The 54,744-nt window shown below is 70.0% G+C and carries 64 protein-coding genes (2 of these 64 running past the window's edge); 38 read left to right on the top strand and 26 right to left on the bottom strand.

Annotation, left to right across the window (positions count from 1 at the left end):
* The 3 genes in view from AB0M36_RS28150 to flgN are tightly spaced (at most 11 nt apart) and all read right to left on the bottom strand, a layout consistent with a single transcriptional unit that may run on beyond the window.
* On the bottom strand, positions 1-822 hold the 5' portion of the coding sequence (locus tag AB0M36_RS28150; RefSeq protein WP_364163081.1) for a flagellin. The gene continues 117 nt to the left of window position 1, outside the view; the window shows 822 of its 939 coding nt (coding positions 1-822); it begins with the start codon at positions 820-822; the stop codon falls past the left edge of the window.
* An 11-nt stretch (positions 823-833) separates the two neighbouring features.
* Positions 834-2,231: a flagellar hook-associated protein FlgK gene (gene flgK, locus AB0M36_RS28145; RefSeq protein ID WP_364163078.1), complete on the bottom strand. Its 1,398-nt coding sequence runs from the start codon at positions 2,229-2,231 to the stop codon at positions 834-836.
* A complete protein-coding gene (gene flgN / locus AB0M36_RS28140) occupies positions 2,231-2,716 on the bottom strand; it encodes a flagellar export chaperone FlgN (RefSeq protein ID WP_364163076.1) in 486 nt (161 codons plus the stop codon). Before flgN ends, flgK begins: the two co-directional genes overlap by 1 nt.
* 251 nt (positions 2,717-2,967) lie before the next feature.
* On the opposite strand from flgN, the gene AB0M36_RS28135 reads away from it, so the two are divergent.
* The 30 genes from AB0M36_RS28135 (at position 2,968) to AB0M36_RS27990 (ending at position 31,169) form a co-directional block, all read left to right on the top strand.
* Positions 2,968-3,861: a flagellin gene (locus AB0M36_RS28135; protein WP_364163074.1), complete on the top strand. Its 894-nt coding sequence runs from the start codon at positions 2,968-2,970 to the stop codon at positions 3,859-3,861.
* A 114-nt stretch (positions 3,862-3,975) separates the two neighbouring features.
* The gene (gene fliD / locus AB0M36_RS28130) at positions 3,976-5,481 is read left to right on the top strand and encodes a flagellar filament capping protein FliD (RefSeq protein ID WP_364163072.1); all 1,506 of its coding nucleotides are present in this window, start codon (positions 3,976-3,978) and stop codon (positions 5,479-5,481) included.
* A gap of 14 nt (positions 5,482-5,495) precedes the next feature.
* Positions 5,496-5,888, top strand: coding sequence for a flagellar export chaperone FliS (fliS, locus tag AB0M36_RS28125; RefSeq protein ID WP_364163070.1), 393 nt, complete (start codon positions 5,496-5,498; stop codon positions 5,886-5,888).
* A 5-nt stretch (positions 5,889-5,893) separates the two neighbouring features.
* On the top strand, positions 5,894-6,217 hold the full coding sequence (locus tag AB0M36_RS28120; RefSeq protein WP_364163068.1) for a hypothetical protein: 324 nt from the start codon (positions 5,894-5,896) through the stop codon (positions 6,215-6,217).
* Between the two features lie 189 nt (positions 6,218-6,406).
* Complete coding sequence (locus AB0M36_RS28115) at positions 6,407-6,754, top strand: flagellar basal body protein (protein ID WP_364163065.1); 348 nt, start codon at positions 6,407-6,409, stop codon at positions 6,752-6,754.
* Positions 6,755-6,759: 5 nt separating this feature from the next.
* Positions 6,760-7,155 carry a flagellar basal body rod C-terminal domain-containing protein gene (locus tag AB0M36_RS28110; RefSeq protein ID WP_364163063.1) on the top strand — a complete coding sequence of 132 codons (396 nt, stop codon included), beginning with the start codon at positions 6,760-6,762 and terminating at the stop codon, positions 7,153-7,155.
* 2 nt (positions 7,156-7,157) lie between these two features.
* Positions 7,158-7,493, top strand: coding sequence for a flagellar hook-basal body complex protein FliE (locus AB0M36_RS28105; RefSeq protein WP_364163060.1), 336 nt, complete (start codon positions 7,158-7,160; stop codon positions 7,491-7,493).
* 1 nt (position 7,494) lies between these two features.
* A complete protein-coding gene (gene fliF / locus AB0M36_RS28100; protein ID WP_364163057.1) occupies positions 7,495-9,087 on the top strand; it encodes a flagellar basal-body MS-ring/collar protein FliF in 1,593 nt (530 codons plus the stop codon).
* Between the two features lie 40 nt (positions 9,088-9,127).
* The gene (gene fliG, locus AB0M36_RS28095) at positions 9,128-10,153 is read left to right on the top strand and encodes a flagellar motor switch protein FliG (RefSeq protein WP_364163054.1); all 1,026 of its coding nucleotides are present in this window, start codon (positions 9,128-9,130) and stop codon (positions 10,151-10,153) included.
* Entirely contained in the window at positions 10,137-10,811 is a 675-nt protein-coding gene (locus AB0M36_RS28090; RefSeq protein WP_364163051.1) for a FliH/SctL family protein, read from the top strand. The genes fliG and AB0M36_RS28090 overlap by 17 nt, the downstream gene beginning before the upstream one ends.
* Positions 10,812-10,824: 13 nt before the next feature.
* On the top strand, positions 10,825-12,132 hold the full coding sequence (locus tag AB0M36_RS28085; protein WP_364163048.1) for a FliI/YscN family ATPase: 1,308 nt from the start codon (positions 10,825-10,827) through the stop codon (positions 12,130-12,132).
* A 221-nt stretch (positions 12,133-12,353) separates the two neighbouring features.
* Positions 12,354-13,055, top strand: coding sequence for a hypothetical protein (locus AB0M36_RS28080; protein WP_364163045.1), 702 nt, complete (start codon positions 12,354-12,356; stop codon positions 13,053-13,055).
* Positions 13,052-14,023: a transglycosylase SLT domain-containing protein gene (locus AB0M36_RS28075; RefSeq protein WP_364163042.1), complete on the top strand. Its 972-nt coding sequence runs from the start codon at positions 13,052-13,054 to the stop codon at positions 14,021-14,023. The genes AB0M36_RS28080 and AB0M36_RS28075 overlap by 4 nt, the downstream gene beginning before the upstream one ends.
* 29 nt (positions 14,024-14,052) lie before the next feature.
* Complete coding sequence (locus tag AB0M36_RS28070; RefSeq protein WP_364163039.1) at positions 14,053-16,275, top strand: flagellar hook-length control protein FliK; 2,223 nt, start codon at positions 14,053-14,055, stop codon at positions 16,273-16,275.
* 93 nt (positions 16,276-16,368) lie between these two features.
* Entirely contained in the window at positions 16,369-17,088 is a 720-nt protein-coding gene (locus AB0M36_RS28065) for a flagellar hook capping FlgD N-terminal domain-containing protein (protein ID WP_364163036.1), read from the top strand.
* Between the two features lie 3 nt (positions 17,089-17,091).
* A complete protein-coding gene (locus tag AB0M36_RS28060) occupies positions 17,092-18,312 on the top strand; it encodes a flagellar hook protein FlgE (RefSeq protein ID WP_364163033.1) in 1,221 nt (406 codons plus the stop codon).
* A gap of 188 nt (positions 18,313-18,500) precedes the next feature.
* Positions 18,501-18,788: a flagellar FlbD family protein gene (locus tag AB0M36_RS28055; RefSeq protein ID WP_364163030.1), complete on the top strand. Its 288-nt coding sequence runs from the start codon at positions 18,501-18,503 to the stop codon at positions 18,786-18,788.
* Positions 18,788-19,579, top strand: a complete 792-nt coding sequence (locus AB0M36_RS28050) for a flagellar motor protein (RefSeq protein ID WP_364163027.1) — start codon at positions 18,788-18,790, stop codon at positions 19,577-19,579. Before AB0M36_RS28055 ends, AB0M36_RS28050 begins: the two co-directional genes overlap by 1 nt.
* Before the next feature lie 4 nt (positions 19,580-19,583).
* On the top strand, positions 19,584-20,633 hold the full coding sequence (locus AB0M36_RS28045) for a flagellar motor protein MotB (RefSeq protein ID WP_364163024.1): 1,050 nt from the start codon (positions 19,584-19,586) through the stop codon (positions 20,631-20,633).
* Positions 20,634-20,652: 19 nt separating this feature from the next.
* A complete protein-coding gene (locus tag AB0M36_RS28040) occupies positions 20,653-21,114 on the top strand; it encodes a flagellar basal body-associated FliL family protein (RefSeq protein ID WP_364163021.1) in 462 nt (153 codons plus the stop codon).
* Positions 21,115-21,228: 114 nt separating this feature from the next.
* Positions 21,229-22,170, top strand: a complete 942-nt coding sequence (locus AB0M36_RS28035; protein WP_364163018.1) for a flagellar motor switch protein FliM — start codon at positions 21,229-21,231, stop codon at positions 22,168-22,170.
* Positions 22,167-22,916: a flagellar motor switch protein FliN gene (gene fliN, locus AB0M36_RS28030; RefSeq protein ID WP_364163015.1), complete on the top strand. Its 750-nt coding sequence runs from the start codon at positions 22,167-22,169 to the stop codon at positions 22,914-22,916. The genes AB0M36_RS28035 and fliN overlap by 4 nt, the downstream gene beginning before the upstream one ends.
* Positions 22,917-22,919: 3 nt before the next feature.
* The gene (gene fliO, locus AB0M36_RS28025) at positions 22,920-23,360 is read left to right on the top strand and encodes a flagellar biosynthetic protein FliO (RefSeq protein WP_364163012.1); all 441 of its coding nucleotides are present in this window, start codon (positions 22,920-22,922) and stop codon (positions 23,358-23,360) included.
* Positions 23,360-24,250: a flagellar type III secretion system pore protein FliP gene (fliP, locus tag AB0M36_RS28020; RefSeq protein ID WP_364163009.1), complete on the top strand. Its 891-nt coding sequence runs from the start codon at positions 23,360-23,362 to the stop codon at positions 24,248-24,250. Before fliO ends, fliP begins: the two co-directional genes overlap by 1 nt.
* Positions 24,247-25,014, top strand: a complete 768-nt coding sequence (gene fliR / locus AB0M36_RS28015; RefSeq protein ID WP_364163006.1) for a flagellar biosynthetic protein FliR — start codon at positions 24,247-24,249, stop codon at positions 25,012-25,014. The genes fliP and fliR overlap by 4 nt, the downstream gene beginning before the upstream one ends.
* A 3-nt stretch (positions 25,015-25,017) precedes the next feature.
* Positions 25,018-26,109: an EscU/YscU/HrcU family type III secretion system export apparatus switch protein gene (locus tag AB0M36_RS28010; protein ID WP_364163003.1), complete on the top strand. Its 1,092-nt coding sequence runs from the start codon at positions 25,018-25,020 to the stop codon at positions 26,107-26,109.
* A 69-nt stretch (positions 26,110-26,178) separates the two neighbouring features.
* On the top strand, positions 26,179-28,230 hold the full coding sequence (flhA, locus tag AB0M36_RS28005) for a flagellar biosynthesis protein FlhA (RefSeq protein ID WP_364163000.1): 2,052 nt from the start codon (positions 26,179-26,181) through the stop codon (positions 28,228-28,230).
* A complete protein-coding gene (locus AB0M36_RS28000) occupies positions 28,208-29,770 on the top strand; it encodes a hypothetical protein (protein ID WP_364162998.1) in 1,563 nt (520 codons plus the stop codon). Before flhA ends, AB0M36_RS28000 begins: the two co-directional genes overlap by 23 nt.
* Positions 29,771-29,773: 3 nt before the next feature.
* A complete protein-coding gene (locus tag AB0M36_RS27995; protein WP_364162995.1) occupies positions 29,774-30,016 on the top strand; it encodes a hypothetical protein in 243 nt (80 codons plus the stop codon).
* A 112-nt stretch (positions 30,017-30,128) separates the two neighbouring features.
* Complete coding sequence (locus AB0M36_RS27990; protein WP_364162992.1) at positions 30,129-31,169, top strand: sulfotransferase; 1,041 nt, start codon at positions 30,129-30,131, stop codon at positions 31,167-31,169.
* A 70-nt stretch (positions 31,170-31,239) separates the two neighbouring features.
* Here the strand turns inward: AB0M36_RS27990 and AB0M36_RS27985 are convergent, their stop codons facing one another.
* The 10 genes from AB0M36_RS27985 to AB0M36_RS27940 all read right to left on the bottom strand — a co-directional run bounded on the left by AB0M36_RS27985 (position 31,240) and on the right by AB0M36_RS27940 (position 39,496).
* Positions 31,240-31,728, bottom strand: a complete 489-nt coding sequence (locus AB0M36_RS27985; RefSeq protein ID WP_364162989.1) for a hypothetical protein — start codon at positions 31,726-31,728, stop codon at positions 31,240-31,242.
* Between the two features lie 7 nt (positions 31,729-31,735).
* On the bottom strand, positions 31,736-32,098 hold the full coding sequence (locus AB0M36_RS27980; protein ID WP_364162986.1) for a response regulator: 363 nt from the start codon (positions 32,096-32,098) through the stop codon (positions 31,736-31,738).
* The gene (locus AB0M36_RS27975) at positions 32,095-32,577 is read right to left on the bottom strand and encodes a chemotaxis protein CheX (protein WP_364162983.1); all 483 of its coding nucleotides are present in this window, start codon (positions 32,575-32,577) and stop codon (positions 32,095-32,097) included. Before AB0M36_RS27975 ends, AB0M36_RS27980 begins: the two co-directional genes overlap by 4 nt.
* Entirely contained in the window at positions 32,574-32,951 is a 378-nt protein-coding gene (locus AB0M36_RS27970) for a response regulator (protein WP_229798083.1), read from the bottom strand. The genes AB0M36_RS27975 and AB0M36_RS27970 overlap by 4 nt, the downstream gene beginning before the upstream one ends.
* A 15-nt stretch (positions 32,952-32,966) precedes the next feature.
* Entirely contained in the window at positions 32,967-33,812 is an 846-nt protein-coding gene (locus AB0M36_RS27965; protein WP_364162980.1) for a protein-glutamate O-methyltransferase CheR, read from the bottom strand.
* A complete protein-coding gene (locus AB0M36_RS27960) occupies positions 33,809-34,987 on the bottom strand; it encodes a chemotaxis response regulator protein-glutamate methylesterase (protein ID WP_364162977.1) in 1,179 nt (392 codons plus the stop codon). Before AB0M36_RS27960 ends, AB0M36_RS27965 begins: the two co-directional genes overlap by 4 nt.
* Positions 34,988-35,003: 16 nt before the next feature.
* Positions 35,004-35,876 carry a hypothetical protein gene (locus AB0M36_RS27955; protein ID WP_364162974.1) on the bottom strand — a complete coding sequence of 291 codons (873 nt, stop codon included), beginning with the start codon at positions 35,874-35,876 and terminating at the stop codon, positions 35,004-35,006.
* Positions 35,876-36,313 (bottom strand): chemotaxis protein CheW, encoded by a 438-nt coding sequence (locus tag AB0M36_RS27950; RefSeq protein WP_364162971.1) that lies wholly within the window; start codon positions 36,311-36,313, stop codon positions 35,876-35,878. The genes AB0M36_RS27955 and AB0M36_RS27950 overlap by 1 nt, the downstream gene beginning before the upstream one ends.
* A 1-nt stretch (position 36,314) precedes the next feature.
* Positions 36,315-38,711: a chemotaxis protein CheW gene (locus AB0M36_RS27945; protein ID WP_364162968.1), complete on the bottom strand. Its 2,397-nt coding sequence runs from the start codon at positions 38,709-38,711 to the stop codon at positions 36,315-36,317.
* Between the two features lie 86 nt (positions 38,712-38,797).
* On the bottom strand, positions 38,798-39,496 hold the full coding sequence (locus tag AB0M36_RS27940; protein ID WP_041832950.1) for a response regulator transcription factor: 699 nt from the start codon (positions 39,494-39,496) through the stop codon (positions 38,798-38,800).
* A gap of 191 nt (positions 39,497-39,687) precedes the next feature.
* Between AB0M36_RS27940 and AB0M36_RS27935 the strand changes: the two genes are divergently transcribed.
* Complete coding sequence (locus AB0M36_RS27935) at positions 39,688-40,380, top strand: HAMP domain-containing sensor histidine kinase (RefSeq protein WP_364162965.1); 693 nt, start codon at positions 39,688-39,690, stop codon at positions 40,378-40,380.
* A 114-nt stretch (positions 40,381-40,494) separates the two neighbouring features.
* Positions 40,495-41,034 (top strand): CAP domain-containing protein, encoded by a 540-nt coding sequence (locus AB0M36_RS27930; protein ID WP_364162962.1) that lies wholly within the window; start codon positions 40,495-40,497, stop codon positions 41,032-41,034.
* Between the two features lie 4 nt (positions 41,035-41,038).
* Here the strand turns inward: AB0M36_RS27930 and AB0M36_RS27925 are convergent, their stop codons facing one another.
* Positions 41,039-42,127, bottom strand: a complete 1,089-nt coding sequence (locus AB0M36_RS27925) for a UDP-N-acetylmuramate dehydrogenase (protein ID WP_364162959.1) — start codon at positions 42,125-42,127, stop codon at positions 41,039-41,041.
* A gap of 67 nt (positions 42,128-42,194) precedes the next feature.
* On the opposite strand from AB0M36_RS27925, the gene AB0M36_RS27920 reads away from it, so the two are divergent.
* The 3 genes from AB0M36_RS27920 (at position 42,195) to AB0M36_RS27910 (ending at position 45,502) form a co-directional block, all read left to right on the top strand.
* Complete coding sequence (locus AB0M36_RS27920) at positions 42,195-42,956, top strand: maleylpyruvate isomerase family mycothiol-dependent enzyme (RefSeq protein WP_364163179.1); 762 nt, start codon at positions 42,195-42,197, stop codon at positions 42,954-42,956.
* Positions 42,957-43,056: 100 nt separating this feature from the next.
* Positions 43,057-44,481: a GH1 family beta-glucosidase gene (locus AB0M36_RS27915; protein WP_364162956.1), complete on the top strand. Its 1,425-nt coding sequence runs from the start codon at positions 43,057-43,059 to the stop codon at positions 44,479-44,481.
* A gap of 4 nt (positions 44,482-44,485) precedes the next feature.
* Complete coding sequence (locus AB0M36_RS27910; RefSeq protein WP_364162953.1) at positions 44,486-45,502, top strand: LacI family DNA-binding transcriptional regulator; 1,017 nt, start codon at positions 44,486-44,488, stop codon at positions 45,500-45,502.
* 4 nt (positions 45,503-45,506) lie between these two features.
* Here the strand turns inward: AB0M36_RS27910 and AB0M36_RS27905 are convergent, their stop codons facing one another.
* Positions 45,507-46,022, bottom strand: coding sequence for an O-acetyl-ADP-ribose deacetylase (locus AB0M36_RS27905; protein WP_364162949.1), 516 nt, complete (start codon positions 46,020-46,022; stop codon positions 45,507-45,509).
* Complete coding sequence (locus tag AB0M36_RS27900; protein WP_364162946.1) at positions 46,022-46,849, bottom strand: EI24 domain-containing protein; 828 nt, start codon at positions 46,847-46,849, stop codon at positions 46,022-46,024. Before AB0M36_RS27900 ends, AB0M36_RS27905 begins: the two co-directional genes overlap by 1 nt.
* Before the next feature lie 51 nt (positions 46,850-46,900).
* Here AB0M36_RS27900 and AB0M36_RS27895 point away from each other — a divergent pair, with 51 nt between their 5' ends.
* Complete coding sequence (locus tag AB0M36_RS27895) at positions 46,901-47,308, top strand: hypothetical protein (protein WP_364162944.1); 408 nt, start codon at positions 46,901-46,903, stop codon at positions 47,306-47,308.
* Between the two features lie 24 nt (positions 47,309-47,332).
* Here the strand turns inward: AB0M36_RS27895 and AB0M36_RS27890 are convergent, their stop codons facing one another.
* The 8 genes from AB0M36_RS27890 to AB0M36_RS27855 all read right to left on the bottom strand — a co-directional run bounded on the left by AB0M36_RS27890 (position 47,333) and on the right by AB0M36_RS27855 (position 53,035).
* The gene (locus tag AB0M36_RS27890; RefSeq protein ID WP_364163176.1) at positions 47,333-48,235 is read right to left on the bottom strand and encodes an alpha/beta hydrolase; all 903 of its coding nucleotides are present in this window, start codon (positions 48,233-48,235) and stop codon (positions 47,333-47,335) included.
* The gene (locus tag AB0M36_RS27885; RefSeq protein WP_364162941.1) at positions 48,229-48,552 is read right to left on the bottom strand and encodes a DUF2516 family protein; all 324 of its coding nucleotides are present in this window, start codon (positions 48,550-48,552) and stop codon (positions 48,229-48,231) included. The genes AB0M36_RS27890 and AB0M36_RS27885 overlap by 7 nt, the downstream gene beginning before the upstream one ends.
* A gap of 77 nt (positions 48,553-48,629) precedes the next feature.
* The gene (locus AB0M36_RS27880) at positions 48,630-49,100 is read right to left on the bottom strand and encodes a hypothetical protein (protein ID WP_364162938.1); all 471 of its coding nucleotides are present in this window, start codon (positions 49,098-49,100) and stop codon (positions 48,630-48,632) included.
* A gap of 53 nt (positions 49,101-49,153) precedes the next feature.
* Positions 49,154-49,690 (bottom strand): helix-turn-helix domain-containing protein, encoded by a 537-nt coding sequence (locus tag AB0M36_RS27875; protein WP_364162935.1) that lies wholly within the window; start codon positions 49,688-49,690, stop codon positions 49,154-49,156.
* A 69-nt stretch (positions 49,691-49,759) separates the two neighbouring features.
* Complete coding sequence (locus AB0M36_RS27870; protein ID WP_364162932.1) at positions 49,760-50,692, bottom strand: asparaginase; 933 nt, start codon at positions 50,690-50,692, stop codon at positions 49,760-49,762.
* Positions 50,689-51,522 carry a 3-keto-5-aminohexanoate cleavage protein gene (locus AB0M36_RS27865; RefSeq protein WP_364162929.1) on the bottom strand — a complete coding sequence of 278 codons (834 nt, stop codon included), beginning with the start codon at positions 51,520-51,522 and terminating at the stop codon, positions 50,689-50,691. The genes AB0M36_RS27870 and AB0M36_RS27865 overlap by 4 nt, the downstream gene beginning before the upstream one ends.
* A gap of 62 nt (positions 51,523-51,584) precedes the next feature.
* Complete coding sequence (locus AB0M36_RS27860) at positions 51,585-52,640, bottom strand: folate-binding protein (RefSeq protein WP_364162924.1); 1,056 nt, start codon at positions 52,638-52,640, stop codon at positions 51,585-51,587.
* Positions 52,637-53,035, bottom strand: a complete 399-nt coding sequence (locus AB0M36_RS27855; RefSeq protein ID WP_364163173.1) for a Fur family transcriptional regulator — start codon at positions 53,033-53,035, stop codon at positions 52,637-52,639. The genes AB0M36_RS27860 and AB0M36_RS27855 overlap by 4 nt, the downstream gene beginning before the upstream one ends.
* Before the next feature lie 62 nt (positions 53,036-53,097).
* On the opposite strand from AB0M36_RS27855, the gene AB0M36_RS27850 reads away from it, so the two are divergent.
* Positions 53,098-53,898: an aminotransferase class IV gene (locus AB0M36_RS27850; RefSeq protein WP_364162921.1), complete on the top strand. Its 801-nt coding sequence runs from the start codon at positions 53,098-53,100 to the stop codon at positions 53,896-53,898.
* Here the strand turns inward: AB0M36_RS27850 and AB0M36_RS27845 are convergent.
* Positions 53,855-54,457 (bottom strand): FABP family protein, encoded by a 603-nt coding sequence (locus AB0M36_RS27845; protein ID WP_364162919.1) that lies wholly within the window; start codon positions 54,455-54,457, stop codon positions 53,855-53,857. The genes AB0M36_RS27850 and AB0M36_RS27845 overlap by 44 nt on opposite strands.
* The gene (mtfM, locus tag AB0M36_RS27840; RefSeq protein ID WP_364162916.1) at positions 54,454-54,558 is read right to left on the bottom strand and encodes a small membrane protein MtfM; all 105 of its coding nucleotides are present in this window, start codon (positions 54,556-54,558) and stop codon (positions 54,454-54,456) included. The genes AB0M36_RS27845 and mtfM overlap by 4 nt, the downstream gene beginning before the upstream one ends.
* A 14-nt stretch (positions 54,559-54,572) precedes the next feature.
* Between mtfM and AB0M36_RS27835 the strand changes: the two genes are divergently transcribed.
* Positions 54,573-54,744: the start of a DsrE family protein gene (locus AB0M36_RS27835; protein ID WP_364162913.1), read on the top strand. 203 nt of this gene lie beyond the right edge of the window; the window shows 172 of its 375 coding nt (coding positions 1-172); the start codon lies at positions 54,573-54,575; its stop codon lies off the right edge, out of view.

The raw sequence follows: 54,744 nt of genomic DNA, 5'->3' as shown, positions 1-54,744 counted from the left end.
CTCGATATCGGACAACTGCGCCGTCACGGACAACAACCGGTCCTGTGCGGAATCCTTCATCTGCGTAATCCGATTGTATCGGGATCCCACCTCCGAGATGGCGGAATTCAGCTTATTAGAAGACGCATCGAGGCCGGCCAGACCGGCCGACAAGGCGGTGGCATCTCCGGCCTTGAGACCGACCGAAATGTCTTCCAGCACTTTGAAGAGCCCGGTGGCGTCATCCCCGAAAGCCTCGGGGCCGGTCATGTCCACCCGCACCTTGACATCCGAACCGACGGTGCGTGACACGCTCGTTCTGCGGGCCTGCTCCTCGTCGTAGGGCAAACCGGGGTCGTACGGGTTGCCCGTGAAGCTGCCGGTGGTCCTGTCGTAGGCCTCCGCATTCGTCGTGTTGCCACCGAAGACCGGGCGGTCCAGATATCTGGAATTCGCATGGGTGATCAGCGCATCCCGGATCTGATCTATCTCCATAGCCAGCGCTTCGCTGGCGACCGCCCCGTTCGTGGTGGTGTTGAGACCCTGCACGGTGAGGTCCCGGGCCCGGTTGACCAGATCAGAGGCGCTTTTCAGCGTGTCTTCCACCGTGCCCAACCAGGCCATGCCGTCCTCGGCATTGCGCAGGTATTGCTCACTCGTGCGCGTCTCGGAGCGCAATTGCAGAGCGGCGACCGTGCCGGCCGGGGAATCCGACGGCCTGGTGAGCTGCTTGCCGCTCGACAGCTGATCCTGGATCTGCGCACCTTTGGCGAGGCTGCGCTGAAGATTGGCCAGCACCCGGGTATGGATGCTGCCCTCGGTGACTCTGCCGCCGCCGATCATGATGTTTCTCCTTACCTTCCGACCAGGCCGGTGCGGTTGATGAGCTGGTCGAGCATTGAGTCGATCGTGGTCAGCACCCGGGACGCGGCCTCGTATCCACGCTGATACGTCAGCAGGTTGGTCATTTCCTCGTCGAGATTGACCCCGGCCTCGCCCTCGCGTGCCGCGTCGACCTGTTCGGTCACGACGGACTGAATCTCGGCGCGGCGGGCGGTGCCCTGCGCGGCGACTCCGAGCCGTCCGATCATTCCCTCGTACTCCCGGTCCGGGCCGTCGCCCAAGTCACCGATATCGGCTATTCCGGCGGCGACCGAGTTGTCCAGGGTGCCGGGGGTCGCCGCGATCGCCACGTCGTCCGGATCGTTGATCAGCACTTCGATCGAGCCATCCGCCGCGCGGCGGAAGAAGTCCTCGCCGGTGGCGCCGCTGACGCCGTGGCCGGCGCGGTGCGCGGTGTTCACCTTGTCGATCATGTTGTCGGCGACAGAGTCGAGCTCGCTCGACAGGTTCGGGATGATCTCGGCCATCGTGTGGATCATCGAGCCCATCGTGCCGCCGGCCTCGACCCGGTTCGCGGGGGGATCCGGGATGTTGGTCCAGACCAGACTGGCCTTGTTGGCGGGGGTCTGGTTCTCGAGCCGGTCCGGGCCGGCGAAGCGGATATCGTTGACGACGGTCCCACTGACTATGTTGGTACCGCCGACGAAGACGTCCATGCCGCCGTTGTCCCGCTTGGCCGCGGTGGCGCCGGTGAGTTCGGCGAGCTTCATGGCCAGCTGATCGCGCCGGTCCTCGAGCTCGTTCACCGTGATCCCGGAGGCGTTCGCCTTGACGATGCTGTCGTTGAGCTGGGCGATCGAGCGGGCGGTGCCATTGACCTCGTCGACGTAGGCGCCCATCTGGACTTCGTTCTGCTTCCACTGCCGGGCGAGCGACTCATGGGCGGCGTTCAGCGAATCGGCGACCGTGTTGCTCTGCTGGATCACGGCGGAGCGGGGAGCCTGCAGCTGCGGATTGTTGGCCACATCGTTCCAACTGCCCCACATGTCGCGGAACTGGGCGGCCAGCGCGGTGTCGCTCGGCTCGGCGAACGCGTTCTCGATCGAGGTGTACGCCGCCTTCTGGCTCGCCAGCTGCGCGTTCACGCCGTGTTCCATCCGGCCCCGGTTCTCCAGGAACTCGTCACGCATCCGCTGCACGTCGGACGCGGCGACCCCGGTGCCAAGGCCGTCGGTTTTCGCGTACATGGTCGCGGTCGTGCCGCCGACCTGCGACTGCATGCTGACGCGTTGCCGGGAGTATCCCTCGGTGTTGGCGTTCGCGATGTTCTGCCCAGTCACGTCCAGTCCGCGGCGTTGCGCGTAGAGCGAGCTCAATGCGGTGTTGATGCCACCAAAGCTGCTTGCCATCAGATCGCCTCATCCACCAGGCTGGGGCGGCGTACGCCGCCGCTGACGGTTTTGCCTTGCCGGCCATACGTTTCCACGGTTCCGGCGAACGCGAGCATGGTTTCGCGAGCCGCCCGTTGACCCGCGGTGAGCAGGTCGCGGTTGGACTCCGCCACGGCGCTGATCTCCGAGGTCAGGGTCAGGAAGGCCCTGCGGTGCTGGTGCAGCAGCTCGGACCAGGGGGCCGGCGCGGCATCCGCCAGTTCACCCAGCGACGCCTCAGCGTTCAAGCCCAGCTCAAGCGCGACCGCCTGCGCGTAGGCCGCTCGGGCCACTTCGGTCTGCCGAATCTGATCCAGCACCACCTCTACTTCGCGGGTGGCGTGGGCAAGCCAGCGGGACCGGTTGGCGGCGAGCAGCAGCTGCTCTTCCTCCAGCTTGAACAGCAGCAGCTCCAACAGCTCCCGGGCACGCCACAGGACGCTGGACAGGTCGGTCAGGCTCACCGGCTCCTCCGTCTCTGCTAGGAGGCTTTTCCCCCGCTCACCGGACAAGTCGGCACTCGCATGGTGTCTCTGAGGACTTGAGGGCGCTTCGGTTGCGCACTGGTGCGACCGGGTTTCAACGTTCCGCGAACCTGGCGCGAAGAAATCTCAAATACTCCTCAAGACCGGAACCGCCCCGCCGAACATGGATGGCGTAAGCACAACGGCTCACGGACGGGCCGGTCAGGACCCCACTCAAGGAGGAAATTCAAATGGGTCTTCGCATCAACCAGAACATCGCTGCCCAGAACGCCTACCGCAGCCTGTCGACGTCTGACAACCAGATGGCCAAGTCGCTCGAGAAGCTGTCGTCGGGTTTCCGGATCAACCGGGCCTCCGACGATGCCGCGGGTCTCGCCATCAGCGAGGGTCTCCGCAGCCAGATCGGTGGCCTCAAGGTCGCCACCCGCAACGCCCAGGACGGCGTCAGCGTCGTCCAGACCGCCGAGGGTGCGCTCAACGAGGTGCAGTCGATCCTGCAACGCGGCCGTGACCTGCAGGTGCAGGCCGCCAACGGCAGCAACAACCAGGAGTCGCTCGACGCCATCAACGAGGAGTTGTCGGCGCTCGGCGAGGAGATCGTGGCGATCGCGGAGCGCACCGACTTCAACGGTGTGAAGCTGCTGTCCGGTAGCACCACCGCCGGTACGGCTCCCGGCACGACTCCCGGCGGCACCACCCCGGCTACTCCCAACACGGGTGCCACGCTGAACTTCCAGGTCGGCGCCAACACCGACGACACGCTCACCGTGGACATGGCTGACATCGACCTGGGTGCGGCCGCCGCGTCGCTCATCGGCGCGGCAAACGCCAACACCGGTGGTGTCGGTTCGACCGCCGCCATCAACGACATCGACGACCAGGTCGTGCTGATCTCCACCGAGCGGGGCAAGCTCGGTGCCGCGCAGAACCGGCTCGAGCACACCATCAACAACCTGAACACCTCGGTCGAGAACCTGTCGGCGTCCGAGAGCCGGATCCGCGACACCGACATGGCGCAGGAGATGATGAGCTTCACCCGCTCGCAGATCCTGTCCCAGGCCGGCACCGCCATGCTGGGCCAGGCGAACCAGTCGCAGCAGGGCGTCCTGTCCCTCCTGCGCTGATAGCCGCATCACACTCAGCAAACTGAAAAGACAACCGAATAGACGGGCGGCCGGCGACCTCGCCGACCGCCCGTCCGGTATCGGTACAGACGTAGAGAAGAAGGGGGTGCCGCGATGGCTAGCGTCGACGGACTTGTCACCGGCATGAGCACCTCGAGCACGGTCGCCCAGCTCATGCAGGTCGAGGCACTGCCCCAGACCGCTCTAAAGAACAAGGTCACGGCTGAGAACAAGGCAGTGACCGGGCTGCAGGCCGTGAACGCCAAGATGTCGGCGCTGATCACCGCGACCAAGGCGCTCAGCGAACCGGGGAGCTGGACCGGGGTGAAGGCGACGTCGAGCTCGGACGCCGCCGTGGTCACCGCCCTGCCCGGCGCGCAGCCCGGCTCGTTCTCCTTCGCGGTCGAATCCTTGGCGACGACGCACACGGCCACGTTCACCGGAGGGTCGGTCTCCTCGGCGAGCGATGCCGCGCTAGCACCCGTCCTGGACAATGGCGTCACCTTCGACATCAGGCTGGCCGATGGCAGCACGAAGACACTGACCCCCACCAACGGGTCGCTGAACTCGGTGGCCGCGGCGATCAACGGCGAGGCCGACTCCATGTTCAAGGCCGCGGCGGTGCAGGTCGCGCCGGGCCAGTACACCCTTCAGCTCACCGCGAAGAGCTCGGGCGCGGCCGCTGCCTTCTCCAACGACGTCGACGGCGACTGGACCAACGACCTCAGCGGCGCCCTTACCGGCCTGTCCGTGGCCCTCGGCACCCCCAACCTCACCGCCCAGGGCGTCGACGCTCAGCTCAGAGTCGGCACGGACAGCCCCACGGAAACCTCCTACGTCATCACGTCCGCGTCGAACACCTTCACCGAGGTGCAGACGGGGTTGACCGTCACCGCCACGAAGAAGACCGATCCGGGCGCTCCCGTCACGATCAGCCTTGCCTCCGACCCCGAGGATCTCGCCACCAAGGTGGCGACCATGGTCGAAGCCGCCAACGTGGCGCTCAGCGAGATCGCCACCCAGATGAAAGCCAAGAGCGGCACCACCGCGGGCGGGGCGCTGGTGGGTGAAAGTGCGCTGCGCAAGCTCAGCCAGGACATCCTGAGTACCGTTTCCGGCGGTGCGCCCAACCTGGGGCCCAACAACACGGTCGGCACCTTCAATTCGGTCGGCATCACGGTGGACCGCGGCGGCAAGCTGAAGTTCGACAAGGCGGAGTTCCTGAAGTCGTACACGGCCGATCCCGTCAAGACGCAGGCATATTTCGACTCCCACAAAGAGGTCGCGCACCCGAAGGCCAGTGCCACCAAGTTCGACCCGGGCTGGGACCAGGCGCAGGGCATCGCCCTCAAGCTGCTGACGGTGGGGTTGCAGGCCAGCGAGGGCGTGAAGCTGCCCACCGATCCGGCGAACAAGCTGCCGGAGGGGACTCTTCCCGGCCTCGTCAAGCGCCGCAACGCCGCCATCAAGACCCTGAACAACCAGGTCAGCGCCTGGGATGTCCGGCTGGATCTGCGCAAGGCGGCATTGGAGAAGCAGTTCTCCAGTCTCGAGACCGCCATGGGCAAGATGCAGCAACAATCCTCCTGGCTGGCGAGTCAGCTCGCCGGCCTCGGCTGAGCGGAGCCCACCACATGACCAATCCTTCACAGGCCATGCGCCAGCGCTACCTCGCCGATTCCGTCGCCACCGCCTCGCCGGCGAAGCTGCTGCTGATGCTGTTCGACCGGCTGATCATGGACCTCTCCCGTGGCGAGCAGGCGCTGCTCGCCGATGACCGGCCCGAGGCCAACCTCCAGCTGAAGCACGCCGGCGACATCGTGACCGAACTGCACGTGACGCTGAAGCCGGACGTCTGGGAGGGCGCCAAGGACCTGGCCTCGCTGTACGCCTTCGTCGAGACTGAGCTGGTCAACGCGAACGTGCAGGGTGACGCGGCCAAGGTCGCCGCGATTCGCGGGCTGATGGAGCCGTTGCGCGACACCTGGCGCGAGGCGGCGCTGGCTGTCGCGGCCGCCGAGGGGTGATTCCGATGGCCGACGACTGGCGGCAAGCCTGGATCAGCGCACTGGACGAGCTCGAAGAGGACGTCGAGGCCGTCGAGCGGATGATCGCGGACGAACACCGCAACCAGGAACTGCCGTCAGCGACGCCGTGGGAACCGCCCCCGGGCCTCGGCCCGCTTCCGTTGGATCTGCGGCCCCGGGCCGACGCCATCCTCACCCGGCAACTGGAGGCCGCGAAGGCGGCAGCCATGGCGATCACCAACAATCGCCGGCAGAACGCCTTCGCCGCGCGGGTCGAGGTCGGCACCCCGGGCAAACAAGTTCCCACCTACATCGACTGCGCCATGTGACCCGCCCACACCACCGTCATCACGACCCGGTGTCCCGTCAGGGACGCCGGGTTTTGTTGTGCAACCGGTCAGCAACCGTTCGGAGCTCAGCGGATCGGAGTGCGGGCCGAAGCGAAAGGTACGAGCAAAGGACTGCTCAACAAGGAGCCAGGGACCGGCACCTCGCACCACCGGAAGGGAACCGCCACCGTGTTCGATGACGTCGCATCGTCTTCGCTCCGAGTCGCAGTCGCCGGCCTGTCAGCTCGACAGAACGCCATCGCCAACAACATCGCCAATATCGAGACCCCCGGCTATCAGGCTCGTAAGGTCAAGTTCGAGGAGGCGCTGAGCAGCGCCGTCGCTCACGGCCAGTCGCCCTCGACGGTTTCGCCCAGCGTGCTGAAGTCGCTGGAGCCGACGCGCCTCAACGGCAACAACGTCAACCTGGACGAGGAGACGCTCTCGCACATCGACACCACGATGCGCTACCAGCTCACCATCCGCGCTCTCGACGGCAAGTACAACTCGATCCGCGACGCGATCAAGGGGGCCTGACCTAGATGAGCACCTTCAACGCGATCGGCACCGCGGCAACCGGTGTGACCGTCTACCGCAAGTGGCTCGACGCCGTGTCGGACAACATCTCCAACATCGACAACGTCAGCCGGACCTCGGAGAACGCCTTCCAGGCCCGCTACGTCGTGGCCCAGGAAGCGCAGGACGGCAACGGCGCGCAGGTCGGCGGCATCGCCCTGGGCAGCGCCGAGGGCCGGCTCGCCTACGAGCCCGACAACCCGCTGGCCGACACCGAGGGCTACGTCCGTCGCCCCGACATCGACCTCGGCAGCCAGATGGCCCAGATGATGATGGCGCAGCGTTCGTACCAGGCGAACCTCTCGGTGGTCGACCGGGCGCGGGAGTCGTACCAGGCCGCGATCAACCTCGGGAAGGGCTGATCATGACGTCGCCCATCGGTGCTTTGGGCGCGGTCGGTGGCCTCTCCGGCGTCGGCGGGGTCGGCGGCGTCTCGGGTGCCGGGGCCCTCACCGGCACCGACAAGGCCAGCGGGCCGAACACCGACTTCGCCGGCATGTTGTCCAAGGGTCTGGAGAGCGTGCAGGCGGCCCAGACCAAGGCGGGCGACCTGGCCGTGCAGGTGGCCAACGGCACCCTGCAGGACCCGGCGCAATACACCATGGCGGCCACCGAGGCCGGCCTCGGCCTCCAGCTCACCATGGCGATCCGGAACAAGGCCGTGGAGGCCTTTCAGGAAATCATGAGAATGCAGGCCTAACATGACGGACCGTCTCCCCGCGCCCGTACGCAAGGTCGGCGACACCTTCAAGTCCTTCACCCCGGGACAGAAGGCCGTCACCATCGCGGCGGTGCTCGCCCTCGCAATCGGCGGCTACTTCTTCGCCACCTGGGCCTCGAAGCCGTCCTACTCCGCCCTGTTCAGCAACCTGTCGAGCAAAGACGCGAGCGCGATCGTCGAGTCGTTGCAGAAGAGCAGCACGCCGTACGAACTGGCCAACGGCGGCACCACGATCATGGTGCCGCAGGACCAGGTGTACGACCTGCGCCTGCAACTGTCCGGCGAGGGGCTGCCCGGTGAGTCCGACACCGGCTACGCGCTGCTCGACCAGCAGGGCATCACCACCAGCGACTTCATGCAGCACACGAACTACCAGCGGGCCCTGCAGGGCGAGCTGGCGAACACCATCAAGGCGATTGACGGCGTCGAAGCGGCGACCGTCAATTTGGTGATTCCACAGAAGGACGTCTTCGCCGACGACCAGAACAAGACCACCGCGTCGGTGCTGGTGCAGTCGTCGGCCAGCAAGCCGCTGTCGAACCAGACCGTGCAGGCGATCGTGCACCTCGTCGCCTCGAGCGTGGAGGGCCTCGACCCGACCAACGTCACCGTGGCCGGAGCGGACGGAAAGATCCTTTCGACCGGCGGCGGCGCGGCCATCGCCACCGGCGGGGACAGCGGCTCCGACTCGCAGACCGTCTCCTTCCAGAACCGCCTGAACTCATCGCTGCAGAACATGCTCGACGCCGTGGTCGGACCGGGCCACGCCGTGGTCACCACCACCGCCGAGTTGGACTTCGACCAGACTCAGACCACGTCGAAGACCTTCAGCTCGGACCCGTCCGTCGCCGCGCTCTCGGAGAGCATCCAGCGGGAGGCCTACAACGGCAACGGCACCGGGACGGGCGGTGTGCTCGGGCCGGACAACATCCAGGGGCCCACCGGCACCGGGGGTTCGGGACAGTACGAGAACACCAACACCGTGCGCAACAACGCGGTCAACGAGGTCACCGAGAACCGCAACAGCGCCCCCGGCGGCATCAAGCGGCTCAACGTCGCCGTCCTGCTCGACGCGACCACCGCCGGTGCGGTGAACCAGGCCGACGTGCAGCAGCTCGTCAGTGCCGCGGCCGGCATCGATCCGACCCGTGGTGACACCATCGCGGTCAGCGCGATGGCGTTCGACACCAGCGCCGCGACCGCCGCCAAGGACGCGCTGGCCGCCTCGGCCGCCGCCGAGCAGAGCGTGAAGCAGACCTCGCTGATGAAGACGGCGGGGATGGCACTGATCGTCCTCCTGCTGATCTTCATCGCCTGGCGCTGGAGCCGGCGGCAGAAGAAGCGCAAGGCGCTCACCCCGGCCGAGCTCAAGCACCTCGAGGACATGCAGGCCGCCCTGGAGGCGCAGCGCCTGGCCGAGCTGAACGCGGCGATCCCGTCGCCGGCGATCGAGGCCGCGAACATCAACCACGAGGAGCTCGAGGGCCGGCAGCGCGAGATCGAGCAGATGGTCGAGGACCAGCCGGAGGAGATGGCCGCTCTGCTGCGCGGGTGGCTGGGCGCAGGTCGCTGACTGATCCGAGGAACACCCCCTGGTTCAAGGAGGAACCGCATTGTCCACACCCGCGCTGAGCACTGCGTCGATGACCGGACTGCGCAAGGCAGCCATCCTGCTGGTGCGCATGGGCAAGGAGTACTCGAGCCGGGTCCTGGCCAACATGAAGGAGAACGAGGTCGAGGAACTCTCGGCCGAGATCGCCAGGCTGGGCAAGCTCGAGCCGGAGGTGGTCAACGACGTCATCGACGAGTTCTACGCCCTGGCGACGACCAAGCACGCCGGGGCGGGCGGCATGGCGTACGCGCGGGAACTGCTCGAGGCTTCGCTGGGCACCGAACGGGCCGCCCTGATCCTGGACCGGCTCCAGGCGTCGATGACCGACATGCCGTTCAACTTCCTCAGCCACGCCGACCCCCGGCAGCTGCTCTCGTACGTGCAGTACGAACACCCGCAGACCATCGCGCTGGTGCTGGCGCACATCCCGTCGGCGCTGGCGTCCTCGATCCTGTCCGGGCTCGCGCCCGAGGTGCAGTCGGACGTCGCGCACAGGATCGCGGTCATGGACCGCACCTCCCCCGACGTGATCCGCCAGGTCGAGCTGGCCCTGCAGCGCAAGCTCTCCACGGTGTTGCAGCCCGACGAGTTGTCCACGGTCGGCGGCCTGGGGCCCCTGGTCGACATCATCAACCGCGCCGACCGCACCACCGAGCGCCTCATCCTCGAGGCGTTGGAGGCGCGCAGCCCGGAGATCGCCGAGGAGATCCGCCGGCGGATGTTCATGTTCGAGGACATCGTCAACCTCGACGACCGCTCGGTGCAGCTGGTGCTGCGTCAGGTCGAGCCCTCCGACCTCGCCACCGCGCTCAAGGGCGTCAACGACGAGGTTCGCGAGAAGGTCACCAAGAACCTGTCCGAACGCGGCCGGGACAACCTGCTCGAGGAGATGGACCTCATGGGCCCGGTCAAGGTGCGGATGGTCGAGGAGTCGCAGCAGAAGATCGTCTCGGTGATCCGCTCGCTCGAGGACTCCGGCCAGATCGAGATCCAGCGTGGCGGCGAGGCCGATGAGCTCGTCGTCTGAGGACCGGCCGGTGCTGCGCGGTTCGGTGGCCGAGTCCGCCGCCGCCGTCCGCTTCGGCGTGGACCTGCGCCGGGGCGTACCCCTCGACAGCGCTCCGGTGGAGCGGGCGAAGCAGGAGGCCCGCACCACCGGTTACGCCGAGGGATGGGCACAGGGCCAGCGGGCCGCCGCGCAGGAGGCCGAGGCGGCCGCCGAGCGCGGCCGGGCGCGCGAACACGCGCACGACCAGCGCCGCGCCACCGCGCTCGCGCAGGCGGTCAACGCCCTGGGCCGGGCCGTCACGGGCCTGGAGACGCAGCTCATGCCCACCCTGCACGAGCTCGAGGAGGCGGTGCTCGCGCACGCCTTCGAGCTCGCCGAGGCGATCGTCGGCCGGGCGATGGACGACCCCGAGGGGCGCGCCGCGGCGGCCCTGCGCCGGGCCATGCACGCCGCACCCGACCAGGGCGACATCGTGGTCAGCCTGCATCCCGAGGATTTCCGCAGTCTCGTCGGCATGGCAACCGACGCCGACTACAACTACGAGGGCCGGCCCGTGCACCTGCGCCCCGACCCGGCCCTGCGCCCCGGCGACGCCGTGGCCGAGACCGGAACCACGACGGTCGACGCGTCCATCGCCGCCGCTGTCGCCCGAGCGAAAGAGGCGCTGCGACTGTGAGGAGCTCCCGCCGGTGACCGACGTCTTCCGCAACCGCATCAACGCCGCCCTGACCGCCGCGCAGCCGCTGAGCCGCGGCAAGGTAACCGGCGCCGTCGGCCTCCGGGTGACCGTGAGCGGGCTGGACGCCCGGGTCGGCGACCTGCTGCAGATCGGTGAGGGCGACTCAGCCGTCCTCGCCGAGGTCGCGGCCCTCGACGGCGACCGCTTGTCCTGCCTGCCGCTCGGGCCCATCGCCGGCCTCGGCACCGGCAGCCCGGTGGTGTCGACCGGCGGGCCATTGCGGGTCGCGATCGGCCCCGACCTGCGCGGACGCATCCTGGACGGGCTGGGGCGGCCGATGGACGGCGGTCCGCCGCTGAAGGGCGACCTGGTGGGCATCGACGCGGCGCCACCGTCGGCGATGGAGCGCCAACTCGTCGACGCCCCGATGCCGCTGGGCGTACGGGTGCTCGACACGCTCGTGCCGTGCGGCCGGGGCCAGCGCATCGGCATCTTCGCCGGCTCCGGCGTCGGTAAGTCCACGCTGATGTCGATGATCACGCGGGGAACCACTGCCGAACTCAACGTCGTCGCCCTGGTCGGCGAGCGTGGACGCGAGGTGCGCGAGTTCATCGAGCACGACCTGGGCCCGGAGGGCCTGGCCCGCTCGGTCGTGGTGATCGCGACCTCGGACACCCCGCCGCTGGTGCGGCTGCGCGCCCCCATCGTGGCGACCCGGATCGCCGAGTACTTCCGCGACGAGGGCCAGGACGTCCTCATGCTGATGGACAGCGTCACCCGCGCGGCGATGGCCCAGCGCGAGGTCGGCCTGTCGGTCGGCGAGCCGCCGGCGACCCGCGGCTATCCGCCCTCGGTCTTCGCGATGCTCGCGTCGCTGCTGGAACGGGCCGGCCCGGGCGCGCGCGGCAGCATCACCGGCCTCTACACGGTGCTGGTGGAGGGCGACGACCACAACGAGCCGATCGCCGACGCGGCCCGCTCGATCCTGGACGGGCACATCGTGCTGGACCGCAAACTGGCGACGGCCGGGCACTTCCCGAGCATCCAGGCCCTCGACTCGATCTCCCGGGTGGCCAACAAGATCACCACTCCGGAGCAGAAGAGCGACGCCACCGAGCTGCGCCGGATGATGGCCGCGCACCGGGACGTCCGCGAGTTGGTCGAGATCGGCGCCTACGTGCCCGGCACGAACCCGGAGGCGGACCGCGCCACGGCGATCTGGCCGCACATCACCGCGTTCCTGCGGCAGGGCTTGGACGAGAAGGTTTCGGCGGAGCAGGCTTGGGCCCAACTCCGCCAGCTCATCAGCGCTTCCTGATCTTTTTCGGGTACGGGCACAGTCAGCTCCCGTGACACACAGGCGATCCCCTGCCGGGTCCGGGCCGTTGCGCCCGCGCCGGGCGGTGCTGCCGGGTCCAGCGGGATCGCCGAGGCCTTCGAGTCGCTCGGGATTGAAGCGGGTGCAGGTCGGGTGCAGGCGCTCAGCGCACCGCGGGAAGGGCCGACCGGAAAGGTGTACGGCTCTTTCTGGGAGGTCTCGTGAACCGCTTCTTCCGCCTCGGCCCCGTGCTGCGCGCCCGCAAGGCCCAGGAGGACGCCGCCCGCGGTGCGGTGATCCAGTCCCGCCAGGAGATCCGGGAGGCCCAGGCGCTGGTCAAGCGACGGCAGCTCGACCTCGCCGGAGCCGACGCGCCGACCGAGGGCACCGCGCGGGCGATGGTCGCCTCGATGGTGGCCCGCCAGTCGCTGGCCGCCACCCTGTCGGGCGCGCACCGGATGGTCACCGAGGCCGAGGAGCGCACCCGGGAGAAGGTGGCCGAACTGGCGGACGCGGCGAAACGGCACCGCGCCGTGGAGATGATGGCCGAGCGGCACGCCGAAACCATCCGCAAGCACGACCTCACCGTCGAACAGAACACGATCGACGAGATCGCCATAACCTCGAAGGCGCGCAACGCCGCCCGCGGCATCGACGCGTTGACCGAGGAACGCGCCAACGCCCTGCGTACCGGCCGCGGGAGCATCGCCGACCGGGTCGCCGCGGCCGCCGCCCGCGAGGACGTCGCCCGCGAAACGGCGAACTCGGTGGCCGCCCAGCGCCCCCTCATCGACCTCGCCGACGCGCGCGTCGCGATCGAACGGACCCGCGCGCAGTTGTCCCTTGCCGCTAAGCGCTTCGAAGAACCCGCCGAACACGAAGACGAAGGCAGCGCCGACGACGACAACGGGAGCCGCGCATGATGGGTGTTCAGGGTGTTCTGTCCCGCATCTCGGAGCTGCGGTCGCAGCTCGGGGTCGCTGCGGCCACCACTGGCACCACCGCCACTTCCGGCGCGTCATTCGCGGGCGCTCTCGCCAGCGCCACCGGCACCACCGCCACCACCGGCTCCGGCGTCACCGGACAGGCGGTCGTCGACGCGGCCAAGAAGTACCTCGGCACCCCGTACGTGTTCGGCAGCACCAACCCGGACAAGGGCCTCGACTGCTCCGCGTTGGTGCAGCGGGCGTACAAGGATCTGGGCATCGAGCTGCCCCGGAACTCGCGCGAGCAGGCCCAGGCCGGCACGAAGGTGGACAACCTCGCCAGCGCCAAGCCGGGCGACATTCTCGCGTTCAACTCGCCGGTCGACCACGTCGCCATCTACCTCGGCGGCAACAAGATGATCGCGGCGCCCAAGCCCGGCGACGAGGTCAAGATCCAGTCGGTCTACGAGAAGCCCACGCACATCCGGCGCGTGCTCGGCACCTCCGACGCCACCGCCGCCTCGGCCGCCGTTGGCGCTGCTTCCGTTCGCCCGGCGAGCCTGCAGAACTCCACGTCGCTGTCCGGCGTCCCGTACGCGGACATGTTCCTCAAGGCCGGCGCCAAGTACGGCGTCTCGCCCAAGCTGCTGGCGGCCGTGGCCAAGGTCGAGTCGGGCTACAACCCGAAGGCGGTCAGCCCGGCCGGCGCCCAGGGCCTCATGCAGCTCATGCCGGCGACCGCCCGCGGGCTCGGAGTGAAGAACTCGTTCGACCCCGAGCAGGCCATCGACGGCGCCGCGAGGCTCCTGCGGAACAACCTGAAGGAGTTCAAGACGGTGCCGCTGGCGCTTGCCGCGTACAACGCCGGCGGCGGAAGCGTGCACAAGTACGGCGGCATCCCGCCGTTCGCCGAGACCCAGAAGTACGTGCCGAAGGTGCAGAAGGCTCTGGCCGCCCTCGGCTGAGCGCCGATCCTCACGAGAAGAGGCACTCCATGACGAGCTCCGTCACCGGCCCGGACCGCAGGCCGGCGGTCGACCACCGTCGTACGGGTTCCCAGGCCGGCGACGGCGGCGAGGCGTTCGGATCGGCGCTGTCCGCCGAGCTCGACCGCGACGACGACCCCGGGCAGCTCCGCGAGCGCAACAACCGCACCGGTCAGGAACGCGCCGCCGACACCCGCCTCGCCAATCGCGCCGCCGATGAGCGGGCGGCCGACCGCGCCGCCGACGCGCGATCCTCCTCGGCTCGCTCCGCCGCGGACCGGGCCAGCGGAGAACGGGTGGCCGACTCCGCCGCCAGGAACTTCCAGCTGCGCGCGGCGCAGGACCGGGCCGTCCAGCAGCAGCGCCTGGCACAGGACCGCGCCGCGGCGCGGCGCACGGCTGCGCAGCGTCCCGAAACCACCCGCCCGGACGACGCACGCCCGCGGTCCACCCGGCCGGACAACGCGCGCCCGGACAACAGCCGCCTCGACAACGCGCGCCTCGACAACCCTCGCCCCGACAACGCCCGCCTCGACAACCCTCGCCCCGACAACGCCCGCCTCGACAACCCTCGGGCCGAGGGCGCCCGTCCGGAGAACGCCCGGCCCGCAGGCACCCGTCCGGAGAACACCCGGTCGGAGAGCCGCCGGCCCACCGACGCCCTGGCGGAGTCCACCGCGGCATCCACCGAGTCCGCGGTCGGCCCGGCCGAGGAATCCGCGGCCGCGGAGGATGCCACGCGCGCCACCGAGCCCGCTACCACCACCCCATCGGCGAACGCGGTCGCGCTGGCCGCTGGTGCGATGCCGGCACTGCCGGCCTCGACGCCGTCCCCGAGCACTTCCGCCACGACCTCGGCCGCCGGAGCCATCACCCCGGCCTCGGCGTCGGCGACGCTGGCAGCCGCGGGATCGGCGGCGGACGCCGCTCAGGCCGCCACGGCAAACGCGCAGGTCACCGCGGCGAACGCGCAGACCGCCGCGATGAGTGCTCAGACCGCCGCAGCGGGCTCGCCGGCGGATACGCAGGCAGCAGCGCAGCCCGGTGCCCCGTTGCCGGCTGCCGCACCACTCGGCACGGGCGATGCTCGGCCGGGTGCCACACCACTCGCCACGGGCGGGACCCAGCCGGCCGCAGCGCAGCCCGCCGCCGCTCAGGCCGCCGCGGCGAGCCCTGGCGCACCCGCGCAGGCGTTCGGTCAGACGGCCGCCGCTCCGGCGACGAACACCGCCGCGGCGACCGCACCGCAGGCGCCGACCGGACCGGCCGCGCCGACGAACCTGGGCGCGACCACCAACCTCGGAGCGGCTGCCGGCAGCACCGGCCCGCAGACCACGGCAGCACCGGCGACCACTGCGGCATCCCCCACCACGGGCGCCACATCCGCCACCACCGGCAGCGTTTCCGGGGCTGCCACCGGCCCCGCGATGGCCGCCACCACGGAGGGTGCGGTTGCCGCCCCGGGCGCCAATGGCGCGCCCACCGATGCCACTGCCACCACCGGTCCGGCTTCGGCCGACGGCTCCGGCACCCCGGGGGGCTCGGGCAGCGGCGAGCAGGCCGGCGGTAACGCTGCGGGAACAGACACCGGCGGTGCGGGCACGGGTGGCCAGGGCACGGGCGGTCAGGGAGCTGGCGCTGAGGGCGCCGGCGGCCAGGAGGCTGGCGCTCAGGGGGCTTTCGCTCCGGCGACCGGCCAAACGCCGTTCGGCCTGCCCGGACAGGAGGCGCCGGCCGGCATCGGCGGGGTCGCACCGGCGGCCCCGACGGCCCCAGCAGCCCCCACGGCACCGGCCGCGGCGGCACCTCCGCTGCCCGGGCCGGTGGCCATGCAGCTCGCGACCCACATCACCCCGTTGCGCCTGGACGCCGACGGCGTGCACCGGCTCACCGTCAATCTGCACCCGGTCGACCTCGGCCCGGTCCAGATCGTGGCGGAGATCCGCAACGGCGAGATCAACCTCCAGCTCTCCAGCTCGACCGACGCCGGCCACGAGTCGTTGCGGGACGCGATGGACGAGCTGCGTCGCGAGTTGCAGCAGTCCGGATTCGGCAACGCGTCGCTCGACCTGCGACAGGGCTCGGGCCAGGAGCAGCGGCAGCAGTTCGCTTTCATGAACAACGGGCGCACCGGAAACGGGTCGGGGACCACCGCCGCGGAGCCCGCCGAGACCGCCACACCGGACGCTCCCCGCCCCACCGGCAACGGCCGTCTCGACATTGAGGCTTAAGCTCGTCCGAGCAGAAAATTGGGGCTAAGCGAATCGCCCTACCGGCCGAACCTGAGTGCGAGGGTCACCGCACTACTCAGGAGGACCGGCCACATGACTTCGCCGATCAACGGGTTCGTCAGCAACACGTACGACGACAAGAGGGCCTCCTCGACGTCGATGTACACCAACAAGACGACGACGGACGCCGGCGCCAGCAAGTCGGTCGCCGATCAGGACACGTTCCTGAAGCTCCTGGTGGCCCAGCTGAAGTACCAGGACCCGTCGAACCCGGCGGACTCCACCCAGTTCCTGGCGCAGACCGCCCAGTTCACCCAGGTCGAGAAGCTCGGGCAGATCGCCGAGATGATGCAGGCCCAGCAGTTGATCGGCGCGAGCGCGCTGGTCGGCCGCACGGTCAGCTACCAGGACGGCAACGGCGCCACGCTCACCGGCGTGGTCACCAAGACGAAGCTCAACGGAGACAGCGAACCGACGCTCGTGGTCGGGAACATGGATGTGCAGCTGTCGAAGGTCACGGAAGTCCAGCAGGCGTCGGCCGCGCAGCCCGCGACCGGCACCACCAGCCCGACCGGCACCGCCGCGAGCCCCGCCTCCGGCACGACCGGCACGGCTGCGACCACCCCGGCCGCCACTACCGGCACGGCTGCGAGCACCCCCGCCGCCACAACCGGCACGGCTGCCACCACCCCCGCCCCCACAACCGGGACGGCTGCGGACACTCCCGCCGCCGCTGCCGGCACGACGGGCACCGCTGGACAGACCGCAACCCCGAACACCGCCTCCGATTCCGCTACCACGAAGGACATCTGACCTATGCTGCGTTCTCTCTTCTCCGGCATCAGCGGTCTGCGCGCGCACCAGCAGATGATGGACGTGACCGGCAACAACATCGCCAACGTCAACACCACCGGTTACAAGTCCAGCCAGACCGTCTTCCAGGACACGCTGTCGCAGATGGTCAACGCCGCCGGCGCGCCGCAGAACGACGGGGGTGGTACCAACCCCGCGCAGGTCGGTCTCGGTGTGCGTACGGCGAGCGTCAACGCGAACTTCAACCAGGGCGCCGCGCAGACCACCGGTAAGTCCGGCGACATGATGATCCAGGGTGACGGCTTCTTCATGGTGAAGGGTGGCGGCGAGACGCTGTATACCCGCGCCGGCTCGTTCACCTTCGACGCCAACGGCTCCCTGACCACGCCCAACGGGCAGGTGGTGCAGGGCTGGACCGCCGACACAGACGGCGTGGTCAACTCGGCGGGTGCGCCGGAGCCGCTCAAGTTGCCGATCGGCATCAGCCTCCAGCCGGAGGCGACCGACAGCATGACCTTCACCGGCAACCTCTCCTACGAGGCCGCCCTCAACGACTTCAAGATCATCCCCGTGCCGGTCATCGACGCGAACGGCGCCTCCAGCACACTCAACGTGCGCCTGCAGAAGACCGGCGCCACGGAGTGGACGATGCAGCTGCCGGACGGTGCGGTGGACCCGCTGGACCCCTACAACGGCGGCACCAGCCAGCCCCTCAGCTTCCCCACCGGCCGGCCGGTCGACCCGCTGGACCCGACCCAGCCAGCCACCACGGTGGCCCTCGGCGCTTTCACCATCGACGTCCGCGACCTCACCCACTACAGCGGTCAGACCGAGGCGCGGGTGAGCGCGTCGGACGGCTCGGCGTCGGGCATCCTGGCCTCGTACACCGTGTCGAACACCGGGCAGATCGTGGGTGTGTTCTCGAACGGCATGAAGCAGACCCTCGGCCAGTTGGCCCTGGCGAACTTCAACAACGTCAACGGCCTGGAGAAGATCGGCGACTCGATGTTCCGCAGCACGGTGAACTCGGGTCTCGCCCAGGTCGGCGCCGCCGGTTCGGCCGGGCTCGGTCTGATCAACAACGGCGCGCTCGAGATGTCGAACGTCGACCTGGCGCAGGAGTTCACCAACCTGGTGATCGCCCAGCGCGGCTTCCAAGCGAACAGCCGGATCATCACCACCTCCGACGAGATCCTCACGGAACTCGTCAACCTCAAGCGCTAATAGCCGCATCAGGCCGGTGAAAGCCGGGACGGGCCTCAGGGCCCGCCCCGGCTTCTTCATTTCCGGCGTCGCTCGCACCCGTAAAGCGACCGGAGCGCGCTCATCAGCAACCGGCAGTACGCCGAATGGTCAAGTAACGGGCCACGGATGGCCCCACCAGCCGCTAAAACGCCCCAAGGACGGAAGTCGTGATTCTCGTAACCCGCCTCAACGGAACCGTTTTCGCTCTCAACCCGGACCTTGTCGAGCGCGCCGACTGCACGCCAGACACGGTTATCACGCTGGTGGACGGCACCAAGTACGTCATCGCCGAATCCGTGCCCGAGTTCATCGACTCGGTGCGCCACTACCGCGCCTCGCTGATCGCCCAGGCGAGCCGCGTGGAGAGTGAGCCCGCCCTCATGCCCAAGCCCGAGGACGAGCAGGCGCCGCAGGCCACTGCGACCGTGCTGCCGCTGCACCGGAAGGACCGCTGATGGATCTCGCCTCCATCGTCGGGGTCGTCGTAGCCCTGATCATCGTCTTTGTCGTCCAGATCCTGGAGGGCGGCAGCCCGGCCTCCATCCTGCTGCTCCCGGCAATGCTCCTGGTCTTCGGCGGCGCCTTCTGCGCCGCCATGGCAGGCGGTGTAATGCGGGACGCCCTCGGCATCGGCAACCTGCTGAAGAAGGCCTTCCTAGCCAAGGTGGCCCCGCCGAACGAGCTGGTCGACGACATCGTCAAGCTCGCCGAGCGGGCCCGCCGCGAGGGCCTGCTGGCCCTCGAGGACGCGGTCAAGACCGTCGAGCACCCGTTCCTGAAGCGCGGTCTCCAGCTCGCGATCGACGGCACGGACCCGGAGGAGCTGCACGACATCCTCCACGCCGAGATCGCGGCGAAGAAGAAGGCCGACAAGGCCGGCATGAAGATCCTCGAGAACATGGGCGGCTACGCCCCGACGATCGGCATCATCGGCACGGTCATGGGCCTCGTGCACGTGCTCGAGAACCTGGACAAGCCGGAGACGCTCGGTCACGCCATCGCGGCGGCGTTCGTCGCGACCCTCTGGGGTGTGCTCTCCGCCAACGTGATCTTCCTGCCCCTCGCGTCCCGCTTGACCCGCCTCTCCGGCATCGAGGTCGACGAGATGGAACTGGTCATCGACGGCGTGCTGGCCATTCAGGCCGGCTCGAACCCGCGCCTGGTCGCGCAGAAGCTCCGCAGTCTGCTGCCGCCGGACGCCGCCAAGGCCGCCGAGGCCGCCGCCACGACGAAGAAGGCAGCGTAAATCCATGAGTTCCGGGGGCGGTGCGCGCCGTAAGAAGCCGCACGAGGAGCACGAGGAGCACGTCAACCACGAGCGTTGGCTCGTGTCGTACGCCGACATGCTGACTCTGCTGTTCGTATTGTTCGTCGTGCTGTTCAGCATGAGCAACGTCGACAAGGCGAAGTTCGCCGAGCTGGCGGCCGGCCTGTCCGAGGGGTTCGGCGCGTCCAGCGCCGCCTTCCAGGGCAGCCCGCAGGTGCTCGAAGGCGCCGGCCAGGCCACGAACGTCGTCCCCATCGACCCCGGCGTCAACCCGGGCGACGGCGGGACCGCCGTCAGCGGCTTGAGCAAGGAGCAGTCGGACGCCGTGGCCCGGGCCATGCAGGCCGAGAGCCGCAAGGAAGCTTCCAAGAACGCCCAGGCGGCGGCGCGGGAGGTGGAGAACCTCAAGGAGATCGAGCGCAAGATCGCCGACGCGCTGGCGGCGGCGAAGCTGCTCGAGCACGTCAAGTTCTCCGTCGACCGGCGCGGCCTGGTGATCACCGTCGTGACCAACGAGGTGGTCTTCGCGGGCAACCGTGCCGAGCTGAAGTCGGGTGGTCGCAAGATCCTCGACGCCATCGCGCCGACGCTCGCCAAGCTGCCCAACAACATCGAGGTCGACGGCAACACCAACCAGCTCAAGGCGACGGTCACCTACTACCCGAGCGGGTGGGAGCTGTCCGCGGCCCGCGCCTCGACGACCGTGCGCTACCTGGTCGAGCACGGGCTGGCCAAGGGCCGGATGAGCGCGGTCGGGTTCTCCGACACCAAGCCGCTCGTCGACCCGAAGGATCCGCGCTCGGTCACCATGAACCGCCGCGTCGACGTGGTCGTGCTGACCGCGCTCAACGCCGAGCAGGCGTCGCTGCTGCCGTCCGCGGCGGGTGCGGACAGCAAGTTGCACACCGGTGAGACCTCGGCCGCCGCGGCCGCTAAGGCTAAGGCCGAGGGCGCCACGCCCGAATCGACCGGCGGGTCCTCCACGACCCCCGTTGCTCCCACCACGACCGACACCACCAAGTCCCACGACTGACACGACAGGAGGAGTTCCGATGGCAAACGAGAAGGACGCTACAGCCGAGGCGCCCAAGAAGAAGTCCAAGAAGCTGCTGATGATCATTGTGCTCGCCGTCGTGCTGCTCGGCGGCGGTGGCGCGGGCGCGTACTTCATGTTCTTCAAGGGTGACGCCGCCGAGGCCAAGGAAGAGCCGGTCAAGGGCGCGGTCATCACGATCGAGAACCCGCTGACGATCAACCTCGCCGAGGGCCACTACCTCAAGATGGGCTTCGCCCTGCAGATGACCGAGGAGGCCGGCGAGGAGGAGATCAGCACGGCGCAGGCGATCAACCTGGCGATCGACCAGTACACCGGCCTGAAGATCGGCGAGCTCGAGACGGACAAGGGTCGCGAGACGGCGAAGGCCGAACTGCTCGAGAAGATCGAGAAGGCGTACAACGTCGAGGACAAGCACCTCGTGATGGGGATCTACTTCACCTCGTTCGTCACGCAGTAGCTCAGTGATTGCGATGGGCGGGTCCGCGACGTGCGGATCCGCCCATTAGTCGCATCGGACCCCAAAGCACCCCCCACGGCTCAGCGGTTGCGCAACCGAGCCGATGAGGACGGCGTGACCACCTCTCCGACCCGATCCCCCGGAAAGATGTCCCGCCGCGGCGGGAGCGCGGGGCCTACCGCGTACGACTTCCGCCGGCCGATCAAGTTGTCCCGTGACCACGTCCGGACGCTGCAGATCGCCTTCGAGACGTACGCCCGCAGCTGCGGCACCCTGCTCACCACCCGCCTCCGGACGGTCAGCAGCGTCTCTCTCGTCTCGATCGAGCAGCTGAACTACGACGAGTACGTGGCCACGCTCGCCAATCCGACGGTGATCGCGGTGGTGGCGATCGACCCACTGCCCGGCACGGTGTTGATGGAGATGGCCAGCTCAGCGGTGATGACCGCGATCGACCACATGCTGGGCGGCCCGGGCGGTCCCCAGCCGGAACGCCCGCTGACCGAGGTCGAGATGCCCCTGCTGCGCGGGCTGCTGGAGCGCATGCTCGGCGAGCTGCGGTACGGCTTCGAGACCCTGGTCGACATCCAGCCCAAGCTGCGCGAGATCGAGTACAACGCCCAGTTCCTGCGCGCGCACCAGCCGGGCGACGCGGTGGTGATCGCCACGTTCGAGATGAAGGTCGGCACCGAGGAGTGCATGGCCAGCATCTGCCTGCCGTTCAACACCATTCTCCCGGTGCTGGAGAAGCAGGAGACGATCGAGCTCACGTCGGCCGAGCGCAGCGCCCGCGAGACCGCGCACCGCCACCTGACGGCCGGACTTTCCGCGGCGCCGATTGACGTAGCTGTCCGATTCCACCCCATTCGGATGCGTACCGATGACATCGTGGATCTACGCCCCGGCGACGTGGTGCCGCTGGGACATCCGACCAGCGTGCCGCTCGAGGTGACCGTCAACGAGGCCGTGTTCGCACATGCAGTCCCCGGTAACCAGGGTGCCCGGCTCGCGTGCCTCGTCGTGCCGTCGCCTCCCAAGGAGGAAAATCGCAGATGACCGCGCCCACGATCACCGAGCCGCAGCTCGCTCTGGTCCGGTCCGCCGCGCAGGCGGCCCTGGCGGTGCTGCCGACCAGCCGTGAGCTGTCGGTCGGCGCGCCCGTGGCCGCGACCGCCGACATGCTGACCTCGGGGCAGGCGATCACCGCGAAGTTCAGCGGTGCGGCCACCGGTGAGGTCGTCGTCGTGGTGGGCCAGGACCTGGCCGACGCGCTCAAGGAGAGCCCGCTCGGCGAGTTGGACCTGACCGCCGCCGTACGCCCGGCCCTGGAGGCCGCCGCCCGCTCGTTCGGTCCCGTCGTGCTCGACCCGGGTCAGCTGATGGATCCGGGCGTCGCGCTCAGCGCGGTGGCCGCGAAGCACGACGCGGTGGCCGTGCCCCTGCTCGACGGCGGTGAGATCCGGGCGGTGCTGGCGATGTCGCTCAGCCCCTGGCCCGGCGACTCGTCGTCCGGCGGGGTGGCGCGTCGCGGCAGCGCGGAGGCGGCGTCCATCCGCGGCGGACTGGACATGCTGCACGACGTCGAGATGGAAGTCTCCGCCGAGCTCGGCCGCACCCGGATGAGCGTGCGCGAGCTGCTGTCGCTGATCCCGGGGGCGATCGTGGAACTCGACCGCGCCGCCGGCAGTCCGGCCGACCTGTTGGTCAACGGGCGGCTGATCGCGCGCGGCGAGGTCGTGGTGGTCGACGAGAACTTCGGCATCCGGATCACGGAGATCCTCAACCCCGGGAGCGGGGAGTAGACATTGTTCGAGCTCGTCCTGCGTATCGGCTTCTCGCTGCTGGTCGTCTTCGGCCTGATGTGGGGACTGGCCCGGGTCGCCCGCCGGGGCGGCATAGGCAGGCGCGGGCACGGCAATCTCTCCGTCCTCAATCGGCAGTCGTTGAGCCGCGGATCATCGGTGGCGGTCGTCCAGGTGGCGGGCAAGGCGCTGATCCTGGGTGTCACCGACAACCAGGTAAGCCTGCTCGGCGAGACGGAGCTCGCGGCCTTCGCGCACGAGCCGCACGTCATGCCCGTCGCGACCAAAACGGATGACGACTCGGTGCAACCGGACGAGGTCCTACCGCCGGCGCATCCGACGGTGCTGCCGCATCACGGCGGCAAGCTGGATGGCTCGGTCCTCTCCCCGCGCACGTGGACGTCGACCCTCGACTTCCTGCGCGACCGGACGGCGAGGCACTGATGGTGCGGCGTACGTTCGTGGTCTTGTTCCTGGCGCTGGGCGCGTTGCTGCCCGCCGCCGCGACTCAGGCCGCGGCGGCCGCGATTCCGGCGATGGCGCAACACCAGCTGCCGCGGGCGCCCGGTCCGCCGCTGGAAGCCCCGGCGCGCTATCAGGCACCCCGGGCGCCGGCGCCGACCCCGCCGGTAGCGCCGACCGTGCGGCCGACCGGCGGCGGCTCGATCGACTTCAACATCAACGGTACGAATCCCGACGGCAGCAAGCCGGCCACGTCCCTGGTCATCGTGCTGGGCCTGACCCTGCTCTCGGTGGCCCCGGCGGTCCTGCTGCTCTGTACGGCGTTCACCAAGGTCTTCATGGTCCTCGGCATCACCCGCAACGCCCTCGGGCTGACCAGCATGCCGCCCAACCAGGTCCTCGCCGGGCTGGCGCTGTTCATCAGCCTGTTCATCATGAGCCCGGTCCTGTCGCAGGTGAACGAGCAGGGCGTGCAGCCCTATCTGGCCGGGGACAAGACCCAGTCGGTGGCGTTCCGCGACGGCGTGGAGCCGCTGCGGTCGTTCATGCTCAAGAACACCCGTGAGGACGAGCTGGCCCTGCTGATCAAGGTCTCCGGTCAGGAGAAGCCGGCCAACGCCGAGTCCGTCGAGCTGACCACGCTGATTCCGGCGTTCGTCCTGTCCGAGCTGCGGGCCGCCTTCATCATCGGCTTCGTCATCTTCATCCCGTTTCTCATCATCGACATGGTGGTCTCCGCGTCACTGATGTCGCTGGGCATGATGATGCTGCCTCCGGTGACCGTGGCCATGCCCTTCAAACTCCTGCTGTTCGTGCTCGTGAACGGCTGGGGGCTGATCATCACGGCGCTCGTGGGCTCGTATCCGAAGTGAACGTCGACCTCGCAATCGCGGAGCTCGTCGCGATCTTTCTCGGCGCGGCCCGCGCGGGCGCGTGGTTGATGCTCTGTCCGCCGTTCAACTCGCGCCTGATCCCGGGTCAGATCAAGGTGCTGCTGTCGATCGGTCTCGCCCTGCCGATGGCCCCCCACCTGCAGGCGACCCTGCCGTCGATCGAGACCTCGGCGATCATCGCCGCCACCGTGCTGCAGATCTTCGTCGGGGCAGCGCTGGGCTTCATCACCTATCTGCTCTTCGCCGCGATCCAGGCCGCCGGCGACATGATCGACGTCTTCGGCGGCTTCGCGCTGGCGTCCGCCTACGACCCGCTGTCGCAGAACCAGAGCTCGATCTTCGGCCGGTTCTACAACCTCGTGGCGGCCACCCTGCTGTTCGCCAGCGAGGGACACCAGTTGGTGCTCCGCGGGTTCCTGGAGTCCTACAAGACGCTGCCGCTCGACTCGAGCTTCTCGATGGAGACCTTCAACCGGCTGCTGACCGAGGGCATCGGCGAGATGTTCCTCGCGGCGGTGCAGATCGCCGGGCCGCTGATCGCCGTCCTGTTCCTCACCGACGTCGCGTTCGGCCTGCTGAACCGGGTGGCGCCCGCGCTCAACGCCTTCCAGCTCGGCTTCCCGGCGAAGATCTTCCTGGTGCTGACGCTCTCCGGCACCGCGATCTCGATCCTGCCCCAGGCACTGGACGGCCTGATCAAGAAGGCGGTCAGCGCGGTGGTCCACCTCAGCGGCGGGGGGTGAGCCGTGTCCGGTGAGAAGACCGAAAAACCCACACCACAGAAGCTCAAGAAGGCCAAGCAGGAAGGCCAGATCGGGCGCAGCCAGGACGTCGGCGCCTGGTTCGGCATGCTGGCGGCCAGCGTCATGCTGCCGCGCACGCTCCAGTCGACAATGGACCACTCGCGGGAGCTGATGGCCAAGATCCCGGACGTCATCGCCGACCCCGATCCCCAGATCGCGCTCGGCATCCTCAAGGACGGCCTGATGGCCGCCGGCTGGGCGGTGCTGCCGCTGGCGCTGACCATGATGGCCGTCGGCATCGCGGCGGCCGGGGCGCAGGGCGGCATCCGGGTGGCCACGAAGCTGTTCATCCCGAAGTTCAATCGGCTGAACCCCTGGCCCGGCATCAAGAAGATGCTGGGGCCGCAGTCGTTGTGGGAAGGCACCAAGGCGCTGATCAAGACCGGCGTGCTGGCCGGCGTGCTCTACATGACGATGAAGGACATCGTGCCGCTGCTGATGACCGCGGGACGGCTGCAGATCGGCTCGCTGCTCGGCGTGGTGAACGACGCGGCGCTGGGGTTGATCAGGGCCGCCTCGATCGCCGGGATCGTCATGGCCGCCGCCGACTACTTCGTCGTCCGCAAGCGCACCAACAAGCAGCTGCGGATGTCGAAGGAAGAGGTCAAGCAGGAGAACAAGAACGCGGAGGGAGACCCGCACCTCAAGGGCCACATCCGTTCCAAGCAGATGGCGATGGCCCGCAACCGGCAGATGGCCGACGTGCCGACCGCCGACCTGGTGCTGGTCAACCCCACGCACGTGGCGGTCGCCCTGCGCTACGACCCGGAGAAGGGCGCGCCCCGGGTGCTCGCGAAGGGCCAGGGCGCCATCGCCCAGAAGATCCGGGATCTCGCGACCGAGAACCGCATCCCGCTGGTGCAGGACGTCGCGCTGGCCCGGGCGCTGGAAAAGGGCGTGGAGGTGGGGCAGGAGATTCCCGCCGAGTTCTTCGGGGCGGTAGCGAAGGTCCTGGCGTTCGTGATGAGCATGAAGTCGCGTGGGTCGGCCGCAGGTGTGCACAGGAACCCGAACGCTACGGGGACGGCAGCATAGTCACTATCTGGGAGATTTCCTCACATCATGGCCGCTCCTGCGGGACTATCAGCAGGTGGAAGGGGGGCCGTGGAGAGTCGCAACCTGAGCAAGTTCGCCGTACCCATCGGGGTCATCGGCATCATCGTCATGATGGTCGTGCCCCTGCCGACCTTCCTGCTCGACCTGCTGATCGCCACCAACATCACCGGCGCCCTGCTGATCCTGATGGTCGCGATGTTCGTCCAGCGGCCGCTCGACTTCTCCGTCTTCCCGGCCCTGCTGCTGGTCATGACGCTGTTCCGGCTCGCCCTCAACATCAGCGCCACCCGGCTGGTGCTGCGCGACGGCGACGCGGGCAAGGTCATCCACGCGTTCGGCGACTTCGTCGTCGGCGGCTCGCTCGTCATCGGCCTGGTGATCTTCCTGATCCTGATCATCGTTCAGATGGTCGTGGTCACCAAGGGCGCCGAGCGGGTCGCCGAGGTCGGCGCCCGCTTCACCCTCGACGCGATGCCGGGCAAGCAGATGGCGATCGACGCCGACCTCAACGCCGGCCTGATCGACGAGACCGAGGCGAAGCAGCGCCGAGCGGACGTGGCCGCCGAGGCCGACTTCTACGGCGCCATGGACGGTGGCTCCAAGTTCGTCAAGGGTGACGCCATCGCCGCCATCATCATCACGGTGATCAACCTGGTCGGCGGCTTCGCGGTCGGCATCCTGCAGCACGGCATGGCCCCCGCCGAGGCGATGAACCAGTACAGCCTGCTGACCGTCGGCGACGGCCTGGTCTCCCAGATCCCCGCGCTGCTGCTCTCGGTCGCCACCGGTCTCATCACGACCCGCTCGGCGACCTCCGGCGACATGGGTAGCAGCGTCACCGCCCAGCTCGGCCAGAACAAGCTCGCCCTGCGGATCGCCGGCGGCGCGGCGCTCGGGCTCTGCGTCATCCCGGGCCTGCCGAAGGTCCCCTTCCTCATCATCGGCTCGATCACGATGTTCATCGCCCAGCGGATGAAGGAGCCCGAACCCGAGGCCGCGGCCGCGGCGGCCGCCGCGGCCGCGGAGACCGACCGACCCGCGCCGGACTCCTCGGAGCAACTGATCGGCGAAATGCGCGTCGACCCGCTGGAGCTCGCGCTCTCGCCCGACCTGGTGGACCTCGTGGACACCAACGGCGGCGACCTGCTCGACCGGGTCCGGGCGCTGCGCCGCAAGATGGCCCTCGAGCTGGGCATCATCATGCCGCCGGTGCGGACCCGCGACGACCTCGACCTGCCGCTGTCGTCGTACGCGATCCGCATCTCCGGCGTCGACGCCGGCAGCGGACAGGCACCACCCGGCACGGTGCTGGCCATCGGCGACGGCCTGCAGGCACTGCCCGGCCGGGCCGGCGTCGAGCCGGTCTTCGGCCTCGCCGGCAAGTGGGTGCCGGCCGAACTGCACTACCAGGCCGAGCTCTCCGGCGCGACGGTGGTGGACCGGGCCTCCGTGATCATCACCCACCTCGCCGAGATCGTCCGGCAGAACGCCAGCCGCCTGCTCGGCCGCGAGGACGTCCGGTCGCTGACCGAGATGGTCAAGCGCACCCATCCGGTGGTGGTCGAGGAACTGACCCCGACCCTGCTCAGCCTCGGCCAGATCCAACGGGTGCTCCAGGCGCTGCTCGACGAGGGCGTACCGGTGCGCGACCTGGTCCGGATCTTCGAGGCCCTTTCCCTGCGCGCCAAGCTTTCGGTCGACCACGACGGCCTGGTCGAGGCCGCCCGCGCCGCCCTGGGACCGGCCATCGCCGCCCAGTACGCCGCCGACGGGCGCCTCACGGTCATCACCCTCGAGCCGATGCTCGAGCAGAGCCTCCTCGAGTCCCTGCGCCCCAGCGAGACCGGCATCTTCATGGCGATCGACGGCATGCGGGCCGAGGCGATCGTCAGCGAGTCCGGCCGGCTCGTGGAGGCCGCCGAGCAGGCCGGCATCACCCCGGTTCTGGCCTGCTCACCGCAGCTGCGGCTGCCGCTCATGCGTCTCCTGCGTGCCGGTTCGCGCCGCGTGCAGGTGCTGTCCTACTCGGAAATTTCAGGTTCCACCGCACAGATCGAGACCATGGGGGTGGTGAACGGTGCCTACGCGGGTGCTGCTTGAGGGTCCGGCCATCGAGCCGTTGCTGGCGCAGGTGCGCGACGAATACGGCTCCTCGGTGCGGATCATCTCGGCGGACAAGGTCCGGACCGGGGGCTTCGGCGGGTTCTTCGCCAAGCAACATTACGAGCTGTCCGTCGAGGTCCCCGACCCCGGCGAGCGCGAGGACAGGCCGCCTCGGCGGGTGCACGCGCCGGCCGACGACGGGCCGCAGACGCTGGAACAACTGCTGGCCCGGGCCGAGTCGCGGGACCGGATCACACCCGCCGGCGGGCCCGGGGTCGGCGACCGCACCGCGGGACGCGACGCCGGGTTCGGCGACGTCGACGCGGCGGTGGGCGGTCGTGGGCCGGCCCTCGAGGCGCCGGTGAGCCGGGGCCTGTCGGATCCGGGTTCCGCCTTCGCCGAGCTGATGGCGAATCTGGACAAGGCGGAGGCCTACAACCGGCCGATGCCCCCGCCCAAGGAGGCGGAGCCGGAACGGCCGGAGAGCCCGACGGTGCGGCCGTTCCGTCCCGCCCAGGCAACCGGCTCGCCGGTGAACGGCGGGGCGTCGAGCAGCGTGAAGCCGCTGCCGTCCGTACCGTCGCTGGCGGAGCTGATGGGTGGGCTCGGGGTGAACGACCACCCGGCCTTCCCGCCGAGCGCGGCGGCCAACCTGGCCGCGCAGAACCCGGCGCCGCCACGCACTCCGGCCGCCGCCTACGGACTGGCGCCCACCTCGCCGGCACCCGCACCGACCTCCCTGGCGGAGTCGCTGGGCGGGCTCGGCCTGAGTCCCACGTCCCCGGGCCCGGCCACGACGGCACACGTGACCACGGCACGGCCCGTGCACATCCATCCGCAGCATTTCGACACGGTGCAGCAGAACCTGATCCGGGTCGGCATGCCACCGGAGATGGCCGCGGAGATCACCAGCGGGGACACGTACGCGGGAGTGCTCGGCGTCCTGGCCGCGCGTCCCTCCGCACCGGCCGTCCCGGACGCGCCGGGCGAGATCCTGATTCTCGCCGGCGATCTCGACCACGCCGTGCCGATCGGCCGCAAGCTCTGCGAGGAGGCCGGCCTCGACCAGGCGCATCTGCTGCTGGGCGGGCCGTCCGGGGCGGGCACCGGGATGCACTCGTCACGGATCCTTGGCGACCCGGCCACCGCGGTGACCAGGGCCGAGAAGCTGCACAACGCCGATCACGCCTGGATCGTGGTGGTCGACGCGGCGGTCGGGCGCACGGACCCGATCTGGGTCAACGACATGTCCGAGGCGGTCAAGGCGACCGCGGTGTGGGCGGTGGTCGACGCCACCCGCAAGACCGCGGACACCGCCCGGCACCTGCGGGCGCTCGGCGACGTGGAGGCGCTGGTGGTGCACAACGTGGACATCACCGCCGACCCGGCCACCGTGCTCGGCCTCGACGTGCCGATCTTCTCGCTGGACGGCAAGCCGGCCACCCCGCACTCGTGGGCGGCGCTGCTCTGCGCCCGGATCGCGGCGGACGTGGTGCCGATGGCCGCCCTGCCCCGCCGGCCCGCCCGCCGGGGGTAAGTCATGATCCGGCCCTCCGTCCTGCTGTTCGCGCTGGTGATCAGCGCACCGGCGCTGTATCGCTACGTGCTCGACGAGATCGACATCGGCGAGGTGCTGATCCGGTTCCTCATCGCCGTGCCGATCGCCGCGATACTGCTCGCCGGCCTGCGCTTCGTCACGGCGGGGTACGGCCGGTCGGAGGCGCCGGGCACCCGGGTCACGCCTACCCCGGACACCGCGGCTCCCGGTGCCGACCAGTCCTGAATCGGCCCACAAATACCACGAAAACCGGCGACACGCCTTGACACTTCGTTAACAATCGCCCGTTTTGGCCCTATGTTACCTCTGGTGAGCGACTGCCCACCGGAGGTGAACGGTGCCCACTGACCGTCCGATCATCGTTGTCGGCTGCCCGCGTTCGGGCACCACGATGCTGCAGCTCATGCTGCACGCCCATCCACGGATCGCGATTCCGCCCGAGACGCGCTTCGTGCTCGCCGCGTACCGCGAGCGCCGGGAGTTCGGCGACCTGCGGGTCCCGGAGAACCGACGCGCGCTCGCCCGGCGCATCGTCGACCGGCGGGAGACCCGCTTCTGCGACCTCGGCCTCGACGCCGAGGAAACGGTCGAGCGCGTCGCCGCCGGTCAGGGCACGCTCGGCTCGGTGCTGGGCACGATCTTCCAGGGGTACGCGGCCCGCTTCGGCAAGCCGCGGTGGGGCGACAAGCGGCCGGCGTACCTGCACAACGTCGACATCCTGTTGCGGCTCTTCCCGGACGCCCAGTTCATCAACATCGTCCGGGACGGCCGGGACTGCGTGGCGTCGCTCAAGGAGATGTCCTGGCACCGCAAGGACATCTACGCGACGGTGGCCGCCTGGGCCCGCGCCGTGGACGACGGCCGACGCGCCGCCCGCCGGCTCGGCTCCCAGTGGCACGAGCTGCGCTACGAAGACCTGGTCGCCGACCCGCACGGGCGGCTCACCGAGCTGTGTGCGTACCTCGGCGAGGACTACCACCCGGCCATGGCGGAACCCTCGGCGGTCGCCGAGGTCGCGGTGCCGTCGTTCAAGACCTGGCATGCGCGGACCCGCTCGCCCGTGACCACCCAGCGGGTGCAGAGCTGGCAGAGCCGGTTGACCGAAGAGGAAATCGCGCTGTGTGAGAAGGCGCTGGGCAGCCGCCTGGCGGCCTACGGCTACGAGGTGACGGGCGCGGTACGCCCGGCGCCCGTGGACCTGCTGCGCTACGGCTGGAAGGCGGCGCCGCAAAGGTTCATCCCGGCCCGCCGCGGTCTGAGCCGGGCGGCCAGTCGCCTGCGCCGCGTCGAGGACCTGGCGCACCTGCCGACCTCGGTCCTCACCCAGCGGACCGCCTCGTCCGGGGCGGATCACCGGGTCGACGCCGGCCAGCACTGATCCTCAACAGGCGCAACGACAAAGCGGCGGACCGGGGAATCAACTCCGGTCCGCCGCTACCCGTCGCGCGTCATCCCGTCAGCGACAGAGAGAACTTGCCCTTGCCGTATCGGGAGACCTCGATCAGCAGGTCCAGCCGCTTACCCAGCGCCAGCAGCTGCGCTCGCGCGTCGTTGGGCAGCTCCTGGCCCGGAAAGATGACCTGGTAGAGCTTGACGTGCGGCGCGCCCTCGCGGTTGAGCAAGCTGGTGAAGATGTTGAACAGCTCGCCCAGGTTCTCGGCGAGGTTCGGGAAGAGGGTTTTCTCCTCGATGCTGTCCTCGGCGGCGCCGGCCGGCAGCAGGCCGAGGGCGGCGCCCGCGTTGGCCGCGAGGCTCAGTGTCATGCCGCAGACCGCGTAGAGCTGTTGCGCCGGGTCCGTATAGATGGCGAACGCACCTGTGGGCAGGTTCTCGGCGGTCATCGGATCGCCGGGAGAGACGTTGACGTCTCGGCCAAGGAGGTCCTCGAAGAGGTTACGGACGGCGAGCGGGGCGGGGATAACCGAGGTGTCAGACATGGCTATATCATCCCAAAATAGGAGTTAAGACCTCATCGAATTGCTCAGCAGTGAACGGCTTGACGATGAAGAACGCCGAACCGGCGCTCTCGGCCGCGCTCTTCATCTCGTCTGTGCACTCCGACGTCACGAAGCCGAACTTGACGTTGTTTCCCGCCGCTCGCAGCTTGCGCAGCACGTCGATGCCGGTCATCTCGGGCATGTTCCAGTCCGAGATGATCAGGTCGGGCTTCTCCGAGTCGGCCATCGCCGCGGCCTGGGCGCCGTCCGCGGCCTCCACAAGATCGTGGCCATCGAAGCCCGCCTGGCGCAGGGTGCGGGTCACGATCTGGCGCATGACCCGGCTGTCGTCCGCGATGAGGATCTTCATGCCGCACCCTCCTGCTGCTTGATGCTCTGATACATCGTGATGGAGATCGGTTCACCGTCCCAGATGCCGTACAGGCCGCTGAGCACCTCCGCCGACGGGTAGTACGACGCGGTGTCCGGCGCCAGCACCACGGTCGGCAGCGACAGGAAGCAGCCCGCCGGCAGCATGGCCTTGACGTTGCCGCCGACGATGTTCGCCAGCTCGCCGAGGACGTCGGAGATGTCCTCCTGGCCGACCTCGTCCATCCCCATCGCCAGGAAGCCCGCCGCGGACTTCTTCGCGGCTTGCATCGAGCAGGCATAGACCAGGTGACCATGCCACGTGCCGGTGATCGACACGGCCGAGTGCACCTCGGTCGTTTGCTTGTTGTCGCCGGTCACGACCAGCGGGTTGATGCCTTCGGGGTCCAGGTACGACACCCAGACCTGTTCCACCATCTCGGCGAGGTCGCCCTCGGTCACCACGGTTTCGACGCTCATGAGTTCGCTCCGGTCGGTACCAGGCCCAGCAGGGCCAACTTTTCGATCATCGCGCCCTCGGTGAAGGGCTTGATCACGTATTCGTGGGCACCCGCGGCGAGCGCCCGGACGATCTGGCTCTGTTCACTCTCGGTCGTGACCATGACCAGCGTCATCTCGCGCAGGCGCGGCTCGGCGCGGACCTTGGTCACGAACTCGAGCCCGTTCATGTTGGGCATGTTCCAGTCGATGAGGGCCAGTTCCGGCACCTCGGTCATCGTGGAGAGCAGGTCCAGCGCCTCCTGGCCGTCACCCGCCTCGATCGCTTCGAAGTTCAGTTTCGCGACGATGCGCTTGAGAATCATCCGCATAGCCCGCGAGTCATCGATCACCATGGCGCGCACCGCAGCTCACCCCTTCCTTGCGGCGCCGGCCGGCACCGCGCTTCGCACTCGGTAGGCAGAGGTCCTGCCGGCCGCCACCCGTTCGTAGTTGTCGTCGATCCCGATGGTCGTCTCCGCCGCACCGAGGAAGAGCCAGCCGTCCGGCCGCAGCAGGCGGGCCACGTTGCGCAGCACCGACTTCTTGGTCGCGACGTCGAAGTAGATCAGCACGTTACGCAGGAAGATCACGTCGAACGGCGGCACGTTGGGCAACGGCGCGGTCAGATTCATGTGCTTGAAAGAGACGTTGCGCCGCAGGTGCTGTGCGACCCGCCAGTGCGCACCGGCCCGCTCGAAGTACTGCACCAGCTGGGTGGCCGGCAGACCCCGGTTGACCTCCACCTGGCTGTACTCGCCCGCCTCGGCCCGCTTGACCATCTCGGTCGAGATGTCGCTTCCCATGATCTCGTATCCCCAGCCGGCGGGGAGCGATTCCTGCAGGGTGATCGCGAGGCTGTACGCCTCTTGCCCGCTCGAGCTCGCCGCGGACCAGAGCCGCAGCTTGCGAGCGGAGCCCCGGTTCTTGACCAGCTCGGGAAGCACGACGTCGGTCAGCGCCGTAAAGGGCTCCCGGTCGCGGAACCACGACGTCTCGTTCGTGGTCAGCGCGTCGATGATCCGGCGCTGGTCGGCCGGGTTCGGCTTGCGTTGGAGGTTGGCCAGGAACTCGGCGACGCTGGCGGCGCCGACCTGCCGGGCCACCGGAATCAGCCGCGCCTCGACCAGGTATTCCTTGCCGGGGGCCAGCACGATCGCCGCCTCCCGCCGGACCAGTGTCGACACGAAGGCGAAGTCAGCCTGGGACAGGGTCATCGGGTCACCGCCGTCGCTCGCGGCGCGCGGCCCACCTGAACCCGCTGGATCAAGGCTGAAGCGATCTTGCCCAACGGCGCCACCTCATCGGCCAGTCCCGCGCCGACCACGGCGCCGGGCATGCCCCAGACCACCGAACTCGCCTCATCCTGCGCCAGAATCTCGGCGCCTGCGTCACGCAGCACCTTCGCACCACCTCGTCCGTCGTATCCCATGCCGGTGAGCACCGCCGCGTACGACGAGGCCCCGTAAAGCGCCGCCACCGAGCGGAACATCACGTCGACCGCCGGACGGCACGAGTTCTCCGGCGGCGCGCCGCTGAGCTGGGTCAGCGTCGCGTTGTTCCGGCGTTGCAGCACCAGGTGCTTGTCGCCGGGAGCGATATAGACCGTGCCCGCCAGGAGCTCCATCCCCTCGGCCGCCTCGACCACGCGCAGCGGCGTGCTGCGGTCCAGGCGCTCGGCGAACATCCGGGTGAAGACCGGCGGCATGTGCTGCGTCACCACGATCGGCACCGGCAGGTCCGTCGGCAGTGCGTGCAACACCTTGGTCAGCGCGTCCGGGCCGCCCGTCGACGACCCGATCGCGATGATGTCGATGCGTCCGTGCGCGAGGCGCCGTGCCGGCCGGACCGGTGCCGCCGGCGCCGCGGGACGACCCGCCAGCACGCCCGGTCGACCCGGCGCGGCGGGACGAATGCCAGGGGGTGGGCCGAGACCCGGCCGCTTGGCCGCGGGGCCCGCGCCGGGCCGGGGGCCAGCGCCCGGCGTACGGCGACCGGCCAGCGCGTGGATCTTCGGGACGAGCTGCTCGCGTACGGCCGCGATCGACTCGGCGATCGACCCGACGTTGCTCGGCTTCGTCACGTAGTCCGTGGCGCCGGCGGCGAGTGCTTCCAGCGTGGCGCTGGCTCCGGCCGCGGACAGCGTGCTGAACATGATCACCGGCACGAGCTTGTGCCGCTTGCGCAGCTCGCGCACCGCCGCGATGCCGTCCATCTGCGGCATCTCGATGTCCATCGTGATGGCATCGGGCTTGAGCTGGTCGATCTTCGCCTGGGCCAGCAGACCGTTCGCCGCGGTGCCGACCACCTCGATGCCCGGCGCGCCGGTCAGCGAGTCCACGATGAGCCGGCGGACCACCACGGAGTCGTCGACGACGAGAACCCTGATCATCGCTTCTCCCCGCCTCTCATCCGAGCCATGCCGGGCCGAGCGCCGCGACGACCGGCGTGAGCAGCCGGTGCGCCGTAGCGGTGTCCAGCAGGTCCCGGACGACGAGCGCCTGGACCGCACCGCTGAGCATGTTCCAGACGCCGCCGGCCCGCTCCGCCAGCGGAATAGCGGCGGTGTCGATCGCCTGCACGAGCAGCATCTGCGCGGCCGCGGCCGTCCGGACCCGGTCCGACAGGTACGCCGCCCACGACGCCGAGTGCACCGCCGGGGACCAGCCGCCGGCGTTGCGGCGCGCGTCCTCCGCCGACTGCGTCAGCCGGGCCAGATCGTTCGACGTGATCGAGCGCAACCGGTCCAGCAGGGCCGACACCGCGTAGTGGTGCGGACCCAGGTCGATCGGCTTGCCGACGGGCAGCTTGCGCAGCGCCGCCACCCAGCCGGCGCCGAGCATCCGGCGGGTCGTCTCGTCGAGCACCTCGCGCAGGTAGCTGGCCACGGCGGCGTCGCAGAGCAGGGCGGTCGCCGAGGCGGCCGTCTCGCTCTGCTTGGCGTCGCGGCCGGTGCCCTGCCAGGTCCACGCCATGACGTCGTAGCGCAGGCAGGTCAGCAGGGCGTCGACCGAGCCGATCGGCGCCCGCTCGACCAGGGCCAGCGAGCTCGCCGGATCGTCGGCCTTCATGCCCTTGAGCGTCGGCAGTTTGCGCGCGGCGCTCTCCACCTCTACCCAGAGCGGGCCCCGGACCCCCTCATCGGGCAGCCGTTCCGCGAGGATCGGCAGGTCCCCGAGGCTGAGGCGCAGGGCGCGCAGCAGCACCTCGGCCGTGGCCGACCCGCCACCGAGGCGGGTCAGGTCAAAGCCGAGGACGGGGGCGCTGACGAGGCTGTACATCAGGTGGTGGCTCGGGATGTGTCGACGGCCTGGTGGACATCGAGGGCCAGCATCAGCCGGCCGTCCATCTTGAAGGTTCCGGTCACCAGCTCACGAGTGGGGCCGGCGAGCGTGTCCGGCGGTGGCTCGAACGCGTCGTCATCCAGGTCGACCACCTCGCCGATGCGGTCCACGAGCAGGCTGACCGGCTCACCGTCGCCGCGCAGGATCACGTTCATCACCGGACCCTCCAGGGCCTGGCGGACGAGACCGAGCTGCACCCGCAGATCGACCGCCGCGATCACCTGGCCGCGCAGGTTGAACAGCCCGCCAACCGCGGGCGGTGCGAGCGGCACCGGGGTGTACTCGTTGTAGGACAGCACCTCCTGCACGGTGTCTACCTCGACCCCGAACAACTGCCCGGCCACTTCGAAGGTGGCAAACTGCCGGCTCGCCATCTCAGGCCTCCACCAGCATCTCGACGTCGGCCATCTCGTTGTAGAAGTTCGGGTCCGCGGCGAGGATCGCGCGGCGTACGTCGAGCAGTTCGGTCACCCGCTGCTGGATGACCGCCGTGCCGACGAGACCGTCCTCCTCCGCGTCGCGGCGGGCGGTGGTCGAGTTCTCGGCGATGTCGACGATCCGGTCCACGACCAGCGCCACGCTGCGGCCCCCCTCGCTGTAGACGACCACCGAGACGGTGTCGCCCTCTTCCATCTCGCTGTATGCCCCCAGCAGGTGGGACAGCCGTACCAGCGGCAGGATCTGGCCGCGGTACTGCACCACCTCGCGGGAGCCGGCGTGCTCGATGCGGTCCCGCGGGAATTCCTCCAGGCGGGTCACCGTGTCGAGGGGGATCGCCACCCGGCGGTCCCCGACGGCGGTGATCAGTAGGCGTTCGCCGGTGCCGGCACCGGCGGCCGCCCGGGACGTGCCGACGAGGTTCTCGCGTCCGGCGTCGACCGCGAGGTGCGAGCGGCGCGCCAGCGCGGAGGCGTCGAGGATCAGGCCGACCTTGCCGTCGCCGAGGATCGTGGCGCCGGCGTACAGGCCGATGTCCTTGAACCGGCTGTTGAGGGCCTTGACCACGACCTCCTCGGTGTTGAGGACGCGGTCCACGACGAGGCCGAAGCGGCGCCCGTCGGCCTGCAGCACCATGATGTAGACGCCCTGGTCGCCGCCGGGGTCGAGGCCGAGCGCGCGGTCCAGGCGGACGAGCGGCAGCAGCTTGCCGCGCAGGCGGTAGACGGGCGCGCCGGAGGCGTACTCGATCTTTGTGGACTGGCCGTCGATGAAGACCAGCTCCAGAACGGCGACCTGCGGCACGACGTAGCGCTGGTCGCCGCAGTCGACGGTCAGCGCCTGGATGATCGCCAGCGTCAGCGGGATGGTGAGGCGCCAGACCGTGCCCTGGCCCAGCGTCGAGTCGACGCTGACCGCGCCGCCGATCCGCTCGATGTTGGTCTTGACGACGTCCATGCCCACACCGCGGCCGGACACGTTTGTCACCTTCGCGGCGGTGGAGAAGCCGGGCTGGAAGACCATCGCCATGATCTCGCGCTTGTCCATGGTCGCGATCTGCTCGGCACGCAGCAGACCCTTCTCCACGGCCTTCGCGGCGATCCGGTTGACATCCATGCCGGCGCCGTCGTCGGCGACCTCGACCGCGACGTGCCCGCCCTCGTGGTACGCCCGCAACGTCAGCGTCCCCTGCGGGTCCTTGCCGGCGGCGATCCGCCGGTCGGAGTCCTCGATGCCGTGGTCGACGGCGTTGCGGACCAGGTGGGTCAGCGGGTCCTTGACCGCCTCGAGCAGGCTGCGGTCGAGCTCGGTCTCCTTGCCCTCCATGACCAGCTCGACCTTCTTGCCGAGCGAGTTGGACAGGTCGCGGATGACCCGGGGGAGCTTCGACCAGATGTGCTCGATGGGCTGCATTCGGGTCTTCATGATCCCCTCCTGCAGTTCGGAGGTGATCATGCCGAGCCGCTGGGCGCTGCGGACGAGGCCGGAGTCGCCGAGGTCCATCACGCCGCGGACCAGCTGGTTACGGGCGAGCACGAGCTCACCGACCATGTTCATGAGGGTGTCGAGCAGGTCGACGTCCACCCGGATCGCACTGTCGGCGACGCTGCGCTTCGGCGCCTGCGCCTGGAGCGCGTCGGTGACCGCGCCGGGCTGGGTCTTGCCCTCCTCCAGCAGGATCGTGCCGAGCTTGCGCTCGTCGCCCTCGAGCTGCGCCTGCAGCGCGGAGCCGACGTCCGTGGCCTCCGCCGCGCCGGTCTCGACGAGGATCTCGCCGAGCGGACGGCGCTGACCCTCGACGGGCTCGGGTGCCGGGCGTGCCGGCGTCTCCTCGAGGGGCTCGGGCTTCTCGGCCGGCTTTTCGGTCGCGGCCGCGGGCGCGGGCGCAGGTGCAGGTGCTGTCGCCGCTTCCGCCGCCGGAGCGGCGGGCGCGGCCGCTACCGCGTCGGGAGCGTTCATCTGCGCGTGAACGGCGGTGATGATGTTGTCGACGTCGACTTCACCCTCGTTGCCGTTCTGCTCGATGGACTCCAGCAGCGACCGAACGCCGTCGATCGTGGCCAGCAGGGTGGTGATCGTGGTCGGCGTGACCGGCTGGACGCCGTCGCGCAGCCGCGACAGCAGCGATTCGCCCGCGTGCGCGAGCGTCTCCAACCGGGTGAAGGCCAGGAAGCCACTGGTGCCCTTGATCGTGTGGATCGCCCGGAAGATGCGGGCGATCAGATCACGCGAGGCCGGGTTCTGCTCCAGCGCGACGAGATCCCGGTCGATCTGGTCCAGGTTCTCGTGGCTTTCCATGAGGAATTCGCCAACGATCTCGCCAAGGTCTTCCAACGCCCTACCTCCTGCTCGTTTCCCAAATCCCTCATCGACCCACCGGAGCCCCACCTGAGGACACCCGGACCGCTACCGGTTGCGGCTCAGGTGTCACCACCCGGACGCCGGTAGCGGTAGCCGAATCCACGTACGGACTCGATCGGGGATTCATCGGGATCCGACCAGCCGAGCTTGCGACGAAGGCGCAGCACGGCGAACTTGACGCGCTCCTGGCCGATGCCCGTGGGGTCGTCCCACGCCTGGGTGAGGAGCTGATTGGGACTCAACACCGCGCCGGCGTGCCGGACCAGGGCGTTGAGTAGCCGAAACTCGGTCGGCGTGAGGCGCTTCTCGTCGCCCTTGACATAGACCCTGCGCTTCGTCGGGTCGAGGTGCACCAGGCCGTCGTCGTAGATCTGGCTGGCCCAGCTGTTCTGCCCGCCGGACGAGCGGCGCAGCAGCGCCTCCACCCGGGCCAGCAGTTCGTTGTTCGCGAACGGTTTGGTCAGGTAGTCGTCGGCGCCGCCGCGCAGGCCGCGGACCTTCTCGGCCTCCTGGCCGTGTGCCGTCAGCACCAGCACGGGCACGTCGGAGACGTCCCGCAGCCGCTCGAGCACCTGCCAGCCGTCCATTTCCGGAAGGCCGACGTCGAGCACCACCAGATCGGGGTGCTCCGCGTACGCCTCCTTCAAGCCGGTGCGCCCGTCTCCGGCGTGCGCCACCTCGTACCCGGCCCGGCTGAAGAGCAGCCGCAGGGCCAGGGCGATGTCCGGGTCGTCCTCGACCACGAGCAGTCTGCTCATGCGCTCGTCACCATGCCCTCCGCCTCCGCCCCGGCGCGTCGCCAGACGCGGCTGCCCGCCGAACGCGGCACGCGCTCGGTTCGGGTCAGCGTCTTGCTCACGCCCCCCGCGGACGCGGGCGGCGAAGATGAAATGTCCAAAACCACGATAGCGTGACGTGTCTGTTCATATACGGAAAGTTATAGTTCAGCGTGCGAACCCCCACGAACGTCTTCGCGCTGCAGGCTCGCTTCCTCGCGGTGATCTCCCACGAGTTGCGGACACCGCTGACCACGATCGCGTCCTTCACCGAGAGCCTCGACACCGACGATCTCGCCCCGGCCGAGCGGTCGGTGGCGCTCGCCGCGGTGCGACGCAACACCGACCGGATGCTCGCCCTGGTCGAGGACCTCATGGTGGTCAGCAGGCTGCAGACCGGCGACCTCGAGCTGTGGCCCACGAAAGTGGACCCGGGCGCGCTGATCCGCGAGGTGGCGGAGCTGTTGGCGAGCCAGGAGCCGTACACCGCGGCGACCGTGCGGACGTCGGGCGGGCCGTCCGTGTCCGCCGACGCACCTCTGCTGCGGGACCTGTTCTACGCCGTGGTCGGCACCGTCGCGAGCGGGGCCGCCGACCGGTCCGCCGAGGTGAGCACCGAGGCCGGCGACGCGGGATGGCGGATCATGGTGATCGCCCGGCAGTCCGAGAAGCTCACCGACGAGCACCTGATGGCCGGCATGCTGGCCGACCCGGAACCGCCGCACCGGCGTCGCAGCACCGCCCTGTGGATGCTGCTCGCGGACGCCATCGCCGCCCGGCACGGCGGCTCGGTGGAGCTGACCTTCGATCCAGCGACGGGTGCGGGGGCCGAGATTCGGCTTCCCCTGACCATCCCCACAGATTGACACGGTCGACACGCCAGACGGCCGGAAAACACCAAAGATAGGACTTACCTACAGAAATCCGGTCCGATTAGGCTTGCCGGGTACAAGCCCGGTCGTGGACCGGGAGGAAAGTCCGTGTTCAAAACCGTACGACGCATCGCCCTCGCCGCGGCCGCCCCGGCCGCTCTGCTGGCGTACGCGGCGACGCCCGCGCAGGCCGAGACCGGCGGACCCGCCGGAGTCGCCGCCGCGGCAGCCACCCCCGCGGTCACCGCCGCGGACCCCATCACCTCGCAGCTTCTGATGGACGAGGTGATCGCGCGGACCAACGAGGAGCGGGTTCTCGCCGGGTGTGCCCCCCTGACCGTGGACGAGGAGCTCATGATCGCCTCGGTGCGTCAGAGCCACTACATGGCGGCCACCGGCGACTTCGGACACATCGGCTGGCGAGGCTCGACCTTCGAGACCCGGTCGCGCGCCGCCGGATACTCCGATGTGGCCGCGGAGAACATCGCCTGGGGCTTCGCCGACGCCGCCGAGGTGATGGAGGCCTGGATGGCCAGCCCCGACCACCGTGAGAACATCCTCAACTGCGAGGCCAGGTCCTTCGGTGCGGGCGTACGGCGCGCCGACGACGGCACCTTCTACTGGACCCAGGTCTTCGGCTGGCGCTGAGCCGCTACAGCGAGCAGTTCACCAGAACCGGTTCGGGGTGCAGGACGACCCCGAACCGGTCGTGCACTCCGTCGCGGATCTCGCGGGCCAGGTCCAGCAACGCGGCCGTCGTACCGCCGCCGCGGTGGGTCAGGGCGAGCGTGTGCTTCGACGAGATCGCGACCCCGTCGCGGCCGGCGTACCCCTTGCTGAAGCCCGCCTTCTCGATCAACCAGGCGGCGGGCACCTTGACCGTGCCGTTCGGCGCCGGCCAGCTCGGCGGCTCGCCCGCGTCGGCGAGGCGATCCTGCACCCCGGCCCACTCCTGCGCGGAGAGCACCGGATTGGTGAAGAACGACCCGACCGACTGGGTGTCGACGTCCTCCGGGTCCAGGACCATTCCCTTGCCGGCCCGCAATTTCAGTACGGTGTCGCGCACCTGTTTCGCCGGAACCCGCTCACCGGGCTCGACGCCGAGGTTGCGGGCGAGCTCGGCGTACCGAATCGGGGCCGAGTCCGCGGTGACGGCGAGCCGGAAGTCGACCTCGAGGACCAGCCACCGGTCGTTGTGCTTGAAAACGCTGGACCTGTACGCGAACCGGCACTCCGGCAGCGACAGCGTCTTCACCTCGTCGTCCGCCCGGTCATAGACGTGCACCGCCTCGACCGTCTGGGCGACCTCCTGGCCGTACGCACCGACGTTCTGGATCGGCGTCGCACCCGCGGAGCCGGGGATTCCGGACAGCGCCTCCAGTCCGGAGAGGCCCTCGGCGAGCGTCGCGGCGACGAACCCGTCCCACGGCTCCCCGGCCGCGACCCGCATCAGCACACCCCGCGAGTCGCGATCCACCACCCGCATCCCCCGGGTGCGCAACAGCATCACCTGTCCGGGGAAGCCCTCGTCTCCGATCACGACGTTGCTGCCGCCGGCGAGAACGAGGACCCGTTCCCCCCTGCGTGCGGCCGAACGCATGATTGTCACCGCTTCGTCCGTTTCGGCCGCTGGGGTCAGCGTGCCCGCGGGACCGCCGAGGCGTAGCGTCGTGTACGCCCCCAGCGAACTGGCATACGCGGCAGATGCGGTGGCGGGTGGATCAGCACTAACGTCAGGCACGACGTTCACCCTAGGCCGACGGGCCATGGGGAACACACAGGTGGTCCTCCTCGAGCGGGAGAAGCTGATGAACAGGCTCAACGCGACGAAGGACTTCTGGCTGGCGGCGCTGCGCGCCGACGGCCCGGCGCTCCAGGACGCCGTCGCCGAGACCGGCCCCGATGCCGTCGTGCCCTCGTGCCCGGGCTGGACGGTCGCCGACCTCACCGAGCACCTCACCGTGCTGCTGCACTGGGTGCGCGAGTCGGTGCCGCGCGGCGTGATCGACAAGCCGGCCGAACGGGTGATCCCCGAGCCCCGGCCCGAATGGTCGGAGGCGCTGGACGGGCTCCGTCGGGAAATGACCGGCACGATCGAGACACTCGACGCGCTCGACCCCGACTTCCCCGCCTGGACCTGGCCGGCGCAGGCCAAGAAGGCCGGCTTCTGGCAGCGGCGGATGGCGCACGAGATCTCGGTGCACCGCTGGGACGCCGAGACCGCCGCCGGCCGGGCGACGCCGATCGAGACGAAGCTCGCCGCCGACGGCGTCAACGAGGTCCTCGACACCTGGCTGCCCGCCGGCCGCCGCAAGGGCCCCACCGACCTGCACGGCGTCGTGCACCTGGTGGCCCTGGACGCGAGCTACGAGTGGTTCGTCCGCCTGCGCGGCGCGGGTCTCGCCCTGCTCGACACCGGCACGATCCTGGACACCGACGATCACCATCCCCGGGCCGAAGCCCGGGGCAACGCCAGCGACCTGCTGCTCACCCTCATGGGCCGCTCGGATCCGGGCGCGCTGACCATCACCGGCGACCCACGTCTGTTCAGCGCCCTCCGGGCCGGTTGAGCGTCCCTGCTCCCGACCGAGCAAAGACCGTACGCTGTACCGGTTGAGTTCGGGCGGCCGCGGCCGCCCGGCGGCGGCAGTCAGAGGAGCGGTGAGGCGCATGACGGCAACCGTCGAGGTGGAATCGAGCGACCGACCACAGGCATCGGGTGCCCGCTTTCCGGACGGCTTCATCTGGGGTGCGGCGACGGCGGCCTACCAGATCGAGGGCGCGGTGAACGAGGACGGTCGGGGGCCGTCCATCTGGGACACCTTCAGCCACACGCCGGGTCGGGTGCACGCCGGGCACACCGGGGACGTCGCCTGCGACCACTACCACCGCTACGTCGAGGACGTGGCGCTCATGGCGGAGCTCGGGCTCACCTCCTACCGGTACTCGATCGCCTGGCCGCGCGTCCAGCCCGACGGCACCGGCCCGGTCAACACCCGCGGCCTGGACTTCTACGACCGGCTCACCGACGAGCTGATCGGCCGGGGCATCGATCCCGTCATCACCCTTTACCACTGGGACCTGCCGCAGACGCTGCAGGACCGCGGCGGCTGGGGCGTCCGGGAGACCGCCGAGGCCTTCGCCGAGTACGCCGCCATCGTGTACGCCCGCCTCGGCGACCGCGTGCAGACCTGGACCACGCTCAACGAGCCATGGTGCTCCGCCTACCTCGGTCACGGCAGCGGCCGGCACGCGCCCGGCGTGCAGGACCCGGCCGAGGCCTTCCGAGCCGTGCACCACCTGTTGCTCGGGCACGGCCTCGCCGCGCGGGCGCTGCGCTCGGCCGGCGCCCGCAGCGTCAGCATCACCCTCAACCCGTCCGCGGTCTTCCCGCTCGACCCGGGCAACCCCGCCGACGCGGAGGCCGCCCGGATCGTCGACGGACTGCACAACCGCATCTTCCTCGACCCGCTGCTGCGCGGCGCCTACCCGGACGACATGCGCGAGCACATGGCCCGCTTCACCGATCTGGGCCACATTCGCGAGGGCGACGAGGCGATCATCAACGCCCCGATCGACGTGCTCGGCGTCAACTTCTACACCCCGGCGTACGTGTCGGCGCGACCCGGCCGACCCGCCTGGGCGGAGAACCCGGGCACCGAGGGCATCGAGTTCCGCGACCCGGTCGGCCCGATCACCGACATCGGCTGGCAGATCGAGCCCGCCGCCCTGACAAAGCTGCTGGACCGCATTCACGCCGACTACGGCGTGCCGATGCTGATCACCGAGAACGGTGCCGCGTACCCGGACGGCCCGTCGGCGGACGGCGAGATCCACGACGCCGACCGCATCGACTATCTCGACGGACACCTGCGCGCCTGCCTGGACGCCATTTCCCACGGCGTTGACCTTCGGGGATACTTCGCGTGGTCGTTGATGGACAATTTCGAATGGGCCGAGGGCTACAAGATGCGCTTCGGAATCGTGCACGTGGACTACACCACGCAGCAACGGGTGCCGAAGGACAGCGCCAAGTGGTACCGGGAGGTGATCCGGCGCAACGGTCTCAGCGACCGGGCGCGGGTCGGGGGGTGAGCCGATGGTGACGCGGGAGCGACCCACCCTGGAGGCGGTGGCCAGGCGGGCCGGCGTTTCGCGCGCGACCGTCTCCCGTGTCGTGAACGGCTCGACGACCGTCGCCGTCGCGATCCGCGACGCGGTGCAGCAGGCCGTCGAGGAGCTCGGCTACGTCCCCAACCTGGCGGCCCGGAGCCTGGTTACCCAGCGTACGGAGTCGATCGCACTGATCCTTCCGGAGACGGCCAGCAGGGTCTTCTCCGACGACCTGTTCTTCCCGGCGGTGATCCGCGGCGTCAGCGCCGAACTCGAGGCGGCCGACAAGCAGCTCGTGCTGATGATGGCGAGCTCGACGGCCGGACACGACCGGGTCGAGCGCTACGCGACGGCCGGACACGTCGACGGCGTCATGTTCGCCTCCATGCACGGCACGGACCCGCTGCCCGGCGCGCTCGCCCGGCGGGGCATCCCGGTCGTGTGCAGCGGCCGGCCGATGACCCCGGCGGCGCTGGCGGTGCCGTACGTCGACGTGGACCACATCGGCGGCGTGGCCGCGGCCGTACGCCACCTGCTCGGTCTCGGCCGGCGCCGGATCGCCACCGTCGCGGGCCCACAGGACATGGTCGCGGGAATAGACCGGCTGACCGGATATCGCACGGCGCTGGCGGAGGCGGGCCTGTCCGAACACGTGGCGGCCGGTGACTTCACCCGCGAGTCGGGCATCCACGCGATGCGCCGCCTCCTCGCCGAGGACCCGGACCTGGACGCGGTCTTCGTGGCATCGGACATGATGGCGCACGGCGCGCTCCAGGCGCTGAAGGAGGCGGGCCGGCGCGTTCCCGAGGACGTGGCGGTCATCGGCTTCGACGACGTCGAGATCAGCCGGCTCAGCGATCCGCCGCTGACGACCGTACGTCAGCCGATCGTCGACATGGGACGCACGATGGCACGCCAACTGCTCGGCCTGGTCGGCGGAAACACCGACGTCCCGGCCGCCGTGGTCCTCCCGACAGAGCTGGTCGTCCGCGCCTCGGCGTGATTCCTCAGGCCCCCGCTGCCACTCTCCGTGCGGTCGCGGCGAGCTCGGCGTTGAACAGCACCAGCCGTACGGTTCGCACCCCCGCCGGCTCGGCCGCCCGCAGGACGGTCAGTGCCTGCCGCACGGCGTCCTCCACCGGCCACCGATACACCCCGGCCGAGATCAGCGGGAACGCCACGGACTCGGCGCCCAGCTCGTCCGCGACCCGCAGCGAGTTCTCGTAGCACGCGCGCAGCAGCGCCGAGCGGTCCTCGTCGGCGCTGAAGACCGGCCCCACCGTGTGCACGACCCAGCGGGCGGACAGCCGGCCCGCCGTGGTCGCCACCGCCTGACCGGTCGGGAGTCCGCCGCCGTAGTGTCCGGCGCGCAGCGCCCGGGTCGCGGCGAGAATCTCCGGGCCGCCCTTGCGGTGGATCGCGCCGTCGACGCCGCCACCGCCGAGCAGCGACGAGTTCGCCGCGTTGACGATGGCGTCGACGTGTTGGGCGGTGATGTCGCCCTCGACGAGTTCGATGTCCATCACAGGGACTGCGTCGTGATCGTCTCGGCCGGCAGACCGAGCACCTTGCGGGACAGCAGCGTCCCGCCCGCCACCGCCGCCGGCATGAGCAGGACGGCGCCCAGCGGGATCAGGAAGCAGGCGAACACGGCGACGCCGAACCCGAGCGCGAGCGGGCGCCGGGTACGCAGCGCGGCGCGGCGCTCCCGCAGCCGTTTGTCCCGCCGCTGGAACGGCACGCCGGTGAGCTCGACGGCGAGCAGCCACCCCGCGACCGCGCCGCCGATCACCGGCACGACGGTCTGGCCCACCACGGGGATGAAGCCCGCCACGAGCAGGGGAATGCCGATCAGGATGGAGAGGCCGACGAGCCGCAACGAATCCCGCAGGCTGCGGCCCAGCGAGGCCAAGAGCGGCACCTCCACCTCGTCGGGTACGCCGCCGTACCGATGCTCGACCAGCCCGGAGATCTTCTCGTAGAACGGGTCCCCGATCAGCAACGCCACCGCGGTGAAGGTGAGCACCCCCAGCAGGCCGCCGACGCCCAGCAGGGCCACACCGGCGAAAACGCGGATCAGGTCGCGCCAGAACTCCGACCAGTCGTCGGCGAACCAGGTCACCGCCGAGGCCAGGTCGCCGATGAAGGCGACGAGGGCGATCAGGGCGGCGCCGTAGAGCAGGCCGGTGATCACGGCCGGCACCAGCCCCAGGCCGAGCAGCCTCGGGCTCTTCAGCACCAGGCCCAGGCCGCGGCCGAGCAGGCCGGCGCCGGTGAGGAACTCACGGACGGCACTGCCGGATGCCGTCGCGCCGCGCGCGGCGGCGGATCGAAGCGAAGAGTCACCCACGATCCGAGAGCTTAGGACCTCTCGGCCAGCCACCTGCGCCGGGAGACCTCCGTGCTGGGTTCGGCGCTGGGCGACGCACTCGTCGCGGCGGGGCTCGACGGCGGATCGAAGATCGAGGTGGGCGTCGGTACGGGCGGCAACGTCAGCGTCGGCACCGGGGACCCGGACATCGACGGCGACGGTACGGCGGAGGTCGGCGCGGCACTCGGCGTGCTCGGCGCGACGGACTGCACCACGGCTACCCGCTCCGGCGCCCGCGGCACCCAGGTCGTTCCCCCTCCGGACGCCGGGGTGGTGGCCTGCACCGGTGCGGTGCCGAAGCCGCCCGCTCCACCGGGGGCGCTCGCGGCCGGGGGCGCGGCCGGCGTACCGAGGGTCCAGCCGGCGGCGACCGCGAACGGCAGGCCTAGGGCGACGATGCCGAGAAAGACTGACTTGGGGGTGAGCCGCACACCATGAACACCGCTCGAGAGCGGGGAAAGGTTACGGCCGTGGCTGTTTCTCGTTCAGGAACGTGGAGATTCGCTCCCGGAGCTCGCGACGGTGGGTCCACAGCACCGCCGGCCGGTCGTAGACGTGCGACCGCGCACCTGGCAGGAGACCCGCCAGACGCTCCGCCCAGGACGCCGGGTGCACCTCGTCACCGGCGCAACCGATCACCAACGCCTCTCCACGCCAGGCCCGCAGCAGGTCCTCGTCGGCGACCGCGGGCTCCCGCCACACCGTCTTCAGCTCTGGCGCCAGGCCGTCACGGAGCAACTGCTCCACGCGCTGGCGCAGGTATCCCCAGCCGGCGGGGGTGTCCCGCACGGACCGGGGCAGCTCCTGCTCGACCGCCTCGGCCACCGCGGCGGCCTCGCCCGACTCCGTCGCGGCGAGAAGGCGGTCGAGCCGCTGCTCGGCGGCGCGGGGACGCGCGCCGTCCAGCGGTGCGGGCAGATAGAAGACGACGCGCTCGAACCGGTCGGGATCGGCGGCGAGCAGCCGGCACAGCGCGGCCGCGCCCATGCTGACTCCGAGCGCTCGGGTCGCGCCGGTGTGATCGGCGACGGCACGCAGGTCGGCGGCGAGGTCGGCGAAGCTCCACGGTCCGGGCGGTGCGTCGGAGCGACCGTGGCCGCGGAAGTGGAAGAAGACCCGGCGGCCGACCACGCCGCTGCCCAGCGGGCGGGTGCCGGCCAGGTCACCGGCGAGCCCGTGCGCGAACACGGTCACCGGGTCGCCGACGCCGCTGACGAGTTGCTCCAGGCGTACGCCGTGGGGAGTGTCGACGAGGTCGGTGCGCGGGGCGGGCAGCGTGGGGCGGCCCGTGCGCGGTGCGGTCGGGCCGGGACCCGGGGTCCGCGGGCCGCCGTCGGGAGGGGGCGGCCGGCGGAGTCTCACCAGAAGCCCTTGCCGTCCGAGAGGTCGCGCAGGCCGGGCCGGACGTCGAGCAGATAGATCAGGGCGGCCGCGATCCCGATGAGGCTGAACAGGCCGGTGGAACCACTGGCACCGCTCAGCAGGGTGAGCACGATGCACACCGCGAGGATGGCCAGCCACGCGCCCTTGGGCAGCGTGCCGATCGCTTGGAAGCCGTCGCCGCGCTGGGTGACGCAATGGATGAACGCGACGGCCTGCACGACCAGCGACAGGATCATGATCATGAAGTTGATCAGGAATTCGACCTGTACGAAGAAGATGGGTGCCGCGCTGGAGACCATGATTACCAGTCTATGCCGCGGGCCCCGGCTTTCACCGGGGCCCGCGGATCATCCACGTGTCGGCGGCTCGGGCCGCGTCAGTTGGCGGACGGGCGGGCGGCGGCCCGCTTGCGCGGCTTCGGCGCCGGGGTGGAGGCGGCGTCGACGGCCTTGGCGGCCTCGACGGCCTTCGGCTCCTCAGTGGTCTCCATGTCGGCGTTGACCACCTCGGCGGCCTCCACGACGCCGGTGCCGACGACCCGCTCGCCCCGCGCGATCAGCGAGGTGTAGACCGCGAGGGCCCGCTCCTGCGCCAGCTGGGCGAAGGCGACGGCGCTGGCCGTGGCGTTGCTACGGAGCTTGTCGAAGTCGGTGGTGGCGGCCTTGTCCTTCAGCGACGTGGCGGTGGAGCCGGCCGTGTCGTTCGCCACCTTCAGCGAGGCGACGGCGCGGTCGCTCAGCTCGCTGACGACGGCGGGGAGCTTGCGCAGCTCCTGCCAGGCGAGATCGCCGGCGCCGGCGGCGGCGTAGAGGGGCGCGGGGATCCGGGTCTTGGTCTGCTCGGTCATGTCTTCTCCTCAGGCTGGTGGGCTGGGTCGCGCGGCCGACGATGCCGCGCGGTTCACGGTGCGGGCTTGGCCTTGGGCGCGGGCTTAGCCTTGGGCGCTGGCTTGGCTTTTGGCGCTGGTGCCCCGCCGCCCTCGGCGACGGCGATGTCGCGCACGACGGCCCTGAGCGCCTCGTCTTCGTCGGGGACCGCCTCCTGACCCGGATCGGGCTCCGGGTCGACGGCCGGATCGGCCGCGGGGGCGTGGCGCGCATTCTCGTTGCGGAACGTCTCGTAAATCTGGGACAGCGACTGCTTCTGCGCGATCGTCAGTTCGGGATCGACCGCGATGGCAGCCAGCACGCCCTGCTGACCCTCACCGTCGAGCAGGCCGGCGCGCAGGTACATCGCGGGCGTCGACACCCGCAACGCGCTGGCCAGTTGCTGCAGCACCTCGGCGCTGGGTTTGCGGAGGCCACGCTCGATCTGGCTCAGGTACGGGTTGCTCACGCCCGCCCGGTCGGCGAGCTGCCGGAGCGAGATCTTCGCGGTCTGCCGCAGATCACGGATGAAGGCACCGATGTCCTGGGGCAGATCCTTGGGTGTGGCCACGTCTTCGACCGTAGTCCGTAGTGCTAGCTGTTGCAAGCAAAACGCTTGCAACAGCTAGCGTGAACTGGGTCACCAGGCCGCGCGAACCTCGCCGACCCGCACTCCGCCGCCCAGCAGGGGTACGGTCGCCAGCTCGTCCAGCACGGGGGCGTCGACGCCGAGCCGGCGCAGCGCGGAGACCAGCACCGGCGTCCGCGCCCGCATCCCACCGTCGGCGATCTTGATGGCGACCGCGCCGGCCCCCGGCACCGCCACGGCCACGACGCCCTCGGCGCCGCCCTTGGCCAGCAGGCCCGGCACGCCGCGCATCAACAGCGTGTCGTCCTGGCCGGTCCCGGCCACCAGCTCCGGATTCGCCCGGATGGCGTCGGCCACCGCGCGCTCGTGCCCGCCCGCCGCCGCGGCCAGCCGCTGGAAGCCCCGGGCCAACGCGGTCAGGGAGAAGCCGAAGACGGGCGCGCCGCAGCCGTCGATCCCGGTCGCGGCGATCGGCTCACCGACCAGCTCGGTCACGGCCTCGGCCAGTACACCCTGCAGCGGGTGCTTGGCGTCCCGGTAATCGACCAGTGGCCAACCGTTGACCACGCAGGTGGCAAGCATGCCGGCGTGCTTGCCGGAGCAGTTCATGAAGACGCGCGTCGCCGCGCCGCCGGCACCGACAACCGCGTGTCGCGCGCTCTCGGCGAGCGGCAGGTCCTCCGGGCAGAGCAGGGCATCCTCGGCGAGGTCGGCCGCACGCAGGATCGAGCGAACCCGATCGACATGGAACGGTTCGCCGGAGTGGCTGCCGCTGATCATCGCGAGGTCGGCGGGGTCGTCGACGCGCAGCCCCGCCCGCAGCATGCCCACGGTCTGGAAGGGCTTGTTCGCGGAGCGGGGGAACATCGGGTTCGTCACGTCGCCCGCCGAGGCGACCACCGCACCGGCGGAGTCCAGCACGATCACCGAACCGTGGTGGACGCCCTCCACGAAGCCCGAGCGGACGACCTCCGCGAGGATCATCGAGTCGGCACCCCGAGCAGCTCGCGCGCCTGCGCGGTGCTCAGCGGCGGCCGCTGGGCGAGCTGGGCGAACCCGACCGCCCGCGCGACGAGCTGCATGTTCGACTCGACCGCCTGGCCCTTGGCGTACGTCACCGTGTCCTCCATGCCGACCCGCAGGTGGCCCCCGGCCGACAGCGACGCCAGCATGACCGCGATCGTGCTGCGCCCGATGCCGGTGGCGGAGAACGTCGTGCCCGCGGGCAGGTCCCGGATCACGCGGTGGCAGGCGACCAGCGCCTCCGCCGTGCCCGGCATGCCGCCCGGCACGCCCATCACGAGGTCCAGGTGCACGTGCCCACCGAACGGCAGCCCGTGCTTGTCGAGCAGGCGCTGGAGGGTGGTGAGCTGGCCCAGATCGAAGATCTCGTACTCGGGGACGATGCTGCGCTCCTGCATGCGGGTGTGCAGGTCGACGATGAAGTCCCAGCGGTTCATGAAGACGCTGTCGCCGAAGTTGACCGTACCCATCGTGCAGGAGGCCATCTCCGGGCGCGCGTCGAGCACGGCCAGCCGGTCCGACTCGGGATCGGTGACGGCGCCGCCCGAGGAGAGCTGGATGATCAGGTCGGTGGACTGCCGCAGCGCGGCCACGGTGTCCCGCAGCCGACCCTGGTCGAGCGTGGGCTCCGCCGCGTCGTCACGGATGTGGACGTGGATGATCGCGGCGCCCAGCGCCTCGCACTCCTTGGCGGTGGCCACGAGCTCGTCGATCGTCACAGGCAGCGCCGGTACGGCCGCCTTGCTGCTCTCCGCGCCGGTGGGCGCGACAGTGATCAGGGTCCCGGTCATACCGAGATCCTGCCATGCGGATTCGCTCCGAGAGCAGCGACGGCCATCCGCGGCCGGTTCGATCAGTCGGCGTCGATGGCGGCGGCCGATTCGCCGATGATGAGCCGCGCGTCGTCGGCGACATTGCGCTTCACCACGGCGAGCGCGATCATGCCGAGCTCGTAGTGGCGGACCGCCGTGCCGACGAAACCGATCTCCCGCCCGTCCAGGGTGATCGGCGTGCCCTGGGCCGGCGGCTGGTCGGTCGCCACCCCGTCGAGGTGGAGCAGCACGAGCCGCCGAGGCGGACGCCCGAGGTGGTGCACCCGCGCGATCGTCTCCTGGCCGCGATAACAGCCCTTGTCGAGGTGGACGGCGGGAGCGACGAACCGCGCCTCGGCCGGAATGGTCCGGTGGTCGGTCTCCCACCCGAGCCGCGGAATCCGATGCGCGACCCGCACCGCCTCATAGGCCCACAATCCGGCTTTGGGTACGTCGGCCAGCCGCGTAACCACCGCGTCGAGGCCCGACCGGGGCACGAGCAGATCGACGCCGAGCGGCACCCGCCGGGCCAGCCCACCCTCGAACGCCCGTACGTCATAGAGCGCGGTGGGCTCGGGCGGCAGCGACCCGGCGGCGAACTTGGGACCCGGCACCTCCAGCACGCGGGGCTCGGCCAGGTCGATGCCGAGCCGGGCGGCCGCCTCCGGAGCCCGCGGGCCCACCAGGGACAGCACGGCGATCTCCGCGGTGGCGTCCCGAGGCTCGACGCGCGTGAAGAAGCGCATCATCTCCAGATATTTGGCGAGGCCGGCGCCCGCGCCGGGCTCGGTGTCCAGCCAGGCGGTCGTGCCGTCCTCGGCGACCAGGGCGTGCTGCTCGACGTGGCCGTGGGGCGAGAGCACGAGGAATTCGGTGCCCTGCCCGGCCCGCAGGTCGCTGAGGTGCTGGGTGGTCAGCGTGTGCAGCCAGCCCGCCCGTTCCTCGCCGGGCACGGCGATCACGTCGCGGTTCGACCGGTCGACGAGACCGACGGCCGTGTCGAGGGTGCGCTGTTCTCGCATCGGGTCGCCGTAGTGCGCGGCGACTCCGGCGTCGGCCGACCCCGGCTCGAGTTCCTCGATAAGCACCGTGGTCATGTGCGCTCCTTGCAATCGCCGCAGACGCCGAAGAGCGACACGTGGCCGACATCGACCCGGAATTTCCGCTCGTCACGCAGCCGAACGGTCACCGGCTCCATGATCGCGGGATCGACCTCGTCGACCGAACCGCACGTCCGGCAGACGAGATGCACGTGCTGGTCCTCGCCCGCTCGGTGATAGGTCGGCGAGCCGTGCGAGAGGTGGGTGTGGCTGACGAGGCCCAGTTCCTCGAGGAGTTCGAGGGTGCGGTAGACGGTCGTGATGTTGACGCCGGCGGCGCGCTCGCGCACCGACTGATGGATTTGCTCGGGTGTGGCGTGGCCGAGTTGGTGGACCGCCTCGAGGATGAGCTGGCGCTGCGGGGTCAGTCGCAGGCCGCGCTCCCGGAGCATCTCGGCAAGGGATGTGGCGGACACGCTATGAGCATAGTTCGCACGGCGATACCCTCCGCGACGTGAGCGTCCCCACGGTAATCGTCGGCCCCGGCGAACTGACCCACACGGATCGCGGTCTCCTCTACGGCGAGGGGGTCTTCGAGACCATCCACCTGCGCCCGACCGGTCCCTGGCTGCTCGAGGAGCACCTGACCCGCCTGGCGCGCTCGGCGGCGGCTCTGGAGATCGAGGTTCCGGGCGGCCTTGCCGACCTGGCGAGCGGGGTCACCCACGCCGACGGCGCTCTGCGGCTGGTGGTGACGCCGTCGACCGCGTTCGCGACCGTGGCCGCCGTCCCGGAGACGATCCGCGACGAGCGCCGAAACGGCATCCGGCTGATCACCCACGACCTGGGCCTCACCCGGCGGCCGCCCTGGTCCCTGGCGGGCGCCAAGACGCTGTCCTACGCGGAGAACCTGGCGGCGAAGCGCTGGGCCACCGCCCAGGGTGCCGACGACCTGCTCTGGCTCGACAGCCACGGCCACGCCCTGGAGGGCCCGACGGCGAGCCTCGTCTGGCTCGACGGCGACACGCTGTGCACGGTCGCCCCGGACCGGACCGGCATCCTGCCCGGCACGACGGCGGCCCACCTGCTCGCACGGGCGTCCGAGGTGGGCCTGCGCGCCGAGGAACGGATGATCACCGCCGACGAGCTGCCCGGTGCCGACGCGATCTGGCTGACCAGCGCGCTGCGGGGGCTCGCCGAGGCGAGGTCGCTCGACGGACGGCCCCGCGCGGCGTCGCCGTGGACGCCGCGCCTGCTCGACCTGCTCGGTTTCAGCCGCCGACCCGGATCAGCCGGGCCGACAGGTGGGGCATGAGCTTCTCGCCTTTCGCCGACATCTCGTGGGCGTAGAGCAGCGCGCCCTCGACGATGCCGAAGAGCCGGTGCCCGCCGGTGACCGCGAGACCCGAGGCGGTGTGCCCGACGCCGGCCGTCGCCATCTCCAGCCGGGTGCCGGTGGCCTCGCCCTCGTAGATCTCGATCACCCCGTCCTGGGTGGTCAGGGTGGCTTCCATCTCGTCGGTGGGCCGCCCGTCCGCGTTGAGCACGGGACGCCAGAAACCGACCTCGCGCCCGGCCTGGCCGATCGGCGTGGAGTCGTCGTCCAGCAGCCAGATGCGCGACTCGTACGCCAGGAAGGGCCGCCCGTCGTGGCTGATCCTGATCTCCTGCGCGAAGTTGTAGTCCTCCGGCTGGGGGAACCCGCCCTGGCCGCGCCCGCGCCACAACCCGACGAACGGCAGCAGCCCGAGCAGCGCCGGGTGCAGATCCGGCCCCTGGCGCAGATCGTGGGTGTCCTCGTAGGGGTATTCCGCCACCGGCGGGGCGTTCAGCCAGGGGGGCGGGCCCAACGGGTTCTCGGTCTCACTGCTCACCAGCGTCCCCTTGCAATGCGCATCGCCAGATAGCCCAAACCGCCGGCCAGAGCGCCCAAACCGGCGACCAGCAGGCTCACGTACCCGATCTCCGTAACCATGACGGAGCCATCCTATGCTGAGGCGTATGGCCCGCCTTCTCGTCGTCAAGACCACCGCCGGAGCGGACGCCCCGGAGCGCTGCTCGCAGGCGTTCACCGTGGCGAGCACGGCGGCGACCGCCGGCGTGCCGGTGTCGTTCTGGCTCACCGGCGAGTCGGCGTGGTTCGCCCTGCCCGGCCGGGCCG

This window comes from Actinoplanes sp. NPDC051346 (genome assembly GCF_040682215.1).
Lineage (GTDB): Bacteria > Actinomycetota > Actinomycetes > Mycobacteriales > Micromonosporaceae > Actinoplanes.
Note: the sequence above shows the minus strand (reverse complement) of the source record. Positions and strands in the feature narration are given on the sequence as shown.

Coding starts and splice junctions, on each gene's coding strand:
- AB0M36_RS27880 (WP_364162938.1), bottom strand. CDS start 49,100: ATGACCGAGCAGACCAAGACCCGGATCCCCGCGCCCCTCTACGCCGCC.
- AB0M36_RS28135 (WP_364163074.1), top strand. CDS start 2,968: ATGGGTCTTCGCATCAACCAGAACATCGCTGCCCAGAACGCCTACCGC.
- AB0M36_RS27870 (WP_364162932.1), bottom strand. CDS start 50,692: ATGATCCTCGCGGAGGTCGTCCGCTCGGGCTTCGTGGAGGGCGTCCAC.
- AB0M36_RS27955 (WP_364162974.1), bottom strand. CDS start 35,876: ATGTACAGCCTCGTCAGCGCCCCCGTCCTCGGCTTTGACCTGACCCGC.
- AB0M36_RS28060 (WP_364163033.1), top strand. CDS start 17,092: ATGCTGCGTTCTCTCTTCTCCGGCATCAGCGGTCTGCGCGCGCACCAG.
- fliD (WP_364163072.1), top strand. CDS start 3,976: ATGGCTAGCGTCGACGGACTTGTCACCGGCATGAGCACCTCGAGCACG.
- AB0M36_RS27910 (WP_364162953.1), top strand. CDS start 44,486: ATGGTGACGCGGGAGCGACCCACCCTGGAGGCGGTGGCCAGGCGGGCC.
- AB0M36_RS28075 (WP_364163042.1), top strand. CDS start 13,052: ATGATGGGTGTTCAGGGTGTTCTGTCCCGCATCTCGGAGCTGCGGTCG.
- AB0M36_RS28045 (WP_364163024.1), top strand. CDS start 19,584: ATGAGTTCCGGGGGCGGTGCGCGCCGTAAGAAGCCGCACGAGGAGCAC.
- AB0M36_RS28120 (WP_364163068.1), top strand. CDS start 5,894: ATGGCCGACGACTGGCGGCAAGCCTGGATCAGCGCACTGGACGAGCTC.
- AB0M36_RS27920 (WP_364163179.1), top strand. CDS start 42,195: ATGAACAGGCTCAACGCGACGAAGGACTTCTGGCTGGCGGCGCTGCGC.
- AB0M36_RS28065 (WP_364163036.1), top strand. CDS start 16,369: ATGACTTCGCCGATCAACGGGTTCGTCAGCAACACGTACGACGACAAG.
- AB0M36_RS27885 (WP_364162941.1), bottom strand. CDS start 48,552: ATGGTCTCCAGCGCGGCACCCATCTTCTTCGTACAGGTCGAATTCCTG.
- mtfM (WP_364162916.1), bottom strand. CDS start 54,558: ATGGTTACGGAGATCGGGTACGTGAGCCTGCTGGTCGCCGGTTTGGGC.
- AB0M36_RS27970 (WP_229798083.1), bottom strand. CDS start 32,951: ATGGTGATCGATGACTCGCGGGCTATGCGGATGATTCTCAAGCGCATC.
- AB0M36_RS27940 (WP_041832950.1), bottom strand. CDS start 39,496: ATGAGCAGACTGCTCGTGGTCGAGGACGACCCGGACATCGCCCTGGCC.
- fliP (WP_364163009.1), top strand. CDS start 23,360: ATGGTGCGGCGTACGTTCGTGGTCTTGTTCCTGGCGCTGGGCGCGTTG.
- AB0M36_RS28050 (WP_364163027.1), top strand. CDS start 18,788: ATGGATCTCGCCTCCATCGTCGGGGTCGTCGTAGCCCTGATCATCGTC.
- AB0M36_RS27860 (WP_364162924.1), bottom strand. CDS start 52,640: ATGACCACGGTGCTTATCGAGGAACTCGAGCCGGGGTCGGCCGACGCC.
- AB0M36_RS28040 (WP_364163021.1), top strand. CDS start 20,653: ATGGCAAACGAGAAGGACGCTACAGCCGAGGCGCCCAAGAAGAAGTCC.
- AB0M36_RS28070 (WP_364163039.1), top strand. CDS start 14,053: ATGACGAGCTCCGTCACCGGCCCGGACCGCAGGCCGGCGGTCGACCAC.
- fliF (WP_364163057.1), top strand. CDS start 7,495: ATGACGGACCGTCTCCCCGCGCCCGTACGCAAGGTCGGCGACACCTTC.
- fliS (WP_364163070.1), top strand. CDS start 5,496: ATGACCAATCCTTCACAGGCCATGCGCCAGCGCTACCTCGCCGATTCC.
- AB0M36_RS27905 (WP_364162949.1), bottom strand. CDS start 46,022: ATGGACATCGAACTCGTCGAGGGCGACATCACCGCCCAACACGTCGAC.
- AB0M36_RS27960 (WP_364162977.1), bottom strand. CDS start 34,987: ATGATCAGGGTTCTCGTCGTCGACGACTCCGTGGTGGTCCGCCGGCTC.
- AB0M36_RS28105 (WP_364163060.1), top strand. CDS start 7,158: ATGACGTCGCCCATCGGTGCTTTGGGCGCGGTCGGTGGCCTCTCCGGC.
- flgK (WP_364163078.1), bottom strand. CDS start 2,231: ATGGCAAGCAGCTTTGGTGGCATCAACACCGCATTGAGCTCGCTCTAC.
- AB0M36_RS27855 (WP_364163173.1), bottom strand. CDS start 53,035: ATGCTCCGGGAGCGCGGCCTGCGACTGACCCCGCAGCGCCAGCTCATC.
- AB0M36_RS27915 (WP_364162956.1), top strand. CDS start 43,057: ATGACGGCAACCGTCGAGGTGGAATCGAGCGACCGACCACAGGCATCG.
- fliN (WP_364163015.1), top strand. CDS start 22,167: ATGACCGCGCCCACGATCACCGAGCCGCAGCTCGCTCTGGTCCGGTCC.
- AB0M36_RS27865 (WP_364162929.1), bottom strand. CDS start 51,522: ATGACCGGGACCCTGATCACTGTCGCGCCCACCGGCGCGGAGAGCAGC.
- AB0M36_RS27980 (WP_364162986.1), bottom strand. CDS start 32,098: ATGAAGATCCTCATCGCGGACGACAGCCGGGTCATGCGCCAGATCGTG.
- AB0M36_RS27995 (WP_364162995.1), top strand. CDS start 29,774: ATGATCCGGCCCTCCGTCCTGCTGTTCGCGCTGGTGATCAGCGCACCG.
- AB0M36_RS27975 (WP_364162983.1), bottom strand. CDS start 32,577: ATGAGCGTCGAAACCGTGGTGACCGAGGGCGACCTCGCCGAGATGGTG.
- AB0M36_RS27965 (WP_364162980.1), bottom strand. CDS start 33,812: ATGACCCTGTCCCAGGCTGACTTCGCCTTCGTGTCGACACTGGTCCGG.
- AB0M36_RS28110 (WP_364163063.1), top strand. CDS start 6,760: ATGAGCACCTTCAACGCGATCGGCACCGCGGCAACCGGTGTGACCGTC.
- AB0M36_RS27985 (WP_364162989.1), bottom strand. CDS start 31,728: ATGTCTGACACCTCGGTTATCCCCGCCCCGCTCGCCGTCCGTAACCTC.
- AB0M36_RS28090 (WP_364163051.1), top strand. CDS start 10,137: ATGAGCTCGTCGTCTGAGGACCGGCCGGTGCTGCGCGGTTCGGTGGCC.
- AB0M36_RS27950 (WP_364162971.1), bottom strand. CDS start 36,313: ATGGCGAGCCGGCAGTTTGCCACCTTCGAAGTGGCCGGGCAGTTGTTC.